Raw genomic sequence first — 45,204 nt, 5'->3', positions numbered from 1 at the left:
ACCTGGGGCTTCCGCGGCGCTTACACCCATAACTGGGATCCCTACTGGAACACCGCGCTGTACGGTGCCTACGCTCAGGCGCAGTTCGGCTCGCTCGCCAAGACCACGCTTTGCGGCGCTGGCGGTGCAGGCGGCGTGTTCGGTGGCCTGGTCGGTGTGACGGGTTGTAATCCTGACTTCGCCGTTGCGCAGGTCGGTGTCATCACCCGCTGGACCCCCGTCAAGAACCTCACGTTCTCGGCTGACCTGAACTGGACCCATCTCGACCAGAAGTACTCCGGTACGGTTGGTTACGCTGGTGCCGGCACGACGGCCAAGCCGGCTGCCGTGTACGAGCTCAAGGATCAGGACACCATCACCCTGCTCCTCCGCGCTCAGCGCAACTGGTAAGTTCGGTCTAACGACCTGACAGAGAGCCCCGGCGGGAAACCGCCGGGGCTTTTCTTTTGCCCCGGTGCTTGCCTTCTCGCTTGGCGCAATGGGTCAAGTTCGGCGCATTGCCAGAGCAGGGCAATCGCATACGCCAGCTGAGCGCGCGCCGTGTCCTTCAAAGCGCTTTGCGCGGACCCGGCGGCGGTCTCCTGGAGGCCAAGCGGCGTCGATGCCCGTCAAGTCTGCCGCCGCGCACCCGTCATCCTGAGAGCCGGCCAATGGCGGGCGTCTCGAAGGATGGCCACACAGAAGTCGCTCCCAATTGCGATTGCTCTGGTTGGGAGAGGGGAGCTCCGCGCTTCCCATCTCTGACAGCGGCGCGCTGGGGGAGGACTGTCGTTGGCCGGCGTGGGGCCGTGCAACGCCTCGCTGATCTGCCTTTGCAGCGGTGGCGATAGGCGCCTTCATCTGCACGCGAGGCAATTGCGGCGCTTGCCACCCATGCTCGCGGCTGAATCGAAAGAGCGGATCGCTATTCCACGCTGCCGGCGCCGCGGCGCAGATCGGCCTCGATCTGCAGGCGCGTGCCGCCGCCGAAGCGGGCGCGGTAGACCTGAAGGTTCTCCATGATCCGCTGCACGTAGTTGCGCGTCTCGGAGAACGGAATCAGCTCGACCCAGTCGACCGCATCGACCTTGGGATCGCGCGGATCGCCGTAGCGCTCGACCCACTTCTTCACGCTGCCGCGGCCGGCATTGTAGGCGGCGAAGGTCATGATGTAGGAGCCGCGATAATCCTCGAGCAGTCCGCCGAGCTCGGCCGAGCCGAGCGTGGCGTTGTAGACCGAATCGTTCTTCAGCCGTCCCAGATCGTAGGTCGCGCCGTGGCGCTTGCAGACATAGCGCGCGGCGTCGGGCGTCACCTGCATCAGGCCGTAGGCCTGGGCCGGCGAGACCACTGACGGATTGAATGCGCTCTCCTGCCGCGCGATCGCATAGACGATGCTGCGCTCGACTTCGGGACCGATCGGCGTGAACTGCGGAATGCCGTTAACGGGATAGGCATAGAAGTCGAACGGCAGGCCGCGATTGAGCGCGGCCTTGCCGAGCAGCAGCATGCCGCGCGCATCGTTGTAACGCTGGGTCAGCTCGCCGAGGCCGGCGAGCGCTTCGGGATCGCCGTTCTCGCCCATGTCGGCCAGCAGCGGTATCGCCATCTCGCGCTCGTCGAGCTCGTAGAGCAGGTGCGCGGCGCGCACGATCTCCAGCCGTTCGGCGCCGCGGCCGCGCGGCTGGCTGTTGAGCTCGATCTGCGGCAGGCCGAGCTTGGCCCGGGCGAGCTGGCCGTAATAGCTGGTCGACTGTTCGGCGGCGCGGGCATAGGCGTTGCGCGCCTCCTGCTGGCGCCCCGCCGCTTCCGCGGCGCGGCCCTGCCAATAGCCGGCACGCGCCAGCGCGGTCGGATTGACGCTGCCGACGCCGATGCGGGCGAAATGCTGGGTGGCGGCCGCGGGGTCGTTGAGGAAGCGCAGCGCGATCCACCCGGCCGTGAATTCCTGCTCGGTCTTGTAGATGTCGCGCGAGGGCAGTGCGGCGTCGCGCGCGATCAGATAGGCGCTGCGGAATTCCTCGGTGTCGATCATCTTGCGCGCCAAAAGACGCCGCTCGATCCACCATTCGTCGAGATTGTGGAGCCGGTTCGGATCCTTCGGCGCCGACAGCATGAGCTGGGCTGCTTCGGCGAATTTCTCCTCGCGGCGTAGCAGCTGGATCTTGCTGAAGGTGAAGCCGGGGTCGTTGTGCAGCTCGCGGGGCACGGCGTCGAGCAGCGCGCGCGCGTTCGGCGCCTTCTTGACGGCGGCGATGCGGGCCTTGGCAAGTGCGACATAGCCGGCGCCCAGGCGCTTTGCGGCGCGCAACGCCGCCTCGTTCTCGCTGCCGTAGAGCAGGGTGTCCATCCGCGCCTTCTGGTCGCCCGGCGTCAGCAGGGCACCAAACTGGTCGAGCGCGTTGTTTTCGGTATCCTCGGACATCGGATCGCTGCGCCAGGCCTCGCGCACCAGCCGCTCGGCATTGGCGCGGTCGCCGCGCGCCAGCATCGCCTTGGCGAGCGTGAAGCGGCCCTTGGCGGAGATCGGAGATTCGTTCTCGAACCACGACCACGCGACGGAATCGTCGCGCCTGTCGTCCCACATCGCGGCCTCGAGGCGTCGGCGCAGGAAGGTCTGCGACGGCCAGCTCGGATTGGCGGAGAGGAAGGCGCGGTAGCGCTCCACGGTCGCGCCATTGTCCTCGCTGCGCAGGATGATCCATTCCGCGAGTTTTCGCGCGACCGGATCCGAGATGCCCGCTGCGACGTTGCTGGCCTCACCCGCCTTGCGCTTGCGCACGAGCTCGATGACGCTCTCGAGGGCGTCCTTGTCGCCCTGGGGCGTCGACGACGTCGCTGCGACCGCGGCGGGTATGACCGGCTTGCGCGGCGCGGCATGCTGGCGCGTCGCCGGGGCCAGCACCGGCGCTGCGGCCGGTCTGGCGACGGGGGCGGAAGGCCTGACGGTAGCCGTCACGGCCGGCGCGGGGGCCGTTTTCGGCGGCGAACCGCTGGCGGCCGGATGCGATTTCGGCGCAGGGGCCGCTGCGGCGGGCTTGGGCTTGTCCTTCGCGGGCTCTTTTCCGGCGCTCTTGCCGGCGTCCTTGCCTGCCTCCTTGGCCGGTTTCTTCGCAGCGTCCTTGGCCGGGGCAGGAGCTGCACCCTTGCTTGCGCCTTTGTTTGCTCCCTGGCTTGCTCCTTTGGCCGCGTCCTTCGAAGTTTCCTTGCCGGTTCCCTTGGACGAGCCCTTCGCGCTGTCCTTGGCAGTGTCCTTGGCGGCTGGCTTCGCGGTGTCCTTGCCAGCTTCCGCCGTCGTCTCATTGGACTTGGCGAGGGCGGCGCAGCCGACCGATAGCCCTGCCATCAGGCACACGATGAGACCGGTGGATCGCCAGGCGGCACGAGGGAATGAGGTCACGGGTTTGGTCGCCCCGAATCAGTCAAGTGGCTCAAGATCTAGCTGTATTTGATTGAATATGCGGACAAAATACCAACAGCCGCTTACCGCGGGCCGATTTGCACCACTACCGCGGCAAAATCGCGGCCTAAACGGTGCGTCACACGGAAGCGGGCCTTTTACCGGCGGGGTAGACCCGATATGAAAGGGGCTTGCTCAAGAGATAGCCGCGTACGGAGGAAGTCCATGGCAGCCAAGACGAAATTCCGGGGGTCGTTCACCGCCTTGGTCACGCCGTTCAAGAACGGCTCGCTGGACGAGGCGGCATTCCGATCCCTGGTCAACTGGCAGATTTCGGAGGGCACCAACGGCCTGGTGCCGGTCGGCACCACCGGCGAGAGCCCGACGCTCAGCCATGACGAGCACAAGAAGGTGGTCGAATGGTGCATCGCTGAAGCCAAGGGCCGCGTGCCTGTGATCGCGGGTGCGGGCTCCAACTCGACCAAGGAGGCGATCGAGCTCGCTCAGCACGCCGAAAAGGCGGGCGCGGACGCCGTGCTGGTGGTGACGCCTTACTACAACAAGCCGACCCAGGAAGGCATGTACCAGCACTTCAAGGCGATCAACGACGCAATCGGCATTCCGATCATCATCTACAACATCCCGCCGCGCTCGGTGATCGACATGTCCGTCGACACCATGAAGCGGTTATGGGAGCTGAAGAACATCGCCGGCGTGAAGGACGCCACCGCCAGCATGGTGCGCGTGTCGCAGCAGCGTGCGGCGATGGGCGAGGATTTCAACCAGCTCTCGGGCGAGGACGCGACCATCATCGGCTACATGGCGCATGGCGGCCACGGCTGCATCTCGGTGACCTCGAACGTCGCGCCGCGCCTGTGCTCGGAGTTCCAGGCCGCCTGGGCCAAGGGCGACCATGCCACCGCGCTGAAGATCCACGACAAGCTGATGCCGCTGCACAACAACCTCTTCATCGAGAGCAACCCGGCGCCGATCAAGTACGCGATGTCGCTGCTCGGCAAGCTCGACGAGACGATGCGGCTGCCGATGGTGCCGGTCTCCGAGCCGACCCGCGTTGCCGTGCGCAGCGCCATGGTGCACGCTGGCCTGATCAACTGATGGGTTGACCTATCGGGGAGGCCGTTCATGAGCGTCGACGAAAAGGGCAGGCGGATGCTCACGGAGTTCCGTGAGTTCGCCATGAAGGGCAACGTCGTCGATCTCGCGGTCGGCGTCATCATCGGCGCGGCCTTCGGCGCCATCGTCACCTCGCTCGTCGGTGACATCATCATGCCGATCATCGGCGCTGCGACCGGCGGCCTCGACTTCTCGAACTACTTCGCCCCCTTGTCGAAGTCGGTGACCGCCACCAACTTAGCGGATGCGAAAAAGCAAGGCGCCGTACTTGCTTACGGTAGCTTCCTGACGCTGACGATCAACTTCATCATCGTCGCCTTCGTGCTGTTCCTGGTGATCCGCGCCATGAACACACTGAAGCGGAAGGAAGAGACCAAGCCCGCGGAGCCGTCGAAGCCGTCGGAGGAGGTCGTGCTGCTGACCGAGATCCGCGATCTCCTCAAGAAGTGACGCGCGCGCTTCATCCAAACTGTTAGCATCGCTGCGCATCGCGCTCAGGTTTCGTCGCCATGGCTGAAAAGAACGAACGTCCGATCAAGGTCATGGCGGAAAATCGCAAGGCCCGCTTCAACTATGCGATCGAGGATACGATCGAGGCGGGGATTGCGCTGACCGGCACCGAGGTCAAGTCGATCCGCAACGGCAAGAGCACGATCGCGGAGTCCTATGCCGATTCCAAGGACGGCGAGATCTGGCTGATCAACGCCACCATTCCCGAATATCTGCAAGGAAACCGCTTCAATCACGAGCCGAAGCGGCCGCGAAAGCTGCTGCTGCATCGCCGGCAGATCAACAAGCTGATGGGCGCCGTCGACCGCGAGGGCATGACGCTGATCCCGCTCAAGCTCTATTTCAATGAGCGTGGGCGCGCCAAGTTGCAGCTGGCGGTTGCAAAAGGCAAGAAGCTGCACGACAAGCGCGAGACCGAGAAGAAGCGCGACTGGAGCCGGGAGAAGGGCCGCCTGATGCGGGCGAGGGGATAGCGAGATGAATCAACGGAACCTGCTCGAGGTCGATTGGAGCCAGATTCCCGCACCTGAAGACGACGGCGGCGCCGCGCATCTGACCGGCGTGACGCTGCCGCCAATCGGCCTGCTCGCGACCAACGACACCTCGGTGACGCTGTCGGCGCTGCGCGGCCGGACCGTGGTGTTCGCTTATCCCCGCACCGGCGAACCCGGCAAGATTTCCTTGGTCGACGATTGGGACATGATCCCGGGTGCACGCGGGTGCACGCCGCAGACTTGCGCGTTTCGCGATCTGTTCGCCGAACTGAAGGGCGCCGGCGCCTCCCACGTGTTCGGCCTTTCGACCCAGAGCAACGAGTACCAGACTGAGATGGCGTCACGGCTGCATCTGCCGTTCCCCGTGCTGTCGGACGAGAAGCTGGCGCTGACGCGCGCGCTCAATCTGCCGACGATGGAGGTCGCGGGCCTGACGCTGATCAAGCGTCTTGCGCTGATCATCGACGACGCCAGGATCACGCATTTGTTCTACCCGGTGTTTCCGCCCGACCGGAACGCCGGCGACGTCCTGGACTGGCTGAAGGCCAATCCGGCCAAGGCCTGAACCAGGGCGCTAATCGAGATCCGCCTTCACCTTCGCGAACACCGACCGGAACATGTCCGGCGTCAGCACGCCGGTGTTCGTGTTGTAGCGCGAGCAATGATAGCTGTCGTAGAGCCTGAACGCGCCGGCCTGATGCACGGCGCCGTGGCCGAAGGGGGCCTGCGAGGCCTTCAGGTTCAGCGGCTTGAGCACGCTGTCGTGCGCAATCCGCCCGAGCGCGATGATCGCGCGCAGCTTCGGCATCGTCTCGAGATTCGCCACGAGGAACTGGCGGCAGGTGTTGATCTCGACGGGCAGCGGCTTGTTCTGTGGCGGAACGCAATGCACGGCATTGGCGATCCGGCAGTCGACCAGCTTCAGGCCGTCATCGGGACGCGCCTGATAGGTGCCCTTGGCAAATCCATATTCGAGCAGGGTGGCGTAGAGCAGGTCACCGGCGTAATCGCCGGTGAACGGCCGTCCCGTGCGGTTGGCGCCCTGCATCCCCGGCGCGAGGCCGACGATCAACAGGCGGGCCTTGATGTCGCCGAAGGGCGCAACCGGCGCATTGTGCCACAACGGCTCACGCGCCCGGTTCGCCTCACGAAAGGCGACCAAGCGCGGACAGAGCGGACAATTGCGGTCGGGAACGAGGGTGGGAGGCTGGCGGCTTGACCGGGCCGCCTCACTCCTCGAAGTCGTCATCGCCCCTCGGCGCCATCGTGGTTGCGCGCTGGAGGAATTGCGGGGCGTGGTGGCGGGCCTCGCGATCACCGCGGTCGCGCGGGGCGGGGCGTTCGGAGGGATCGCGGCCGAGCTTGGATTGCAGCTCGACGAGGTCGGTGAAGACGTCGGCCTGGCGGCGCAGCTCGTCGGCGATCATCGGCGGCTGGCTGGCGATGGTGGAGATCACCGTGACCCGAACGCCGCGGCGCTGCACGGCCTCGACTAGGGAGCGGAAGTCACCGTCACCGGAGAACAGCACCATCTGGTCGATGTGCTCGGCAAGCTCCATGGCGTCCACGGCGAGCTCGATGTCCATGTTGCCCTTGACCTTGCGGCGGCCGGAGGCGTCGATGAACTCCTTGGTCGCCTTGGTGACGACGGTGTAGCCGTTGTAATCCAGCCAGTCGATCAGCGGGCGGATCGAGGAGTATTCCTGATCCTCGATGATGGCGGTGTAGTAGAACGCCCGAAGCAACGTTCCGCGGCTCTGAAACTCCTTCAGCAGGCGCTTGTAGTCGATGTCGAAGCCCAGAGTTTTCGCCGTCGCGTAGAGATTGGCTCCGTCGATGAAGAGCGCGATCTTGTCGGTGGAGGAAGGTGACATTCAGTTTGCTCGCGTAGTGTTCGTGATTGATCGTTTATTGTTGGCGCGGCGGCAGCAGGCCGCGCAGTTCTAGGGTGCCGCCGAAATCCGTCGAAGCCGCAAATCCGGAGAAGTCGGGGCAAACAAGGTATAGTTATGGCGGACTTTCATAGACCCGGCGCCGCCCTCGATGGCAGCCCGGGTAACCGCCCATCCCAGCCCCAATGTGGGGGTAGCAGAGCCGTTTGGCGAGGCCAAATCACAAATTGGCCTTGCGAAACGGCCCCAGCCCCTATAACTAGCCCCAATCATCCACATATTTCGTCCCACCCACAACGGAGCGACAGTCCATGGCTCGCGTCACCGTAGAAGATTGTATCGACAAGGTCGACAACCGGTTTGACCTGGTCCTGCTGGCCGCCCACCGTGCCCGCATGATTTCGTCCGGCTCACAACTAACGGTTGACCGCGATAACGACAAGAACCCTGTTGTGTCTTTGCGCGAAATTGCTGACACGACCATTTCGCCCGAGGACCTGCGCGAGGAGCTGGTGCACTCGCTCCAGAAGTTCGTCGAGGTCGACGAGCCCGAGCCGGATACGGTGCCGCTGATCGGTTCCGCGGGCGCGAGCGTCGATGCGGACGATACCGAAGTCGCCGTCGAGCGCATGACCGAAGAGGAGCTCCTGAAGGGTCTCGAAGGCCTCGCGCCGCCCGAGGAGCAGCCCGAGGAAGACGAGTAAATCGTCCGTCGCGATCGTCGATTTCTTGTGATTTTATCAAAGGCCCGAACCGGTGTTCGGGCCTTTGCTTTTGTTGACGTTTTCGTGGTTACCATGCGTTGTAGCTGGCGATGCGTCCTGTTACTGAATTGATCGGACACAAGCGCGATCGGAGCTAAGATGTATACAGCGGGCCGGCTCGGGCTCGTTTGAAGGCAGGACGGGATGGTATATCGGCGCCGCAGATCCACGCAGATGCAGGCCGCAACCGAATCGGTTGCCGTGGCCCCGACTGCGCCGGTCGCGCGCCCGGCCAAGCCGCGCGCGCGCATGATGCGTCAATATGACCTCGTCGAGCGCGTCAGGTCCTACAATCCCAACACCAACGAAGACCTGCTGAACCGCGCCTATGTCTACGCCATGAAGGCGCACGGCTCGCAGACCCGCGCCTCGGGCGATCCGTATTTCTCGCACCCGCTCGAAGTGGCAGCGATTCTCACCGACCTCAAGCTCGACGACGCCACCATCGTGGCCGCGCTGCTCCACGACACCATCGAGGACACCGAAGCGACGCGGGCCGAGATCGACCAGATCTTCGGGCCGGAGATCGGCGCGCTGGTCGAGGGTCTGACCAAGCTGAAGCGGCTCGAGCTGGTGTCGCGGGAGGCCAAGCAGGCCGAGAACCTGCGCAAATTGTTGCTGGCCATTGCTGACGATGTCCGTGTGCTCCTGGTCAAGCTCGCCGATCGCCTGCACAACATGCGCACGCTGGATTTCGTGCCGACGGAATCGCGCAGGCGCATCGCCGAGGAGACGCTCGACATCTATGCGCCGCTGGCGGGCCGCATGGGCATGCAGGAAATGCGCGAGGAGCTGGAGGATCTGTCCTTCCGCACCCTCGATCCCGAAGCCTATTCGGTGGTGATGCAGCGGCTCGACGCGCTCGCCGAGCGCAACCGCAATCTGATCGGCGAGATCGAGGACCAGCTCTCGAACAATCTGCGCCACCGGGGCTTAGGGGCGCGGGTCTATGGCCGCCGCAAGAAGCCGTTCTCGATCTGGACCAAGATGGAGCGCAAGTCGGTCGGCTTCGAGCAATTGTCCGACATCTTCGGCTTCCGCCTCGTCGTCAACGACATCGAGGCCTGCTATCGCGCGCTCGGGATCGTCCACACCACCTGGCCGGTCGTGCCGGGACGCTTCAAGGACTACATCTCGACGCCGAAGCAGAACGACTATCGCTCGATCCACACCACGGTGATCGGCCCCGGCAACCAGCGCGTCGAGCTGCAGATCCGCACGGAGGCGATGGACCAGATCGCCGAGCGCGGCATCGCCGCGCATGTGTTCTACAAGGAGGGCGTCGGCTCGCCGACCGAATTCCTCAAGCGCGAATCCAATGCGTTCGCGTGGCTGCGCCACACCATCGGCATCCTCTCGGAAAGCGCCAATCCGGAGGAATTCCTCGAGCACACCAAGCTCGAGCTGTTTCACGACCAGGTGTTCTGCTTCACCCCGAAGGGCAAGCTGATCGCGCTGCCGCGCCACGCCAACGTGATCGACTTCGCCTATGCCGTGCACACCGACGTCGGCAACAGCGCGGTCGGCTGCAAGATCAACGGCCAGTTCGCGCCGCTGTCCTCGGAGCTTCAGAACGGCGACGAGGTCGAGGTGCTGACCTCGGAAGCGCAATCGGCGCCGCCCTCGGCCTGGGAGACGCTTGCGGTCACCGGCAAGGCGCGCGCCGCGATCCGCCGCGCCACCCGGACGGCGGTGCGCGATCAATACGCCGGTCTCGGCCGGCGCATCGTGGAGCGCCTGTTCGAGCGCGCCAAGATCGAATACGCCGACGACAAGCTCAAGGGCGCGCTGCCGCGGCTCGCGCGCACCTCGATCGAGGACGTCATGGCGGCGGTGGGGCGCGGCGAGATCAAGGCCTCCCACGTCGCGCGTGCGATGTACCCCGACTACAAGGAGGAGCGCATCGCGCGCTACGGCGTGAAGAAGGGGCTTGCCGCCAAGCTCAAGGAGAAGTCGTCGGAGCCGCCGCGCAGCCCGGTCGCGATCCCGATCCGCGGCATCAATTCCGACCTGCCGATCAAGTTCGCACCGAATGGCGGCGCTGTGCCGGGCGATCGCATCGTCGGCATCGTGACGCCGGGAGAGGGCATTACGATCTACCCGATCCAGGCGCCGGCGCTGAAGGATTTCGAGGAGGAGCCGGAGCGCTGGCTCGACGTCCGTTGGGACATCGAGGACTCCGCGCCGCAGCGCTTTCCGGCCCGCATCAAGGTCGAGAACGTCAACGAGCCCGGCGCGCTGGCGCAGATCGCGACCGTGATCGCCGAGCACGACGGCAATATCGACAACATCAGCATGCAGCGCCGCTCGCCTGATTTCACGGAGACGACGATCGATCTCGAAGTCTACGATCTCAAGCACCTCAGCGCGATCCTGGCCCAGCTGCGCGCGAAGGCGGTCGTCGCCAAAGTCGAACGTGTTAATGGATAGGCTTCCTCCGCAGCCGTCCGTCCCTCCGATTTCGTGAGTTCTGAAATGCCCGCTTCGAAGCTTCGCCTCGGCGTCAATATCGATCACGTCGCAACCGTGCGTAACGCGCGCGGCGGCCGCCATCCCGATCCGGTGCGCGCGGCGCTGCTGGCGATCGAAGCCGGCGCCGATGGCATCACCGCCCATTTGCGGGAGGATCGCCGCCACATCCGCGACGAGGACATGGCGCGGCTGAAGGCCGAGATCTCCAAGCCGCTCAATTTCGAGATGGCGGCGACCGACGACATGATGCGCATCTCGCTCGCCACCAAGCCGCACGCGGTGTGCCTGGTGCCGGAGCGCCGGCAGGAAGTGACCACTGAAGGTGGGCTGGATGTGGTCGGCCAGCACAACGCGCTCGCGCCCTATATCGCGCGACTGAACGATGCCGGCATTCGGGTCTCCCTGTTCATCGCCGCCGATCCCGCCCAGATCGAGATGGCGGCGCGGCTGCGCGCGCCTGTTATTGAGATCCATACCGGCGCCTGGTGCGATGCCGTCGTCGACGGCCACACCGCCAAGGCCGAGGCCGAATGGCAGCGGATCGTGGCGGGCGTGAAGCTGGCGAAGGCGGCCGGGCTCGAGGTTCATGCCGGGCACGGGCTCGACTATGCGACGGCGGAGACGATTGCCGCCCTTCCAGAGATCATGGAGCTCAACATCGGCTACTACATGATCGGCGAAGCACTGTTCGTCGGTCTTGCCGAGACGGTGCGCAGCATGCGCGCGGCGATGGACCGCGGCCGGAGCCGGGCATGATCATCGGCGTCGGCTCCGACCTGATCGACATCACCCGCGTCGCCAAGGTGATCGAGCGCCACGGCGAGCGTTTCCTCGACCGCATCTTCACCGCGGCCGAGCGGGCCAAGGCGGAGCGGCGGGCCAAGAACGAGAAGATGGTGGTGGCGACCTACGCCAAGCGCTTCGCCGCCAAGGAGGCCTGCTCCAAGGCGCTCGGCACCGGGATCCGGCGCGGCGTCTGGTGGCGCGACATGGGGGTGGTCAACCTGCCGGGCGGGCGGCCGACCATGCAGCTGACCGGCGGGGCGCTGGCCCGGCTCCAGACCCTGACCCCGGAGGGGTTCGAGGCGCGGATCGACCTGTCGATCACCGACGATTGGCCGTTGGCGCAGGCCTTCGTGATCATTTCGGCCGTCCCGCTGCCGAAACCCTGAGGGGGCCCCGGCGATTTTATGATTTGTGTTTTAAATCAATGCCTTATTCAGTTTTGATGCGATCCTTGATTGCGTGGCCTCCGACAACCGTCTAAAAGTCCGCGGACGCAAATCAGCTTGGGCGAATTCGGCTTTACGCCGGAATTGGCCCTCACTATCAGAATCAGGACAATCTCCTTGCGCCGCGAACCGGTGGGCCGTTCGCGGGAGGAGGGCGCTCTGTGATCGCCGGCCGGAATTGAGAGAGCAATGAGCGTGACTTCAGGAACGAAAACTGAGAGCGGCGTCGGTGAGACGATCCGGGTCGTGATCCACGCTCTCCTGATCGCGCTGGTGATCCGCACGTTCCTGTTCCAGCCCTTCAATATCCCGTCCGGCTCGATGAAGGCGACGCTGCTGGTCGGCGACTATCTGTTCGTCTCGAAATATTCCTACGGCTACAGCCACTATTCGATTCCGTTCTCGCCGCCGCTGTTCTCCGGGCGGATCTGGGGCTCCGATCCGAACCGCGGCGACATCGTCGTGTTTCGGCTGCCGAAGGACGATTCCACCGATTACATCAAGCGGGTGATCGGCCTTCCAGGCGACCGCATCCAGATGCGGGACGGGCTGCTCTACATCAACGACACGCCGGTCGAGCGGCAGCGCATGAGCGAATATGTCGGCGAGGAGCCCTGCGGCTCGGAAGGTGGCGGTATCTCCCGCGTGAAGCGCTGGAAGGAAACACTGCCGAACGGCGTGTCCTATGAGACGCTCGACTGCGCTGACAACGGCTACGTGGACAACACCAACGTCTACACTGTGCCGGCCGGCCATTTCTTCATGATGGGCGACAACCGCGACAATTCCACCGACAGCCGCTTCCTCGGCCAGGTCGGCTATGTGCCGCAGGAGAATCTGATCGGCCGCGCCCAGATGATCTTCTTCTCCATCGCCGAAGGCGAGCATGCCTGGATGTTCTGGCGCTGGCCGTGGGCGGTGCGCTGGAATCGGTTCTTCAAAATCGTCCGATGAAAGACGAAGCCAAGGACATCGCGATCCAACCGACCGAGGCGCAAGCCGCTCCTGAGAGCGAAGCTGCAGCGAAGACGCCTGCAAAGAAGAAGCGGACGAGGAGCAGCAAGGCCAAGGGCACCGATGCCAACGCGGCGCTCGAGGCGCGCATCGGCCACAGCTTCGTCGACCCGAATATGCTGATGCAGGCGATCACGCATGTCTCGGCGCTGAAGTCCGGGCGCAAGCGCGGCGACAGCTATCAGCGCCTGGAATTCCTCGGCGACCACGTCCTCGGGCTCGTCGTCTCCGACATGCTCTATCATGCCTTCCCGAACGCCGACGAAGGCGAGCTGTCCAAGCGTCTTGCCGAGCTCGTGCGCAAGGAAAGCTGCGCCGACGTCGCCAAGTCGCTTGGTCTGCTCGACGACATCAAGCTCGGCTCGGTCGGCTCCAGCGCCGACGCGCGCCTGCGCAAGTCCATCCTCGGCGACATCTGCGAGGCCGTGATCGGCGCCATCTTCCTTGACGGCGGCCATGCGGCGGCCGCCGAATTCGTCAAGCGCAACTGGACCGAGCGCATGCACAAGCCGCGCCGTCCCTTGCGCGATCCCAAGACCGTGCTGCAGGAATGGGCGCAGGGCAAAGGGCTGCCGACGCCGGTTTACCGCGAGGTCGAGCGCACCGGCCCGCACCACGATCCGCAATTCCGCGTCGCGGTGGACCTGCCGGGGCTCGCGCCGGCCGAGGGCATCGGCGGCAGCAAGCGCGCGGCAGAGAAAGTAGCAGCTTCAGTGATGATCGAACGTGAAGGCGTTGGCGGCGGCAATGACGGCTGAAACAAGCGGCGAGGCGCCCACTGCCACGCGCTGCGGCTTCGTTGCGCTGATCGGCGCGCCGAACGTCGGCAAGTCCACGCTGGTCAACGCGCTGGTTGGCGCCAAGGTCACGATCGTTTCGCGCAAGGTGCAGACCACGCGCGCGCTGATCCGCGGCATCGTGATCGAGAACAACGCGCAGATCATCCTGGTCGACACGCCCGGCATCTTCCTGCCCAAGCGCCGGCTCGACCGCGCCATGGTCTCGACCGCCTGGAGCGGGGCGCATGATGCCGATCTCGTCTGCGTGCTGCTCGACGCCAAGACCGGGATCGACGAGGAAGCCGAGGCGATCCTCACCAAGGCGGCCAGCGTCAATCACGAGAAGATCCTGGTGATCAATAAGGTCGATCTGGTCCAGCGCGAGAAACTGCTGGCGCTGGCGCAGGCCGCCAACGAGCGCATGAAGTTCGCGAGGACCTTCATGATCGCGGCGATCTCGGGCGACGGTGTCGACGATATCCGCAAGACGCTGTCCGAGATGGTGCCGCCGGGTCCGTTCCTCTATCCCGAGGACCAGATGTCGGACGCGCCGATGCGGCAGCTGGCGGCCGAGATTACGCGCGAAAAAATCTATCAGAAGCTGCACCAGGAATTGCCCTACCAGTCCACGGTCGAGACCGACAAGTGGGAGGAGCGCAAGGACAAGTCGGTGCGGATCGAGCAAACGATCTTCGTCGAGCGCGAGAGCCAGCGCAAGATCGTGCTCGGCAAGGGCGGCGCCACCATCAAGTCGATCGGCGCGGACTCGCGCAAGGAGCTGATGCAGATCCTGGACGTGCCGGTGCATCTGTTCCTGTTCGTCAAAGTGCGCGAGAATTGGGGCGACGATCCCGATCGCTACCGCGAGATGGGCCTGGACTTTCCGAGAGAATAACCAAGAACAGATCGGTATCCGATGAGCGTGCCCAGCAATGTCCGGCGCTTCGAAGCGCTGCTCTATGCATCGTTGATGCTGGATGCCTTGTCCGTTGCGGTGCAGGATCGCACGCCCAGTGCCGAGGTGACCGAGCAGATGATCATGACGGGGACCTTGCTCGCCGGCGGCATGATCCTGCTGCTGGTCTACTTCGTCAGGCTCGCCGCGCATGAGCGGAAGAACTGGCCGCGCTGGGTGCTGGCGGCGGCGCTCGTGCTGTCGGTGATCTCGCTTGGCCAGATCATCGGCCAGAAGGGCCTGGAGCTCGACAGCGCCATCGAGATCGTTTCCTGCGCGCTGACGACGGTAGGCCTGTATTTCTCCTTCAGCGGCGACGCGCAGGGCTGGTTCAACGCGTGAGGTTGCGCGGTGCCGTAGGGTGGGCAAAGGCGCGCCCTTGCGCGCCGTGCCCACCATCTCGCGCCGTCGATCAAATTGGTGGGCACGCTTCGCTTTGCCCACCCTACGGCAGCTTTAAATGCGCTAAACTTCCTTCATGGAATGGACCGACGAAGGCATCGTGCTGGGCGTGCGGCGGCATGGCGAAAGCAGCGCCATCGTCGAGCTGTTGACGCGCGCGCACGGCCGCCATCTCGGCCTCGTCCGCGGCGGCGCCGGCTCGCGGATGCGGCCCTTGCTGCAGCCGGGGAACAGCGTCAGCGCGGTATGGCGAGCGCGGCTCGACGAGCATCTCGGCACCTACGCCATCGAAGGGCTTAAGCTGCGCGCGGCGGCGCTGCTGGGTTCGTCCCATGGCGTCTACGGCGTCACCCATCTCGCCTCGATTGCGCGCCTCTTGCCGGAGCGCGATCCGCATGAGGAGATCTTCGCGCTGCTCGAGCATTCGCTCGACGATTTCGAGGATATCGGTGGTGCAGCCGTGCACCTCATCCATTTCGAGCTGGCGATGCTCGCCGAGCTCGGCTTTGGGCTGGCCCTCGAAAACTGTGCCGTGACCGGCGAGACCACCGACCTGATCTATGTCTCGCCGAAATCCGGCGGCGCGGTGTCGCGCGGCGCTGGCGAGCCGTGGCGTGACCGCCTGTTGCGCCTGCCGCCGTTTCTGCGCCAAGGCGAAACCGCAAGCGACCTCACCGAGCAGGATCTCCAGGACGGTTTTCGGCTCACCGGCCTGTTCCTGCTGCGCCATGTGCTGGAGCCGCGCGGGCAGGGCCATTCCGACGCGCGCGCGGGCTTCATCAACGCCTTGATCCGTCAGCAGGCGAAGGCGGCGATTCCCGCGCCATGAGCGGAGCGGGACTCTGCCTTGCCTCCGGATATGGGGTTCCGGCGGAACGAAGTAGGGCTGGTTGAGTTCGCTTCCTCAGGTTCCATAGCGGGGACAGCCTAAATGTTGATCAGAGGATTCGCCTTGTCCGCGGCGCTGCTCACGTTTGCGCCTGATGCAATGGCCGGCGAGCCGCAACCCGGCGTGTTTCGCCGGGCGTCCTGCACGGTCGTCCGGTATTATGTGGCGAAATATTCTGCTGCGGCCGCAGAGACATGGGCGAGGTCGAAGGGAGCGACGGAGGCCGAAATCGAGGCCGCCCGGCGGTGCCTGACCAATGCGCCGGCGCCTGCCCAAACGCCTGGTGGGACCCAGACCCAGACCGTGACAGCCGGCTGGGCGGGGCATTAGGCGCCCACAGGGAACCAATCCATCCTTGCCCGATTCGCTTCCACGGTTTAACCGGGCGGCATGGGAAAACGAATCGTTCCGCCGGAAGAACCGGCCGAAATTCACGAGGTGCCGCTGCGTGAAGCGCTCGAGGAGCGTTATCTCGCCTATGCGCTCTCCACCATCATGCACCGCGCGCTGCCCGACGCGCGCGACGGCCTGAAGCCGGTTCACCGGCGCATCCTCTACGGCATGCGCCTGCTCAGGCTCGACCCCGGCACGGCCTTCAAGAAATCAGCCAAAATCGTCGGCGACGTGATGGGCTCGTTCCATCCGCACGGCGACCAGGCGATCTACGACGCCATGGTGCGCCTCGCGCAGGACTTCTCCTCGCGCTACCCGCTGGTCGACGGCCAGGGCAATTTCGGCAATATCGACGGCGATAATCCCGCCGCCTACCGCTACACCGAAGCGCGCATGACCGACGTCGCGCGGCTTCTGCTCGACGGCATCGACGAGGACGGCGTCGAGTTCCGCGCCAATTACGACGGCCAGTCGAAGGAGCCGGTCGTGCTGCCCGGCGGCTTCCCGAACCTGCTCGCCAACGGTGCGCAGGGCATCGCGGTCGGCATGGCGACCTCGATCCCGCCGCACAACGCCGCCGAGCTTTGCGAAGCCGCGCTGCATCTGATCGAGAAGCCCGACGCCAAGTCCAAGGCGCTGATGCGGTGGGTCAAGGGCCCGGATTTCCCGACCGGCGGCATCTGCGTCGATTCCAAGCAGGCCATCGCCGAAGCCTACACCACCGGCCGCGGCTCGTTCCGCGTTCGCGCGCGGTGGGAGCAGGAGGAGGGCGCGCGAGGCGCCTGGGTCGTCGTCGTCACCGAGATTCCCTTCCTGGTGCAGAAGTCGCGGCTGATCGAGAAGGTCGCCGAGCTGCTCGACCAGAAAAAGCTGCCGCTGGTCGGCGACATCAGGGACGAGTCGGCCGAAGACGTCCGCATCGTCATCGAGCCGAAATCGAAGAACGTCGATCCCGCGCTGATGATGGAATCGCTGTTCCGTCTCACCGAGCTCGAAAACAAGATTCCGCTGAACCTCAACGTGCTGATCAAGGGCCGCGTGCCCAAGGTGGTGGGTCTTGCGGAGTGCCTGCGCGAATGGCTCGACCATCTGCGCGACGTCCTGATCCGCCGCAGCAACTACCGCAAGGCGCAGATCGAGCACCGGCTGGAAGTCCTCGGCGGCTTCCTGATCGCCTATCTGAACATCGACAAGGTCATCAAGATCATCCGCACGGAGGATGAGCCGAAGCCGGCGTTGATGAAGGAGTTCAAGCTCACCGAGGTGCAGGCCGAAGCCATCCTCAACATGCGGCTGCGCTCCTTGCGCAAGCTCGAGGAGATGGAGATCCGCACCGAGGACAAGAACCTCCGTGCCGAGCTCAAGGGCATCAACGCGGTGCTCGCTTCGGAAGCCGAGCAGTGGAAGAAGGTCGGCGAGCAGGTCGGCAAGGTCCGCGACATGTTCGGACCGAAGACGCCGCTCGGCAAGCGCCGCACCACCTTTGCCGATGCGCCCGAGCACGATCTCGCCGCGATCGAGGAGGCCTTCGTCGAACGCGAGCCGGTGACGGTCGTCGTCTCCGACAAGGGCTGGATCCGCACCATGAAGGGCCATGTCGAGGATCTCTCGGGCCTTGCCTTCAAGCAGGACGACAAGCTCGGCTTCGCCTTCTTCGCCGAGACGACCTCGAAGCTGCTGCTGTTCGCCACCAACGGCAAATTCTACTCGCTCGACGTCGCCAAGCTTCCGGGCGGCCGCGGCCACGGCGAGCCGATCCGCCTGTTCATCGACCTCGAGCAGGAGGCCGCGCCGGTCGCGCTGTTCGTCAACAAGGGTGGGCGCAAATTCCTGGTCGCGAGCCACGAGGGCCAGGGCTTTGTCGTCAACGAGGACGATTGCGTCGGCACCACCAAGAAGGGCAAGCAGGTCCTCAACGTCGACATGCCGAACGAGGCGCGCACGGTCACCGAGGTGATCGGCGACACCGTTGCGGTCATCGGCGAGAACCGCAAGATGCTGATCTTCCCGCTCGACCAGGTGCCGGAGATGGCGCGCGGCCGCGGCGTCCGCCTGCAGAAGTACAAGGACGGCGGTCTCTCCGACGTTGCCGTGTTCGAGGCCAAGGCGGGTCTGACCTGGAAGGACTCCGCGGGCCGCGAATTCTCGGCGACCATGAAGGAGCTCAGCGAGTGGCAAGGCACCCGCGCCGACGCCGGCCGCCTGCCGCCGAAGGGTTTCCCGAAGTCGAACAAGTTCGGCAAGGTGATCGGGTAGGGCTCGTGTCCCGGACGCGCTGCACACTCCGCGCGGTCTGATACCGTTCGCCAGGCCGGTGTTCTGGAATGTCGAGAAATAACGCGATGTACGATGTCATAGTTGTCGGCGGCGGCTCCGCTGGCGCGGCTGTTGCGGCGCGGCTGTCCGAGGATCCCGCCCGGCGCGTCTTGCTGCTGGAGGCGGGGCGCGACTGGCGCGCCGATGAGGCGCCTTGGGAGGTGCGGACGCCGAACCCGATCCCGATCATCCACAAGCGCGAGTACCAGGAGAAATGGCAGTGGCCAGATCTCTTGTCGCGTCGCGTCGCCGGGCAGGAGCCGCGCTTCTACTGGCGCGGCAAGGGGCTTGGCGGCTCCTCGATGATGAACGGCCAGATCGCGATCCGCGGCGTTGCCGATGCGTTCGACGAATGGGCCGCCCATGGCTGCACCGGCTGGTCGGCCAGCGAGGTGATGCCGCTCTTCTCGGTGATCGAGGACGATTTTGAATTCGGCGCCGCCGAAGGCCATGGCCGCGGCGGACCGCTGCCGGTCTATCGCGCGCCGCCCGAGACCTGGGGCGCGATCGATCGCGGCTTGCGCGATGCCGCGCTCGCCAGCGGTTATCCCTGGTGCGCCGACCTCAACGGCCCCGACGGCGAGGGTGTCGCCTGCTATCCCATCAACAGCCGCGATGGTTGCCGCATCAGCACCAATGAGGGTTATCTCGAGCCGGCGCGAGGCCGCGCCAATCTGGAAATCCGCGGTTATGCGCTGGTCGATCGCATCCTGATCAGCGATGGCCGCGCCACCGGCGTCCGTGTCCATATCGAAGGGCAGGGCACTCACGAGATCAGTGCGCGGCAGATCGTGCTGTGCGCCGGTGCGATCCACAGCCCGGCGATCCTGCTGCGCTCGGGCATTGGCCCTGCCGAGGAATTGAAGGCGATGGGAATTGGCGTCGCCCGCGACCTCCCGGTCGGCCGCCACTACTTCGATCACCCGCTGTTTCGCACGACGATTCAGCTTCGTGAGGAGCTGCGTCCCACCGACCCCGACACCCGTCACACCAATTGCTGCGTGACCTATTCCTCGGGCCTCGCCGAGGGCGGCAAGCGCGACATGATCCTGATCGCCTTCAATCATCGCGGCATCGGTAATCCCGGGGCGATCGGCGCGGGCCTGTTCAACGCCTATTCGCGCGGCACGCTGAAGCTGGCCTCGACCGATCCGGCGATCGATCCCGTCGTCGAGGAGAACATGCTCGCCGATCCCCGCGACATGCTGCGCATGATGGATGCGGTGAGGCGGCTCGCCGTGATCACGTCGCAGCCGGCGCTGGCGGGCATCGCGGACCGGATTCGGCTCGCCGACACCGATCTGACGCTGCCGCAGGCGGCAGCGCTGCCGGATCATGAACTCGATGCGGTGCTGCGCCGTGAGACCGGCGACATCCAGCACGCCGCCGGCAGTTGTCGCATGACCGGCGCCGGCGAGCCCGACGGCGTGGTCAATCCTGACGGCAGCGTGAAAGGCATTGCGGGCTTGCGCGTCGCCGACGCCTCGATCATGCCGTCCGACTGCCGCGCCAACACGCATTTCACCACGGTGGTGATCGGCGAAGCGATCGTGCGGATGATGATGCGGTAGTTTGGCCGCGCCATGAGGTGCGAGTGGCGCGATGCAAAAGCATCGCGCCGCGAGCCTCGAAGGATGAACGGCCGAGATGCTTCGATATCTTGGCAGCGCCAGCCGGGCCGTCGCCCTTCCAGGGCCGCTGAAGAAGCGGCCACCTCAGGGTGACGGTGATGGATGGGAACGCACCGCTTGCTTCGCTACGCTCGCAACGACCGAGCAAGTGGCGGGACCTTGCTCATCAGTTCACAGACCGACCGCACTTCCCTATCTCTCGAGGTCGCTAACACAATCCACGATCTTGAGATTATCGACGACACGATCTCTGGTTACGAGAGTCGAGTTTCGCGAGCGCCAGGGAGCCGCAGAACCTGTTGCGCGTTTCGCACCAGACTAGGTCTGGATCGCTGCTACACCATTGTTCATCACCGGCGTATAACCGCCTCAAGCACTTCACGTGCGGTGAGCACGCTTCGATACCCATTTGCCTACGATGCAAGATTCCAGTTGCGCAGTGCTTTATTTTGGTTGTGAGGGTCCCACTCATGACAAGGCACCTTTCGAAGCGCATTGTGACCGATGTGCTTGTCGTCGCCGTATCTGTGGTGACCATCACGATTGCAGCGACATCGTTGGGCAAGTCCGTTGTTGCTGGGATTGCCGCTTCTATTCCGGGTCCATTTCATCTTGCGACGGAAAGGATGCTTGCCGGTGCCGGGCCGAGCAAGCCGAAACTCGCTCGCGCGCAGACAGGTTGTCGGCTTCGATCTGCACCTTTGCAATGGAACGCGGACGAGATTTTCGCGCCGCCTGCCGCTCCTCCACGATGAATTGCCACCCCGATTGAGCGGGTGGCAAGAAGGAAGCGGCCCGTGTCGAACCCCTGGCAGCACGCAGGCATGCGGCGGGTGCCCTCGGCCATGTCGAAGATCTTGGCTGGCTGTGAGGTAGCTTACAGCCTTCGCTCTTGGTGCGGGATAGGTTTGAGAAGGCTCTAAAACTCTGACGGAGGCATCAAGCAGGCGCACCATCGCCTTCTCGCGGCGCGTCTCGCCCGAGTCTTGCTCCAGGTGCCGCCCTCGACAAAGACAAGGGCGCAGGGAAGGCCGGGCGCCGGCTGGCACCCGAGATCCGTGCGCGAGCGAAATGCACACGGGGGGACCACAGGTGTTGCCGGTCGCCCGGCCTTCCCTGCGCGAATGGTTTTAACGGTGTCCTTCGTGCTCTCCTCGGGGAGCGTTGCACTATTGCCCCCGTCGCCTTGCGGATAGTCGATGCGCGTGCCGGTCGGCCACACATCACCGCCAAGGCTTGACGCCAGAACCCCGGGCGCCGGGACCACACGACTTCTCCGTCCGCGCACGTCCTCGCTGGGACTTCGAAGGGTGGCGTGTGCTCGCCCCCGAAGCCATACGAAGACGCTGTCGGCGTCGTGTCGTTTGCGCGAAGCCATTGCTCACGGTGTCCCGCCCTGCAATGCCCGCTCGCGCCCGACGCCGTCGCGTCCATCGCTACCCAGCCCGCGGTTCGTGACGATCGCGATCCGCCCCTTGTCTCGGGCCGGGTGAGCAGTGTGTACGACAAATCCGAATTTCGGTAAAGTGGAATATTTTGCGAGGTAGGGCTTGACAGGCGGCTTGGTCAAACTGACCGGGCTGTTTTGCCCGACGGGCGCGCTGCGACGAGCTTTTCCTTGAGGACGGGTGCTCGTGAATGACAGCTTCCAAGAGCAAGACGGAAGTCGCCCAGCTTGGTCATCATCGACGGCTTATGACCCATTGCTGCCGTCAGCCATCTACTTGCGCGCAAGAAAAACGTTAGAGGGTTCGACCTCGATCAGGAAAGCGTCGTTGGCGAGGCTCGGCACCCCGATCCAGGTTGCGCAGGGCGGGTTCTCGCCGAACGCCGCCCTGAGAGCGGTGGTGATCGCTCCACTTTCATGCATGTGACTTAGCCTGATGTAGAGTCGGAGTGAGCCGACGTCATCGAGCGTCGCGCCAACCGATGCCAATGCGACAGCCAGGTTTTCTAGGCTCTTTTCAAGTTGACGCCCGATGTCACCGGCACCGACGATGTTTCGATCGGCATCCCAAGCGACCTGGCCGGACACATTTACCACGTCACCGAACGGCGTCCGAATGACTGTAACCTGAGCAAAACCATACGGCCGGCTATCAAAGAGCCCTGCAGCAACATGGACGGATCGGGTCATTGGGGCTCCTTGTTTTTTGCCGCGGTCAACGGCGCAACTGCGACGAATAGAACATACGAACGCGACAAGCGACACTTCGGCTCCTGGCTCGACTGAGAAATCCTCACGGCCGAATCGACGTCTGCCATCCGTGGTAGTTCAGACCAGATTTGCTCTCAGCGAGACTTTCGGCCTTTGACCCGTAGCCGTCTTGCACGATGCCCCGCAATTGCGACGCAGCAATTGCCGCCTCAGCAGGTGCGACGACCATCGATGCGTGATACGCTGCGTCACCTCGTCCTCAAGCTGCGATGAGGATCGAATGAAGCGGCGGGAGTTCATAGCGGGTACTGCGGCGCTGCTCGTTTCGCCGAGACGTTCGTGGGCGCAGGGTAGACACCATCGACTTGGCTTCCTTGCTATAGGTGATGGGAGCGGGCGGGCCCTCAATCAAGCCGAGCTTGCGTTATTTGATGGGCTGCAAAAGCACGGCTGGATCGATGGAAGAAACCTGATTGTCGAGTATCGTTTTTCCCAACCCCCAGACCGACTGCCAGCTTCAGTTGCCGACCTGATTGCTCTCAGTCCCGATGTGCTCGTCGCTGCGGCGCCGCGGGCAACCACAGCCCTGAAATCCGCAACTGCCACCATCCCAATCGTATTCGTGGCAGTGTTCGATCCCGTGGGGCTTGGCCTCGTGCAAAGCCTATCGCGTCCAGGCGGCAATATAACGGGTCTCGCGACCTCCGCAGGGGTAACAATCGGAAAGCAAATCGAAATCCTCCGCGAACTAGTGCCCGGCGCTTCGAAAATCGCGCTCTTAGTCAATCCGGGCAATCCAATGCACAGGCTGATATTAGTCGAGGAGGTTCCTCCCACAGCCCGGAACCTGGGCGTGGCTCTGCCGATAGTGGAGGCGACCTCGGCTGAGCAGCTCGATACCGCCTTTGCCTCAGCCGCCGCCCAGCGCCCCGATGCAATGATCGTTCTTGGCGACCCTCTGACTGTAGTCCAGGGCCCCCGAATTGTTGCGCTCGCGGCGAAACATCGTTTGCCCGCTATTCATCTCTCACGAGAATTCGCGAATGGCGGATTGGTCGTTTATGGCCCCGATATAGCCGATCTGTTCCGCCGTGCAGGCGGTTACGTCAATAAGATCCTCAAAGGCACGAAGCCTTCCGATCTGCCGGTCGAGCAGCCGACCAAATTCCAGCTAGTGATCAACATGAAGACTGCCAAAGCGCTCGGCGTCACCGTGCCGACCTCGTTGCTCCTTCGCGCGGATGAAGTGATTGAATAGAATTTGCTGCGCTGCATGAGTCCGGATATGACCCTTAGCAGCTGATGGCTCGAACCCGTGTCAGTTCGGCTTTCAGAGGCAATCCCGACGGCAATCCAGGATGGCGTTTATTGCTGCTTTTGGCTCGTTGCGGCCCACCGGCATCTAGCCTGGGGGCGGGTGCAGTTATGCCATTTTTCACGCGCGGTTTCCGCTGATCCGCCGCGCCGTACTTCATCTTCTCTAAAATCTTTCCAATACCGATAGGTGCAAAACAGCCCGTACAGCCAAAGAAAGACGAGCACCAGAACAAGCGGACCAATCAAGCCTTTCGCGAACTCGGTTGGATCGAGAATCTTCAGCAAGAAAATCAAGGCGAGACATAGGGCTCCAGCAACCGCAAAGACTCGCGCTCGTAACCGCCAAACTCGGACTTCCTCTGAAACAGTCATCCCTCTTCCTTAGGCGTACGTACGCTCTCGCGCCGAGCCGGTAGGGCGAAAGCTAGGAGGCTCATTGGGGAGACCGAAAGCAACCAGCCTACCATTCCAAATGGCACTCGTGACCCGAACGGGACATCGGGGGGCCCACAGTGCGGCTGGCAAGGCTGCGCCAATGGATCAGGAACAGGCCAGAGTTTCGCTCGACAATGCGGCAGCGAACGTCATCCAAGCTTGAGACCTCGCCGCCATTGGCGACCGGATTGGGGTTCCTAACCTTGGGACGAAATCAAAACCTGCCAGATCTGATCCGACCGCGTGGGGGCCGGCCGATCAGTTCAGACGGCACTCACGATCGGAAATCGCTGATCTAGTCGGCGTTATAGGCCACCTCGCCCTTCCCAGTAGGTGGGCGTCCCGTAATACCGGTGGGTTCGGGTCTCCCAATTTCGATCTTCCCAGGAGTCATCGCTAAACTCAGGCGCGTCCCTCAGCTGTTGCTCCGTGATATTGGTTCGGAAGCCTTCAAGTGACGTGTCATACGTCAGAGCGCCCCAGGGAATGGGGTAATGGCTGTGACCCAAGCCGACAAATCCGCCGAAGCTCATAACGGCATAAGCCACGCGACCTGACACCTTGTCGATGATTAGGTGATCAATCTCACCGATATTCTTTCCATCTGCTCCATACACCTCGGTTCCTTGAATGTCTTCGCTTGAGATGCAGTGATGATCCGGATGGGCTGTTGCGCGGGCCATGACTTTTTCTCCTTCATGGGGGTAGGTGGTTTGTCGGCTTAACTCTGCCGCTCCGAGGGTGTTCCTGCGTTAGGCGTAACGGTCGCAGCGCCGATCACCAGCCTAGCGCCGCTGACATGGACTTTAAGAGCTCAAACAGAGGGACGACGATGAGGCGCAGATCTGGCGACGACCGGCCGGGTCGCTTCGCGCCGCTTTGCGGCGCAATATTTCGTAGCAAAGCGAATAGAAATCCTCCGGGAATTGGTGCCCGGGGCCTCGCAAATCGCGATCCTGGTCAATCCCGACAACCCGATGCATAAGCTGTTGGTAGCCGATGAGGCGCCCAGTACGGCGCGCAACCTCGGCGTGGCTCTACCGATAGTTCAGGCGACCACGGCCGAGTGCGATGCACGAGTCTCTTGTTGGCCCAAAGCCGCCATGCAGCCGCGTCGGCTTCGATGTCGCCTTCCAACAGCAAACCGGACCAACGAACCGACGAGTACGTGCCTCAAATCACCCCCGCCAGCCTTAGCGCCACGCCCGCCGCGCAGCTGCCCGCCAGCACCGTCAGCATGCCCAGCTTGAGCCGGAAGATCGCCGTTGCTGCTGCGATCGCCAGCAGCAACGCCGGCACATCGACGCTTCTCAGCACCGGCATATCGAAGTTCAGCGGAAACGCATGCACCGGCACGGTCTCGCGGAACAGCGTGTGGAGCGCGAACCAAATCGAGAGGTTGAGGATCACGCCGACGACAGCGGCGGTGATCGCACTGAGCGCGCCGGCGAGGCCGGTGTTGCCGCGCAGGCGCTCGATATAGGGGGCGCCGACGAAGATCCAGAGGAAGCACGGCGTGAAGGTGACCCAGGTCGCGAGCAGTCCGCCGAGCGTCGCCGCCAGCATCGGCGACAGCCCGCTCGGGTCGCGATAGGCCGCCATGAAGCCGACGAACTGCAGCACCATGATCAGCGGGCCCGGCGTGGTCTCGGCCATGCCGAGGCCGTCGAGCATCTCGTGCGGCTTCAGCCAGTGATAATGCTCGACCGCCTGCTGGGCGACATAGGCCAGCACGGCGTAGGCGCCGCCGAAAGTGACCAGCGACATCTTCGAGAAGAACAGCGCGATCTGGCTGAAGACGTTGCCTTGCCCGAGCACCAGGAGCAGTGCGATGACAGGCACCAGCCAGAGCGCCAGCCACAGTGCGCCGACGCGGATCGCGCGCGCGATGTTGGGTTTGACGTGGTCGGGCACGGCTTCGCCGAGCATGCTGTCGATCGCGGCGCCGCTAGCGCCATGGCCGTGACCGGCCGGCGCGAATTCGGCGCGGCCGCTTCGCGCGCCGGCATAACCGATAAGGCCGGCGGCGATGATGATGATCGGGAAGGGCACTGCGAAGAAGAAGATCGCGACGAAGGCGACTGCCGCGAGCGCGATCATGATGCGGTTCTTCAGCGCGCGCTTGCCGACGCGTACCACGGCCTCGATGACGATGGCGAGCACGGCGGCCTTGAGCCCGAAGAACAGCGCCTCGACGAAGCTGACGTTGCCGAAAGCCGCGTAGATGTAGCTGAGGCCCATGATGGCGATGATGCCGGGCAGGATGAACAGCCCCCCCGCCATCAGCCCGCCGGCAGTGCGATGCATCAGCCAGCCGACATAGGTGGCGAGCTGCTGCGCCTCAGGTCCCGGCAACAGCATGCAGTAATTCAGCGCATGCAGGAAACGGCCTTCGGAGATCCATTTCTTCTCCTCGACCAGGATGCGGTGCATCACCGCGATCTGGCCCGCGGGCCCGCCGAAGCTCAGGCAGGCGACGCGAAGCCAGACGCGGAACGCTTCGTTGAAGCTGATGCCGTGACCGGCATCAGCTCCTGCTTGAACATTCCGCGTGTCCATTACGCCTTCACCTTGTTGGTCGGCCAGTTGTGGGTCTCGGTGGTGGCGTCGCGGCACCAGCGGTAGAAGGCATCGTAGAGCGTCATGCCGGCCTCGAGCTGCGCGAGGTCGTCGTCATACATCCGCGATAGCCCGAGCGAGGCCGCGAGCAGGCCGGGCGCCTCCGGGGCGAGGTCGGGCCGCGCGGTGTCGGCGCCGCGCACCAGCGTGGCCAGCCGAAGCAAAGGCGGCGTCGCAATGCCGAACTCCTCGACCATCACGTCGAAGGTGCAGAGCTCGCCGCGGTGGCTCCAGAACACGTTCTCGATGTCGAATGGTGCGGCGTTGAACCGCTCGCCGACCCCGACCACCTCGGACGGGGCCACATACAGGAACACCGCATTGGGATCGACGAAGCGGCGGATCAGCCAGGGGCAGGCGATGCGGTCGACCTTCGGCCGCGCCCGCGTGACCCAGACGGTGCGGCCCTTGGCATCGCGCGGCGGCAGCTTGCGGGCGTCGACCAGCGGCAGCTTGGCCGCCTTCCAGCCCTCGAAGCCGCCCTCGAGAGTCTCGGCCTCCACGCCGAGCTGGCGGAGCCAGGCCGCCGTGCCCTGCGCGAGCTTCTCGCCGCGGAAGCACGAGACGACAGCCCGGCGGCCGGCGAAGTCGCCGCCCCAGTCGGTCACATTCTCGTGGCTGAGCTTGATAGAGCCGGGGATCAGCCGCCGGTCGGCGGCAAAATCCTCTTCAGTCCGCACGTCGATCAGGACAGGCGTGTTCGCCGTGCCGATCAACCGTGCCAATTTGTCAGACGATATGGTCGTGAATGTAGACATGATGCGTCCTCGCAAGAACCGAACGGGACGCGATGCTTGGGCGTGTCGCCTCGTGGGGAGATCGCTCAAATCCCCATGGCGCAGATTACATCGAAACTAAGAAGCACTGTCAATCCGCAGGACGATTGGACCTTCGAAAAGTGCTGCCCGCCGGTCTATACTGAACCCAGAAGACCTGAATCCCCTGGAGAATTCGATGCATTCCCATTCCATCGAACAATGGACCCATGACCACGCCTTTCTCGGCCAGAAGCACGACGAGAACGAGCGGCGCACCTGGTTCGTGGTCGTCCTGACGCTGGTCATGATGGTCGGTGAGATTGTCGCCGGCTCGCTGTTCGGTTCGATGGCGCTGCTCGCTGACGGCTGGCACATGGGCACGCATGCGGCCGCGCTCGGCATCGCCGCCTTCGCCTATCGTTTCGCGCGGCGGCATCTGGGCAATGCGCATTTCACCTTCGGCACCGGCAAGTTCGGCGATCTCGCCGCCTTCGCCAGCGCGATCATTTTGGGATTGATCGCGGTCGAGATCGCCTATGAGAGCGTGCTGCGGCTGATCAATCCGGTGCCGATCGTGTATGGCGAGGCGATCGCGGTGGCCGTCCTCGGACTTTGCGTCAACCTCGCCAGCGCGTGGCTGCTGCAGGGCAGCCACGATCATCACCATCACGGCCATGATCACGGCCACAGCCATGCGCATGATGCCCACGGGGATCACGACCATGATCATCACGGCCATCACCACCATCACGACAACAACCTTCGCGCGGCCTATGTCCATGTCATGGCCGATGCCGCGACCTCGGTGCTGGCGATCGCAGCTCTTGCCGTCGCCATGTATTCGGGCTGGGTCTGGGCCGATCCGGCGGTCGGCCTGATCGGCAGCGTGGTGATCGCGAGCTGGGCGTTCGGCTTGATCAAGACGTCGGGCGCGGTGCTGCTCGACGTCCGCGCCGATGAGAAGCTGGAGCGGGTGATCCGGGCGCGCATGGAGGTCGGCGACGACCGCGTCACTGATCTGCATCTGTGGCAGGTCGGTCCCGGCCATTGCGCCGTGCTGCTCTCGGTGGTGTCCGACAAACCGAAGCAGCCGGCCGTCTACAAGCGGCGGCTCGCCGGGCTGAAGGGCCTTAGCCATGTCACGGTGGAGGTCGAGACCTGCCTGCATTGACGTGAACCGCGCGAGCGGAATTCTGCGATGCGGCCGGGGTTGATCCTCGGTCGCAGCCCGCATGGCTGTACCGGAGGAACAATGATGCCCAGGATCACGTTCGCTGTCGCCCTCGCTGCGCTCGCTTTGTCCGGCCCCGCGGCGCTGGCGCAATCGGAAAAGGCCGGCGTCGAGAAGCTCTATGTGCTCAACTGCGGCGAGGGCACCGCAGGTGATATCTCGCGCTGGACGCCCGGCCTGAACGAAGGCAAGACGATGGACTTCGTCGACACCTGCTACCTCGTCAAGCACAGCAAGGGCTGGTTCCTGTGGGACACCGGCATCGCCGATTCCGTCGCGAGCATGCCGAATGGTCTCGTGCCCGCCGATCCCAAGGCTGTCACCTGGCGCCGGCCGAAGACGCTTGCCGCCCAGCTCGAACAGCTTGGGCTGAAGCCCGATGACGTCAAGGCGATGGCCGTCTCGCACACGCACCCCGACCACACCGGCAATGTCGAGCTGTTCCCGCAGGCCACGCTCTACGTGCAGAAGGCCGAATATGACTGGCCCGGCGCCAACAACCAGCCGCGCTTCAAGCCATCGCACCCGGTCGAGCTGCTCAACGGCGACAAGGACGTGTTCGGCGATGGCAGCGTGACCATCCTGTCGACGCCCGGCCACACGCCCGGGCATCAGTCGCTGCTGGTGAAACTGCCGAAGACCGGCGCGGTGGTGCTGTCGGGCGACGCCGTCCATTTTAGGGATAATTGGGACAACCGCCGCGTGCCCAGCATGAACGTCGACAAGGACCAGACCGCGGCCTCGATGCAGAAGATCGCTGACACCCTGGCCAAGGAGAAGGCGCAGCTCTGGATCAACCACGACAAGGCCCAGCGCGACAGCCAGAAGCTGGCGCCGGAGTTTTACGACTAAGGCGGATCAGCCTTTTGGTGCCGTCACTGTGGGCGGGCTCGCGTCCGGCGTCTTCTTCGGCTTGAGGGTGCCGGCGTAGAATGAGACCAGCCAGATCAAGAGAACGGCGAGGAGGTAGACGCCCCAGGCCTGCGGCGGGGTGGTGGCCCAGCGCAGGAGGCTTTTGAATGTGCGGGGCGGGCCAGCGTCCTCGGTCATGGCCTGCTTGTGCGCGAAACCTCGGGCATGGTCAATCCGGCCGCGGCTTGGTGCGGATCAGGAACAACGCCGCCAGCGCCGAGAGGCTGAGCGCGGACGAGACGATCAGCACCTTGGCGCCCATGAGGTCGATCAGCAGGCCGAAGGTCAGCGGCGCCACCGCCTGCGCCATCCGTGCCGGCGCGCCGATGATGCCGAGACGGTAGCCGAAATCCTTCGGGCCGAAGATCGACAGCGGCAGCGTGCCGCGCGCGATCGTCAGAATGCCGTTGCCCGAGCCGTGGAACAGCGCGAACGCGCTCGCCGCGGCGCCGCCGAAGATCGCCACGATCACTGCGCCGATCGGGTGGGTGAGGCAGGCAAGCCGGGTCGACCACAGCGGATGGAAGCGGCTGAGGAAGCTGGCTTCCAGGATGCGCGCGCCGACCTGCGCCGGGCCGATCAGCGCGCCGGCCGCGATCGCCTCGACCGGCGTTGCGCCTGTCGTCTCGAGGATGCGCGGGAAATGCGCGGCCATGGCGCCGGTGACGGTCCAGACCGCCGCGAAGATGAAGGCGAGCAGGACCATGGTGCGGTCGAGCGGCAGATGCGGCTTCTCGGCCGCCGCCGCCTGCCTGGCGCCCTTGATCGTCGGCAGCATGAAGAAGTTGAGCGGCAGGCCGATCAGGATGTTGGCAGCGGCCCAGGCAAAGCAGGTCTCGCGCCAGCCGAGATGGGACAGGCCCCAGGCCGTGAGCGGCCAGCCGACGGTGGAGGCGAAGCCCGCCATCAGCGTGATGCCAGTGATGGGCCTGCGCGCCTCGGTGCCGTAGATGCGCCCCAGCGCGGCGAAGGCGGCGTCGTAGAGCCCCATCGCCATGCCGATGCCGAGCACGAGCCAGGCGAACACCATCACCGGGACGGAATGTGCGAAGCCAAGCAGCGCGAGGCCGGCGGCAATGGTCAGGTTCGAAGCCGACAGCACCTGCCGGCCGCCGACGAGATCGATCTGCCGGCCGATGCGCGGGCCGAGCATCGCCGAGATCACCAGCGAGGCCGAGAACGCGCCAAAGATCCAGTTGGAAGAGACGCCGAGGTCACGCGCCATGGGATCGGCGATCAGCGCCGGCAGATAATAGCTGGACGCCCAAGCCAGGGTCTGCGTGGTGCCGAGCGCCAGGATGATCGGAAGCTGGCGCTGGCTCATATTCTTGTATTTCTGGTCGGCAGTGACATCGGTTCCATTTGCAGCCGGGACGACAGCGCGTCAACCGCGCCTGCGGCATATTCGACCTGCTGCAGGCGGGCGCCTTGGTTGCATGACGTTCGCGCGCGGCCTTTCGCCCGTCACGAATGCACGCCATAATGGCGCATGCAATTGACCTCGCGCCTTGCGCTGATGAACTGGCTGACTGGCCAGGGGCTCACGGGCCTTCCCGAAAACGAACTGCTCCGCGGCTTCTGCGAGCGCTGCCGCGCCGAGGGGCTGGAGCTGTCGCGTGCGCTGGTCGTGATCGACACGCTGCATCCGATCTATGAGGGCCGCGGCTTCCGCTGGAGCGACCGTCCCAGCAACGAGAGCGACGCGTTCGAATACCGCTCGACCGCCGAGGGCGACGCCGCCGCAAGCTGGCGCCGCTCGGTGTTCTTCCACATGCTGGAGCATGGCCACGACGAGATGGTGATCGATCTGGCCGACGCGCCGTCGATGGATTTCTCCCAGATCGGCGAGCTCGCCGAAAAAGGCCACAAGCACTATCTCGCCTTCGTGCATCGCTTCGGCGAGAACGGCGCGCTCGGCCTGATGGACTGCCTCTACTCCTGCTGGACCACGCGCCGCGACAGCGGCTTCTCCGGCGGCGAGCTCGAAGCGCTACGCGATCTCGTGCCGGTGCTGGGGCTCGCGATCAAATCGGCCCAGCAGGTCGACATCGCGCGCACGCTCGGGCGCGTCTATCTCGGCCGCGACGCCTCCGAGCAGGTGCTGCGCGGCCGCATCTCGCGCGGCGTCACCGAGCGCATCAACGCCGTGCTCTGGTACTCGGATCTGCGCGGCTCGACCGGAATCAGCGAGAGCATCGGCCCCGACGAGATCATCCCGTTCCTCAACGACTACGCGCAGGCTGTGATCGACGCGATCCACGAGGCCGGCGGCGACGTGCTCAAGCTGATCGGGGACGGCGTGCTCGCGATGTTCTGGGGTGAGGACATGGCGGATGCGCGGCGCGCTGCGCTCCGCGCCGAGCATCTGTTCCGCAAGAACGTCGCGGCGCTGAACAAGCGGCGCGAGGCCGACGGCCGTCCCACCACCTCGGCCTATATCGGCCTGCATGTCGGCGAGGTCTTCTATGGCAATATCGGCAGCGAGGACCGGCTCGACTTCACGGTGGTCGGGCCGACCGTCAACGAGGTCAGCCGCATCGCCTCGATGAGCCGGTCGGTCGACCGCGAGCTGTTGGCATCGGCGGAATTCTACAAGGGCCTGGATGCCGCCGGCCGGCGCTATCTCGTCTCCACCGGCCGCTACGCGCTGCGCGGCATCGGCCGCGCGCAGGATCTCTACACGCTCGATCCCGAGGTCGACGCCAGCGAGCCGGTGACGGGGAGCTACGAGCGGTACCTGGCGAATTAGCACCGCGCCGCGACTTCATCCCCCACCATGTCCGGTTGCCGATCCAGCGCCACGGCCGGCGACAGCCAGATCACCAGCGCCTGCGCGCCGAACACGGCGGCCGCGAGATAAAGGCAGGCTTCGGCGCTCCAGAGGCCGCCGACGACCGCGCCCAGCGCCGAGCCGAGCGGGCGCGCGCCGTAGCTCATGATGTTGATGGCGGAGACGCGGCCCAAGAGGCGCGGCGGCGTCACGGACTGGCGCAGCGTCGTGGTCGAGATCACCCAGAGGATCGGCCCGACGCCGAGCAGGAAGAAGCTCAACGCCGCGAGCCAGGGCGAGGGGACCAGCACCGTCAGCGCCATCACCACAGCTGCAACGAAGCCCGTCACCGGGCCGAGGCCAACGACGGTGCCGAACGCGAGCCGCTGCATCACGCGCGTTGCGAACAGCGCGCCGATCACCATGCCGACGCCGTACATGGTCAGCACCGTGCCGACACCGGCCGCGGTGAGGCCGAGATGGCGCACGGCATAGGGCACGAACACCGCGATCTGCAGGAACCAGCCGGTGTTGAAGATGAACTGGGTGATGAACACCGGCCGCAGCAGCGGATGATGGAATACGAAGGCCGCGCCTTCGCGGATATCCTGGAACGGATGTCGCCGCGGGGCGGGCGCGCGCGCCGGTTCGAAGATGCCCGAGAGCAGCACCACCGCAATCGCCGAGAGCGCCGCGGCGAAGCCGAACGCCGGGCTCGCGCCCCACCATCCCACCAGCGCGCCGCCGAGGGCGGGTCCGCTGGCGAAGGCGACGGTGCGCGCCAGCTCGATCCGGGCATTCGCCGCCGGCAGGAGGTCGGAGCTCACCAACGACGGCACCAGCGCCGGCGCGGCCACGCTGTAGACGACGGTGCCGCACACGGCTGCGAAGCCGAGCAGCGCCAGCAGCGGAAGATTGAGGGCGCCGAGCGCGAGCAGCAGCACGATTGTCCCGAGGGCCACCGCCCGCAGCGCCTCCGCCCCGGCCATCAGCGAGCGGCGCGAGATGCGGTCGGCGAGCAGACCGGCCGGAATCGCGAACAGCACGAAGGGCAGGGTCAGTGCGGTCTGCAGCAGGCCGGTCTGGCCTTCCGCGACCCCGAGCGTGAGCACGGCGACGATGGGAGCTGCGGCCAGCGCGATCTGCTCGGCCGACTGCGCCGCGAGGTTGGACCAGGCGAGGCGGCCAAAGGTGTCGGGGAGGCGAGGCGGGTTTGACATGGCTCATTTCCTGCAAAGTCGGGTTGGCGCCAGTATCCGGCGCCAACGGCCGCCAAACCCACCCGCTTCCCGACACGGCGGCGAATAACGGCAGGAACGGGAACCCATGCCGCTAGATGCAGTTGCAAATGAGTTGCAATAAGACTCGATTTCGGTATTCTCGCCCCATGGATGCCCGATCGCCTGATTTGAGTCCCGACGTCGCCGGCTGGCGCGCTGATGCGCCCGTCACCAAAAGTCTCGCCGAGGTCAACGCCACGGTCGCCATTCCGGCCGCGGGCCGCTGGTGGCGCCGGCTGCTCGCCTTTGTCGGCCCGGGCTATCTGGTCTCGGTCGGCTACATGGACCCCGGCAATTGGGCGACCGACCTCGCCGGTGGCTCCAAGTTCGGCTACACGCTGCTGTCGGTCATCCTGCTTTCGAATTTGATGGCGATCCTGCTGCAGTCGCTGGCGGCACGGCTCGGCATCGTCACCGACCGTGACCTCGCGCAGGCCTGCCGCGCCACCTATTCGCCGGCGGTGAATTTCCTGCTCTGGCTCGCCTGCGAGGCGGCGATCATTGCCTGCGATCTCGCCGAAGTCATCGGCACCGCGATCGCGCTGAAGCTGCTGTTCGGCATTCCCCTGATCGGCGGCGCGCTGCTCGCGGCCCTCGATGCGTTCCTGCTGCTGCTGCTGATGAATCGCGGCTTCCGCTTCCTCGAAGCCTTCGTCATCGCACTCCTGGCGGTGATCGCGGTCTGCTTCGCGGTCCAGATCGTGGCTGCGGCGCCGCCGGTTGCGGAGGTCCTGCACGGCTTCATGCCGAAGAGCGAGATCTTCACCAACCCCGAGATGCTCTACATCGCGATCGGGATCATCGGCGCGACAGTGATGCCGCATAATCTCTATCTGCATTCCTCGATCGTGCAGACGCGCGCCTATGAGCGCAACGACACCGGCCGGCGCGAGGCGATCAAATGGGCGACGACGGACTCGACCATCGCCCTGATGCTGGCGCTGTTCATCAATGCCGCGATCCTGGTGGTCGCAGCCGCAACCTTCCACAAGAGCGGCCATTCCGACGTTGCCGAGATCGGCCAGGCCTTCGAGCTGCTGTCGCCGTTGCTCGGCCTCGGCATCGCTTCGACGCTGTTCGCGGTGGCGCTGCTCGCCTCCGGCCTGAACTCGACGGTGACGGCGACTCTCGCCGGCCAGATCGTGATGGAAGGCTTTCTCGACCTGCGCCTGCCGAGCTGGGCGCGCCGCCTGCTCACCCGCGGCATCGCCATCGTTCCGGTGATCGTGGTGACGGCGATCTATGGCGAGCGCGGCACCGCTGATCTGCTGGTGTTCAGCCAGGTCGTGCTGTCGATGCAGCTGCCGTTTGCGGTGATCCCGCTCGTCCGCTTCGTCTCCGACCGTCGCAAGATGGGGCAGTTCGCGATTCCGGGATATGTCGCGGCGATCGCGTGGATCGTCGCGGGCGTCATCGTGATTTTGAACGTGAAGCTGCTGGTAGATACGCTGTTCGGGTGAGGGCGGCGGCTATCTATCCGGCCCGTTCAAGTGGGCCTTGCTCGAACGGCCCCAGATCAGGCAGCGAGCGTGACCTTTGCGAAAGTGAGCATCTGCCCCGTTAGATGTCTTAGCTGGCGACTTTGCTTTCGATTTCGCGCGCAGGGGTTGCAAAACCTGGAGTCGGAACTCGATTTGGCAAACTGTCACTTTTCAATTTGTGCGGCGCGCGTATACTAGTTGCAATTGCTGACCGGGCGTACAATAATAACCCCTGTTTCAGCATTGATTTTGCTTCCGGCGGGATGATCGGCGGATCCTGCGCCGGACCAAGAGCGGCCACTGCAATTCTCCGGACTCATCTATCGGTTGTGCGCGAATAGAGTTGGCGCACGAAATTTTTGATTTGATCGTTTGGATTGTTCGACAGCTTGTTTTTCTGCTGAGCGGGTTCACGCCTCGAAGGGGCGATGTTCAAGCCAGAACGCGTTGGTAATTTCGTTCAAGTCATTGATGAGTGTGTGCTGCCGTGACCAGGTGTCCCGCTTGTTCAGCCCGTATTTCCCGCGAGCATCGCTTCTGCTCTCAATGTGGCGCGAGTCTCAATCGTAACGCGGAGGAGCCGGGCGCCCCCGAGCGCGATGCGCACGTCGTCCAGCTGCACCATCATCTTCCCGTTCGCTCGCAGATGCTGACTGAAAACAAGCAGGTCAGCGTGCTGTTCGTCGACGTCTGCAATTCGACCTCCCTTTTGCAGCATGTCGACCCCGAGGAAGCCCGCGCCTATCTCGGCAGGGCATTGGACCGGTTGGCTGACGCGGTCGAGACCTATGGCGGCACGGTGAGCCAGTTGCTCGGCGATGGCCTCGTCGCCTTGTTCGGCGCGCCCGTGGCGCAGGAGGACCACGCCCTGCGGGCGTGCCTTGCCGCTCTCAAGATGCAGAGAGCATCCATTCCAGCCCAAGATATCGGAGGCGTCGTCAGCCCGACGCTGCGCATCGGTATCAATTCGGGCGAGGTGCTGGTCGGTATCGTCGGACAGTACCGGTGGTCGCACTACGGCGCGGACGGAAAGACAATCCATCTCGCTTCGCGACTTGAGAAGATGGCGCCGCCCGGCGGCATCCTGATCAGCGCCGCGACGCAGCGGCTGGTCGCGCAGCAGATCGACACGCGTACGGCGGGCGTGCGGATCGTGCGCGGACTGGATGTTCCGATCGAAGTGCATGAAGTCGTGGTGGAGACCGAAAGTTCGGCGGCCGCGCCATTGACGCGGAAGCCGCGCTGGGCGCCTCTGATCGGACGCGAAGACACCTTGAGGGTCCTGGAAGGGACCCTGGAGACCGTTCAAAAGTCCGGAATGCGAACCATCGGGTTGTGTGGCGATGCCGGGATCGGCAAGTCGCGCCTGATCGTCGACTGGATGGACAGCCTCGCGCAAGAGGGCGTGGACGTCTGCTTTTCGCAGGCGAGAGGGTATGCGAGCACGCGGGCCTACAGCACCGCCACCGATCTGACCGCAAGTTTGGTCGGGCTTGCGCAAACCAGCGCGGCAGACATTCGGCATTCCGCCAAGCAGGCGTTGATTGCGAAATGGCCCGATGACGGCGCCGAGCATCTGGCGGCGGTCAATGATCTCTTGGGACTTGCGGCGCCGGATGAGGCCTGGCTGGCGCTGAACCCGGCGCAACGACGGCGCCGGATCGGCGAGGCGTTGCTCTGGCTCGTGCGCAGACGCGTGCGGTCCGGCGCTTTCCTGCTCGTGCTCGAGGACGTCTTCCTGGCCGACCGCGAGAGCCGGCGGCTGTTCGAGGGCCTGCTTCCAAAACTTCAGGCGATGCCGGTCCTGATTTGCGTCACTTATCGCCCGGATTTCGACCATCAGTGGCGTCGGGCGTCCTGGTTTTCCGAGCGCGTGATCGAGCCGCTGGGCGACGGAGAAATGCTCCAGCTCGCGCGCGCCTGTCTCGGCGATGATCCGTCCGTGCTTGGCGTCATGACCGAACTGGTCGCGCGCGCCGACGGCAATCCCTTCTTCCTGGAGCAACTGGTTTTCACGCTGATCGATGACGGGTCGCTGGAAGGGACCCCCGGCGCCTACCGTTTGCAGAGGCCTCTCGGAGAGCTGCGGGTGCCGGGCTCCATCGCGGCGGTGATCGGGGCGCGGGTCGACAGGCTGCCCGAAGCCGCAAAGTCGGCGCTCGAGGCTGCGGCCATCCTTGGTGATCCCATCACGCGCGATCTGGTTGCCGCGATGCAGGCCGTGGACCTCGATCGCGCCGAAGAATTGCTAGGCCTTTGTGTCGCATCCGGATTGCTGACGAGTCCGGATCAGGCGAGGGGCTCGCACGGATCGCACGCCTTCGCGTTCCGCCATGCCTTGGTCCGTGACGTCGTGCTTGGGGTGCTCACGCGCGCCAGGCTCAAGGCGCTGCATCGCCAGGCCTTCCTGGCGCTGCACGCCCAGCCCGGGGCCGCCGATGTCGATGCCGCGCCGGCACTGGCGCATCATGCCTTCGGGGGCGAGGAATGGGAGCAGGCGGCAAGATTCGCCGTCAAGTCGATGGCGCGTGCCATCTCGCGCTCGGCCAATCGGGAGGCCGTCCAATTGCTGGAGAAGGGCATCCAGGCGGCACGGCGCGTCGAGGGCGCGACGACCGCCCAGACCCTGGAGCTCGCGCTCCGGCTGGAGGCCATTGGCGCAATGCTGGCTCTCGGGCAGATCGACGAGATCTTCGACAACATGGAGCGGGCTGAAGCCATCGCCGTGCAACTGAACGATCAGCGTGCACGAGCGGCGGTTTCGACCGAGACGGCAGTGTTTCTGTGGATGCGCGGACGTTTCGAGCAAGGTCTGGGCTACGCTTCGCAGGGACTGGAAGCGGCTCGCCTCGCACAGCGTCGTCACATGATGATGGCGGCGCATCAGACCCGCCTCATGCATCTGCATGCGCTCGGGCGGTACGCGGACGCGGCGGCCGAAGGCCGCATCCTGCTGTCGGACTACGAACCGGAATTGTCGGCGCATTATGTCCAGCCGGGCTGGGCGGCGATTCCGATCATCAACCTGTACGCATTTCATGCCAGCACGCTGTGGCGCCTCGGGGATGGCGGTGCGGCGGACGATTTCTTCGCCAAGAGCTATGAGATTCTGTCGAACATCGATCACCCATATTCCCGTCTGTTGATCGACACGGTCCAATCGCAGATCTGGGTCGAACGCGAGGAGCTCGACCGTGCCGAGTCCCTGATGCGCACGGGTGTGCAGCAATGCATGACGCACAACGTGCCGACCATGCTGTCCGTCTGCACCGGCGTTCTTGGCAGCGCGCTGGCGCGCAATGGCAAGGCTGCCGAAGCGGTGCCCATGCTGGAGAAGGGATTCGCCGATCGCATCTACGAGGCGGCCGGCCCCTATGGCAGGACGTTCATGCGCGTCAGCCTGGGTGTCGCCTATCGCAAGCTCGGACGACTGGACGATGCGATCGCCGTCGGACGCAAGGCGGTCGAGCAGGCCGCCGAGGAATACGGACACCAGACCGAAGCCCTGTACGAGCTCGCCGAAACGCTGCGGCAAGCCGGCGATCAGGCCGGGGCCGAAGCGCATTTCAAGCGAACCGCCGAGGCGGCGGAGCGTCTGGGCATGCCTCACTACCGGATGCGGGCCGCCGCGGCGCTCGCAGATTGGCGGAAGGACGGGTACGCAGCATGAAAATCTCAGCTGGCACTCCTGATGCAATGCCGCCGGGGCTCCGCAGCCTCTCCTATGGGATCTTCTGTTGGGCCAATCGCCGTCCGAGGGCGTTGCGAGCCGTCGGTGCCCTGTTTCGGCTTTGGCCGTTTGCGGGGGGCTGGTTCGGCATGGCGGCGCGCGCCAGTGCGGTCAAGAGTGTCCTGACCAGGCCGCAGAGTTTCTCGAACTCTGCCCATGCGGCCAATCTGGCCGCCGGCGATTACCTGATTGGCATGGATCCGGGCCCTACCTACCACGACGACCGGCGTCTGCTCGATGCCCGGTTGGCTTTGCTGGCTGCGAGCTTGCCGGCCGCGGCCGATCAGGAGGTTCAGCGACGCGTCGAGCAGCTTGGGCAACTCGGCACGAACAAGTCGTTCGACCTCATTGACGACTACCTGATGTGGATCGTGTTTCGAGCGATGGATCCGCTGTTCGGGGCGGCAACGGGCAAGGTGGTCGCGGGCGCGCATGGCAATTTCAACGACCCCGGGCTGCAACGGCAATATCTCCTGGAAATCAGATATGTCGCAGGCCAGCTCCTTGCCGGAAGCACTGCGACGCTGAGGGTCCAGCGACGGGCAGAACTTTGCTCGGATGCGTTGCGGGCACGTATCGCCGCCGTGAGCCGCGACATCGAACAGGCTTGGGGTGTCCACAGCACCGCCAGCGCCATCACGCGGAATGCCGCCGGTCTTGCCTGGATTTCGCATCCGGTCACGGTGCAGTCGGGGGCGCTGGCCGTGCAGGAGTTGCTCGGGCGCTCCGGGGTTCACCGGGCCTTGCGGGCGGAAGCCGAGCGGCTCGGGCCGGCCCGCGTTTGGCAAGACGCCAAGTTCCGCGATCTGGTGCGCGAGCACGTGCTCGAGCTGATGCGCTTTCGGCCCATCTTTCCGCTGCTCGCGCGCGACGTGCCGCGCGATACGGAATTCGAGACCGGGGCGCGGCACAACGCGCCGTGCTCCGCTGGCGGCAAGATGGCAATCTGGTCGATCGCCGCCCTGTTCGATTCCAGGGTGGTCAAGAAGAGCCGTCAGTTTTGTCCCGCCCGCAATTGGGGGCCGCATCAGGATTTGCGCTGGCTGATGTTCGGGTACGGCACCCGCCAATGTCCCGCCAAGGATTACGCGGTCGAGATCCTGACAAGTGCGCTCATTGGTCTGCTGATCCTGCCCGAGCTGCGGCTCACGCGGGGCGAGGGCAAGGCCATCGCCTATGACGGCCCATTGATGTCCCGCATGCGCGTGAACTTCGTCTGACGGATTGGGAAGGACAGTCCATGCTCAAAATGGTCCGTCAGCAGATGATCTGCATCATTGCGCCAGGCTGGCGCGGCGCGGTGGATTTTTCCGACTCGGGAGACATGCAGTCCGCGCTGAATGCACTGTTTGAGGATGTTGCGGTCATTCAATTCGCGTCCATCGCACTGTTGCCGGCGCGCACGGATGCACAGGAGCAGGCGCCGTCGCTGATGCTCGAGCTTGCCGTCGAGGAAGGCATCGATCCCAAGGACATGCTGTACAGGCTGGTCCATCATCCCAGCGGCGCGATGTGGTCGCTCTTCAGCTCTTACTGGCCCGGCGGCGGGCCTCCGCTGGTGAGCGCGCGCAACGGACAATTGTTCGACAAGCTGATCGGGTGGCTCAGTCTCGCCGATGGCGGTTTCGTCGGTCCTCGCGACCGAACGGCCCGCCAGATCAGGAAGGAGCATGACCTCCTGATATGGACCCGGGACGAGGGACGCAAGTTGAGAGCCATGTACGGCGATGACCGTGCATCGTTCGCGCTTGCGCTGGCGCAGCGGGCATTCCAGGACCCGCGCTTCGACTGGGCGATGCAGCCTGCACCGCGGTCCTATTGGCGCGGGAAGGGTGCGAGCATCTCGGCAAAGGTCGGCTATGGGCTCACGATTTTCGGCTTGTGGCTGGCCCTGGTCTGGCTCGTGGGCGCGCTGCCGAAAGGATTGTTCGGCGCGATCACCTGGTTCGTCGGCGCATCCAATCCCCCGATGCAGTCCGTGGTGGACGTCATAAGCACTGTGAGCATGGAGATCGTGTGGGCGAGCGTCAGGGCGCTTCTCGCTTTTGTCGCGCTGCTGTTCCTGGGGTGGCTGCTCCTGGTCGCGCTGCCGGCCCTGTTCGCGCCCTGGCGGCGATGGGTGGACAGCGTCCGCCGCGAACTCGAACGGCCGACCGAGACGTGGTCGTCATTCTCCACCCGTGTGGTCGGCTGGATCGTGGTCGTGCCGTTGCTCGTTGCCATTTTGGTGTGCGCGGTAGTCTTCGTCTTCTATCCCAAGCCGATCATGGAAGGGATCACGGCTTTGACTGCGCGGGTTCCGGGATGGGAGCTCGCCCTCTTCGGCGTGCTTGCGATCGTCGCGCTGCTCTGCATCGGGACCTTCTTCTCCTGGATCAATCGCCGGTTTGAGGCCTTGAGCAAGTGGTTCTTCCATCCCTACGAAGACGATGTTGCCCGGGCCCAGCAGGTTCATCCGTCAATCGACCAGTGCGAAGCGCTGTTGGCCAGTGGGACCGCGCACATGGTCAGCCTGACTGATATCCGCAGCCCGAACGGATGGAGTGCCTGGTGGATCCGTGTGTCCCTGCGTGTCGTGACCTTCTTTGGGCGGGTGTTCTTCACCGAGGGGCGGCTCGGTGATGCACCGGGTATCCATTTCGGCCATTGGCACATTATCGAGGACGGCCGGCGCTTTCTATTCTGCTCGAACTATGACGGCAATTTCGGCGGTTACCTCGACGATTTCATCAACGGCGCGACGATCGGGACTACGTTGGCCTGGCGATGGACGACGCTGAGGCCGCGGGGATCGGCGGCGGTCGGGCAGCCGGACATCAAGGTGCCGCGCGATTTTCCGCCGACGCGTTTCGTGCTTTTTCGCGGGGTGAAGTGCGAGTTGAAATTCAAGTCCTACGCCCGCGACAGCATGCTTCCGCACATGTATCGCTTCGACGCGTGCAAAGCGACGATCGAGGAGATCGACCTCGCGACCGGGCTGCGCGATGCCCTGTTCGGCGAGCGCAACGACAGGAACGACGACTTCATCATGAGGGCGATCGAAACATGAAGGCTTCGCATCTCTCCGAACAGCTCGAGGACATTCAGGGAATGCTCGGAAGCGGCTTTGGCTGGTTGAAGACCAGCCGCTTCTGGCTGCTGACGATCAAGGCGGGCCGCGAGGACGATGCCCGGGCGTGGCTCGCAGGGCTCGTCGACAAGAAGCTGGTCGTCAGTGCCGCCGACGTCAGGAAATCGAGGACCCACCCCGTCGACGATGCCGTCGCGATCGCTTTCAGCTATTTGGGGCTGGCAAAGCTCGGATGCGACGAGACTGCTGCGCATCCGTTCCCGTCCCCGTTCAGCAGCGGCATGGGCTGCGACCTGCGCGCGTTGCTGTTGAGGGACAGCCCGCGAGAATGGCGCTGGTCCGATGTTGAAGGCGGTGCCGGCGACCCCGTGCATGTCCTGGTTGGCGAATGGAGAATGCGACGGAGCGCTGCCGAGATGGCGAGCGCGCCGGAGAAGTCAGCAGAACTGGATCCTGATCCCAGCGTGTTCGATGTCATCAAGATCGACAACGATCCCTGCGCCTTCCAGCAGAAGGCGGGCGACGAAGAAGAGAGATTGTACGAGTCCTTCGGGTTTCGCGATGGCCTCGCGCAGCCTGTGATCAGCGAGCTTAGGGAAGAGCGCGGCGCCGAGCGCAGGAAGATCAGGCGGGATGCCGGCATCCTGTACGAGGATCGCGTCGTCGCCCCGGGGGAATTCATTCTGGGCTATCGCAACGAATATGACGAGCTGACCTATTGCCCCAACGTCAAGCGATGGCCGGGCGATGCCACGTATACGAGCGGCCGCTTCGCGCTGAACGGAACCTATCTCGCGGTTCGCCAGATCGAGCAGGATGTCGACGCGTTCGCGAAATTTGAAGCGGTCTACGGCCAGGCCGTCTGCGAGAAGGTGATGGGCCGTCGAAAGAATGGAAAGCCATTGTCGTGGCAGGGCGATCCCGACGTTTCGATTTCGGATTCGAAAGCCGATGCATTTCGCTTTCGTGTCGACGACGCGAACGGCTTTGGCTGTCCGAAGGGAGCCCATATCCGCCGGGTCAATCCGAGGGATACGCTCGGCATCGACGTGCAATCGAGCATCAAGTCGGTCAAGCTGCACCGGCTGCTGCGCCGAGGTCGGCCCTATCGCGAGGAGGTTGCGAACGATAAGCCGCGCAAGGGCATCTTCTTCATCGCGTGCAACGCCGATCTCGAGCGGCAGTTCGAGTTCATCTACCAGCGCTGGTTGCGAAATCCCCGGTTCGTCTGCCTCAACGACCAGGACGACCCTCTCGTCGGCAAGCCCGCTGCCACCAGGAGCTTCTCCATGCCGGGATTGGCAAGCGGCGAGGAAGTGTCGCTGGCTGCTTTTACGCGGACGCTGGGGGGAGGCTATTTCTTCCTTCCCGGAATCTCTGCGCTCAAATTCATCCTCGGCCGCGAGGGCACCTCCAAAGCGGTCGGCTCAGAGGCCGTCGCAGCCTTGGCGCCCTGAAAGCCGGCGCGAGGCCGAAGGGTCAATCTTGAGGGTTAATCCTGCGGCTCGGACGCCGCGTCGCCCTGCGCGTCGATGCGCAGCCAGCCCGAAGGCGCGAGGCGCTGCTGCGGCAGGAAGCGGGCCTTGTAGTCCATCTTCTTCGAGCCCTCGATCCAGTAGCCGAGATAGACGTAAGGCAACCCTTGCCGACGGGCGCGGGCGATGTGGTCGAGGATCATGAAGGTGCCCATCGAGCGGCTGACCTGGCCCGGCTCGAAGAATGAATAGACCATCGACAGGCCGTCGCTGAGCACATCGGTGAGTGCGACCGCGATCAGCTCCTCGCCGCGGCCGGTGATGCCGCTGTCGGGGCCGCGCTTGCGATATTCGATAATGCGGGTCTCGACATGGCTGTCCTCGACCATCATGGCGTAGTCGAGCACGGTCATGTCGGCCATGCCGCCATGGCGGTGGCGGGCGTCGAGATAGGCACGGAACACCGAATATTGCTCGGAGGTCGGCACCGCGCTGCGCTGCTCGCCGATGATGTCGGCGTTGCGCGCCATCACCTTGCGGAAGTTGCGGGAGGGGCGGAACTCGTTGGCGATGACCCGGACCGAGACGCAGGCGCGGCACTGGTCGCAGGCCGGCCGGTAGGCGATCGACTGGCTGCGGCGGAAGCCGCCATGGGTCAGGAGGTCGTTGAGGTCACCGGCGCGCTCTCCCACGAGGTGCGTGAAGACCTTGCGCTCATGCCGACCCGGCAGATACGGGCAGGGGGACGGCGCCGTAAGGTAAAATTGGGGGGTATCGCGCGAGTGCTGGGTCAAGGGACGTCGTGGGCCTCCAAAGTGAGTATCAGCATCGCGCTACGGAAGCCCCCGGTCAATTGGTCAGCTCGGCAGGTCAGGTCAGCTGTCACCTTAGTGGATCCCGGTTAGTAGGCGGTTGATCACCAGGTCCTTGCCGCCTGCGGCACCGGCGCGCGGACGGAATTGTTGATCACGACCGTTCCCAGCACGAAATCGTGCAGTAAGCGCCGGCGGCCGTTGAACAGGCCGAGCAGCACGACGAAAGGCGTCAGGAAGCAGACCGTCACATAGAACAGCACGGCATGGGTGGCGCCGAGCACGAAGTAACCGGGTGCGCCGTACCAGGTGCGTAGCTCCAGATCCATCAGCCGCATGCCGATCGTTCCGGACGAGGGACCGCCAATGCAGGCGCCGTAATAGACGATCGCCCAGACCACGGAGGCCGGCCAGGCGATCCCGAACAGGAGAAAGCCAAAGCCGAGGGTGACCACGCCGAATACGAAGATGAAGACATAGCCGAGGATCACCGGCACTGAGACGATGACCATGTCGATCAGGAAGGCGAACGCTCGCCGCGTCGCGACACCGCGAAACAATTCCGGATGCAGGTCAGGGTCGTAGGCGTGCGGCTGCGCGCCGCCGTCATTGCGCCAGGCGCCCGAATTGCCCGAGTCATACGACATGATCCGTCCTCCCAGAGGGAAACAGAAGGAAAACCCTCAAGGCAGGACATGGGAACAGGCTCTTCTCCTGCCAAGGGCGCAGGGACGTTAACAAGCCGAAATATTCCGGCGATTCGGGGGCGGATGGGGCGCGGCGCTGACGCGCAGGAAACCGGTGACGTAGCAACCATTAAGAGCTAGGCTTCTTTTTCGATCCATGGCGTGCCGCGCTGTACGACAGTATTGGCGTAAATGAGGAGCTTCCTGGCGCAGG

39 protein-coding genes are annotated in these 45,204 nt (G+C 64.5%); 26 read left to right on the top strand and 13 right to left on the bottom strand.

The window, feature by feature from the left end:
- Nucleotides 1-390: porin (locus GGD61_RS37405; RefSeq protein ID WP_183232233.1), on the top strand; the 390-nt coding region annotated here is incomplete at its 5' end.
- Nucleotides 391-904: 514 nt separating this feature from the next.
- Here the strand turns inward: GGD61_RS37405 and GGD61_RS37400 are convergent.
- On the bottom strand, nucleotides 905-3,325 hold the full coding sequence (locus GGD61_RS37400) for a lytic transglycosylase domain-containing protein (RefSeq protein WP_183232234.1): 2,421 nt from the start codon (nucleotides 3,323-3,325) through the stop codon (nucleotides 905-907).
- A 279-nt stretch (nucleotides 3,326-3,604) separates the two neighbouring features.
- On the opposite strand from GGD61_RS37400, the gene dapA reads away from it, so the two are divergent.
- The 4 genes from dapA to GGD61_RS37380 are packed head-to-tail and all read left to right on the top strand — an operon-like array spanning nucleotide 3,605 to nucleotide 6,082.
- Complete coding sequence (dapA, locus tag GGD61_RS37395) at nucleotides 3,605-4,495, top strand: 4-hydroxy-tetrahydrodipicolinate synthase (RefSeq protein WP_092257565.1); 891 nt, start codon at nucleotides 3,605-3,607, stop codon at nucleotides 4,493-4,495.
- Nucleotides 4,496-4,549: 54 nt separating this feature from the next.
- Nucleotides 4,550-4,963 (top strand): large conductance mechanosensitive channel protein MscL, encoded by a 414-nt coding sequence (gene mscL, locus GGD61_RS37390; protein ID WP_026202292.1) that lies wholly within the window; start codon nucleotides 4,550-4,552, stop codon nucleotides 4,961-4,963.
- Between the two features lie 59 nt (nucleotides 4,964-5,022).
- Nucleotides 5,023-5,496: an SsrA-binding protein SmpB gene (gene smpB / locus GGD61_RS37385; protein WP_018320004.1), complete on the top strand. Its 474-nt coding sequence runs from the start codon at nucleotides 5,023-5,025 to the stop codon at nucleotides 5,494-5,496.
- 4 nt (nucleotides 5,497-5,500) lie between these two features.
- On the top strand, nucleotides 5,501-6,082 hold the full coding sequence (locus GGD61_RS37380; protein WP_092257562.1) for a peroxiredoxin: 582 nt from the start codon (nucleotides 5,501-5,503) through the stop codon (nucleotides 6,080-6,082).
- 9 nt (nucleotides 6,083-6,091) lie between these two features.
- Here the strand turns inward: GGD61_RS37380 and GGD61_RS37375 are convergent, their stop codons facing one another.
- The gene (locus GGD61_RS37375) at nucleotides 6,092-6,766 is read right to left on the bottom strand and encodes a uracil-DNA glycosylase (RefSeq protein WP_018320006.1); all 675 of its coding nucleotides are present in this window, start codon (nucleotides 6,764-6,766) and stop codon (nucleotides 6,092-6,094) included.
- Nucleotides 6,747-7,391 carry an NYN domain-containing protein gene (locus GGD61_RS37370; RefSeq protein ID WP_018320007.1) on the bottom strand — a complete coding sequence of 215 codons (645 nt, stop codon included), beginning with the start codon at nucleotides 7,389-7,391 and terminating at the stop codon, nucleotides 6,747-6,749. Before GGD61_RS37370 ends, GGD61_RS37375 begins: the two co-directional genes overlap by 20 nt.
- Nucleotides 7,392-7,720: 329 nt before the next feature.
- Between GGD61_RS37370 and rpoZ the strand changes: the two genes are divergently transcribed.
- The 12 genes from rpoZ to GGD61_RS37310 all read left to right on the top strand — a co-directional run bounded on the left by rpoZ (nucleotide 7,721) and on the right by GGD61_RS37310 (nucleotide 20,196).
- A complete protein-coding gene (rpoZ, locus tag GGD61_RS37365) occupies nucleotides 7,721-8,113 on the top strand; it encodes a DNA-directed RNA polymerase subunit omega (protein WP_008133017.1) in 393 nt (130 codons plus the stop codon).
- 204 nt (nucleotides 8,114-8,317) lie between these two features.
- Nucleotides 8,318-10,603, top strand: a complete 2,286-nt coding sequence (locus tag GGD61_RS37360; RefSeq protein WP_018320008.1) for a bifunctional (p)ppGpp synthetase/guanosine-3',5'-bis(diphosphate) 3'-pyrophosphohydrolase — start codon at nucleotides 8,318-8,320, stop codon at nucleotides 10,601-10,603.
- A 45-nt stretch (nucleotides 10,604-10,648) separates the two neighbouring features.
- On the top strand, nucleotides 10,649-11,401 hold the full coding sequence (locus GGD61_RS37355; RefSeq protein ID WP_018320009.1) for a pyridoxine 5'-phosphate synthase: 753 nt from the start codon (nucleotides 10,649-10,651) through the stop codon (nucleotides 11,399-11,401).
- On the top strand, nucleotides 11,398-11,817 hold the full coding sequence (acpS, locus tag GGD61_RS37350) for a holo-ACP synthase (RefSeq protein ID WP_018320010.1): 420 nt from the start codon (nucleotides 11,398-11,400) through the stop codon (nucleotides 11,815-11,817). The genes GGD61_RS37355 and acpS overlap by 4 nt, the downstream gene beginning before the upstream one ends.
- A 249-nt stretch (nucleotides 11,818-12,066) precedes the next feature.
- A complete protein-coding gene (gene lepB / locus GGD61_RS37345; protein WP_018320011.1) occupies nucleotides 12,067-12,831 on the top strand; it encodes a signal peptidase I in 765 nt (254 codons plus the stop codon).
- Nucleotides 12,828-13,649, top strand: a complete 822-nt coding sequence (rnc, locus tag GGD61_RS37340; protein WP_092257559.1) for a ribonuclease III — start codon at nucleotides 12,828-12,830, stop codon at nucleotides 13,647-13,649. The genes lepB and rnc overlap by 4 nt, the downstream gene beginning before the upstream one ends.
- Nucleotides 13,639-14,565: a GTPase Era gene (gene era, locus GGD61_RS37335; protein WP_092257556.1), complete on the top strand. Its 927-nt coding sequence runs from the start codon at nucleotides 13,639-13,641 to the stop codon at nucleotides 14,563-14,565. The genes rnc and era overlap by 11 nt, the downstream gene beginning before the upstream one ends.
- Before the next feature lie 21 nt (nucleotides 14,566-14,586).
- Nucleotides 14,587-14,967, top strand: coding sequence for a hypothetical protein (locus GGD61_RS37330; RefSeq protein ID WP_092257553.1), 381 nt, complete (start codon nucleotides 14,587-14,589; stop codon nucleotides 14,965-14,967).
- 136 nt (nucleotides 14,968-15,103) lie between these two features.
- A complete protein-coding gene (recO, locus tag GGD61_RS37325; protein WP_092257550.1) occupies nucleotides 15,104-15,856 on the top strand; it encodes a DNA repair protein RecO in 753 nt (250 codons plus the stop codon).
- 102 nt (nucleotides 15,857-15,958) lie between these two features.
- Nucleotides 15,959-16,246: a hypothetical protein gene (locus GGD61_RS37320; protein ID WP_092257547.1), complete on the top strand. Its 288-nt coding sequence runs from the start codon at nucleotides 15,959-15,961 to the stop codon at nucleotides 16,244-16,246.
- A gap of 60 nt (nucleotides 16,247-16,306) precedes the next feature.
- Nucleotides 16,307-18,565, top strand: coding sequence for a DNA topoisomerase IV subunit A (gene parC / locus GGD61_RS37315; protein WP_018320017.1), 2,259 nt, complete (start codon nucleotides 16,307-16,309; stop codon nucleotides 18,563-18,565).
- Between the two features lie 86 nt (nucleotides 18,566-18,651).
- A complete protein-coding gene (locus tag GGD61_RS37310; RefSeq protein ID WP_210311330.1) occupies nucleotides 18,652-20,196 on the top strand; it encodes a GMC family oxidoreductase in 1,545 nt (514 codons plus the stop codon).
- A 1,780-nt stretch (nucleotides 20,197-21,976) separates the two neighbouring features.
- On the opposite strand, the gene GGD61_RS37305 is transcribed toward GGD61_RS37310, so the two are convergent.
- Nucleotides 21,977-22,393: a RidA family protein gene (locus tag GGD61_RS37305; protein ID WP_092257540.1), complete on the bottom strand. Its 417-nt coding sequence runs from the start codon at nucleotides 22,391-22,393 to the stop codon at nucleotides 21,977-21,979.
- Nucleotides 22,394-22,694: 301 nt separating this feature from the next.
- Between GGD61_RS37305 and GGD61_RS37300 the strand changes: the two genes are divergently transcribed.
- Nucleotides 22,695-23,672, top strand: a complete 978-nt coding sequence (locus tag GGD61_RS37300) for an ABC transporter substrate-binding protein (RefSeq protein WP_092257537.1) — start codon at nucleotides 22,695-22,697, stop codon at nucleotides 23,670-23,672.
- A gap of 107 nt (nucleotides 23,673-23,779) precedes the next feature.
- Here the strand turns inward: GGD61_RS37300 and GGD61_RS37295 are convergent, their stop codons facing one another.
- The 4 genes from GGD61_RS37295 to GGD61_RS37280 all read right to left on the bottom strand — a co-directional run bounded on the left by GGD61_RS37295 (nucleotide 23,780) and on the right by GGD61_RS37280 (nucleotide 27,543).
- A complete protein-coding gene (locus GGD61_RS37295; RefSeq protein ID WP_143109059.1) occupies nucleotides 23,780-24,103 on the bottom strand; it encodes a hypothetical protein in 324 nt (107 codons plus the stop codon).
- 368 nt (nucleotides 24,104-24,471) lie between these two features.
- Entirely contained in the window at nucleotides 24,472-24,849 is a 378-nt protein-coding gene (locus tag GGD61_RS37290; RefSeq protein WP_018320022.1) for a PRC-barrel domain-containing protein, read from the bottom strand.
- 490 nt (nucleotides 24,850-25,339) lie between these two features.
- Nucleotides 25,340-26,725, bottom strand: coding sequence for a chromate efflux transporter (gene chrA, locus GGD61_RS37285; protein ID WP_183232231.1), 1,386 nt, complete (start codon nucleotides 26,723-26,725; stop codon nucleotides 25,340-25,342).
- Complete coding sequence (locus tag GGD61_RS37280) at nucleotides 26,725-27,543, bottom strand: chromate resistance protein ChrB domain-containing protein (protein ID WP_183232230.1); 819 nt, start codon at nucleotides 27,541-27,543, stop codon at nucleotides 26,725-26,727. The genes chrA and GGD61_RS37280 overlap by 1 nt, the downstream gene beginning before the upstream one ends.
- A 196-nt stretch (nucleotides 27,544-27,739) precedes the next feature.
- On the opposite strand from GGD61_RS37280, the gene dmeF reads away from it, so the two are divergent.
- Nucleotides 27,740-28,714 (top strand): CDF family Co(II)/Ni(II) efflux transporter DmeF, encoded by a 975-nt coding sequence (dmeF, locus tag GGD61_RS37275; protein ID WP_183232229.1) that lies wholly within the window; start codon nucleotides 27,740-27,742, stop codon nucleotides 28,712-28,714.
- An 81-nt stretch (nucleotides 28,715-28,795) separates the two neighbouring features.
- Complete coding sequence (locus GGD61_RS37270) at nucleotides 28,796-29,626, top strand: N-acyl homoserine lactonase family protein (protein WP_183232228.1); 831 nt, start codon at nucleotides 28,796-28,798, stop codon at nucleotides 29,624-29,626.
- Nucleotides 29,627-29,632: 6 nt separating this feature from the next.
- On the opposite strand, the gene GGD61_RS37265 is transcribed toward GGD61_RS37270, so the two are convergent.
- Together GGD61_RS37265 and GGD61_RS37260 are read right to left on the bottom strand one after the other, a co-directional pair.
- A complete protein-coding gene (locus GGD61_RS37265; protein WP_092257523.1) occupies nucleotides 29,633-29,824 on the bottom strand; it encodes a hypothetical protein in 192 nt (63 codons plus the stop codon).
- Nucleotides 29,825-29,855: 31 nt separating this feature from the next.
- Nucleotides 29,856-31,010, bottom strand: a complete 1,155-nt coding sequence (locus tag GGD61_RS37260; protein ID WP_183232227.1) for an MFS transporter — start codon at nucleotides 31,008-31,010, stop codon at nucleotides 29,856-29,858.
- 165 nt (nucleotides 31,011-31,175) lie between these two features.
- Here GGD61_RS37260 and GGD61_RS37255 point away from each other — a divergent pair, with 165 nt between their 5' ends.
- On the top strand, nucleotides 31,176-32,435 hold the full coding sequence (locus tag GGD61_RS37255; RefSeq protein WP_179740201.1) for an adenylate/guanylate cyclase domain-containing protein: 1,260 nt from the start codon (nucleotides 31,176-31,178) through the stop codon (nucleotides 32,433-32,435).
- Here the strand turns inward: GGD61_RS37255 and GGD61_RS37250 are convergent.
- Nucleotides 32,432-33,676 (bottom strand): MFS transporter, encoded by a 1,245-nt coding sequence (locus GGD61_RS37250; protein ID WP_183232226.1) that lies wholly within the window; start codon nucleotides 33,674-33,676, stop codon nucleotides 32,432-32,434. The genes GGD61_RS37255 and GGD61_RS37250 overlap by 4 nt on opposite strands.
- Nucleotides 33,677-33,843: 167 nt before the next feature.
- On the opposite strand from GGD61_RS37250, the gene GGD61_RS37245 reads away from it, so the two are divergent.
- From GGD61_RS37245 to GGD61_RS37225, 5 genes are all read left to right on the top strand, one after another.
- On the top strand, nucleotides 33,844-35,196 hold the full coding sequence (locus GGD61_RS37245; RefSeq protein WP_092257513.1) for an Nramp family divalent metal transporter: 1,353 nt from the start codon (nucleotides 33,844-33,846) through the stop codon (nucleotides 35,194-35,196).
- A 667-nt stretch (nucleotides 35,197-35,863) separates the two neighbouring features.
- Nucleotides 35,864-38,887, top strand: coding sequence for an adenylate/guanylate cyclase domain-containing protein (locus GGD61_RS37240; RefSeq protein WP_210311329.1), 3,024 nt, complete (start codon nucleotides 35,864-35,866; stop codon nucleotides 38,885-38,887).
- Nucleotides 38,888-39,036: 149 nt separating this feature from the next.
- Nucleotides 39,037-40,167, top strand: a complete 1,131-nt coding sequence (locus GGD61_RS37235; RefSeq protein ID WP_244550674.1) for a cytochrome P450 — start codon at nucleotides 39,037-39,039, stop codon at nucleotides 40,165-40,167.
- A 20-nt stretch (nucleotides 40,168-40,187) separates the two neighbouring features.
- Nucleotides 40,188-41,996, top strand: coding sequence for a hypothetical protein (locus GGD61_RS37230; RefSeq protein WP_092257505.1), 1,809 nt, complete (start codon nucleotides 40,188-40,190; stop codon nucleotides 41,994-41,996).
- Nucleotides 41,993-43,474: a Dyp-type peroxidase domain-containing protein gene (locus GGD61_RS37225; RefSeq protein WP_092257503.1), complete on the top strand. Its 1,482-nt coding sequence runs from the start codon at nucleotides 41,993-41,995 to the stop codon at nucleotides 43,472-43,474. Before GGD61_RS37230 ends, GGD61_RS37225 begins: the two co-directional genes overlap by 4 nt.
- Nucleotides 43,475-43,509: 35 nt before the next feature.
- On the opposite strand, the gene GGD61_RS37220 is transcribed toward GGD61_RS37225, so the two are convergent.
- A complete protein-coding gene (locus GGD61_RS37220; RefSeq protein ID WP_018320036.1) occupies nucleotides 43,510-44,286 on the bottom strand; it encodes an arginyltransferase in 777 nt (258 codons plus the stop codon).
- Between the two features lie 122 nt (nucleotides 44,287-44,408).
- Nucleotides 44,409-44,951, bottom strand: coding sequence for an RDD family protein (locus tag GGD61_RS37215; protein WP_092257499.1), 543 nt, complete (start codon nucleotides 44,949-44,951; stop codon nucleotides 44,409-44,411).
- Nucleotides 44,952-45,204 lie beyond the last annotated feature (253 nt).

The organism is Bradyrhizobium sp. SBR1B (assembly GCF_014198205.1).
Taxonomy (GTDB): domain Bacteria; phylum Pseudomonadota; class Alphaproteobacteria; order Rhizobiales; family Xanthobacteraceae; genus Bradyrhizobium.
Note: the sequence above shows the minus strand (reverse complement) of the source record. Positions and strands in the feature narration are given on the sequence as shown.

Excerpts from the sequence above, each read along its gene's own strand:
- GGD61_RS37255 (WP_179740201.1), top strand. The coding sequence starts at position 31,176 with ATGCAATTGACCTCGCGCCTTGCGCTGATGAACTGGCTGACTGGCCAG.
- GGD61_RS37240 (WP_210311329.1), top strand. The coding sequence starts at position 35,864 with ATGCTGACTGAAAACAAGCAGGTCAGCGTGCTGTTCGTCGACGTCTGC.
- GGD61_RS37215 (WP_092257499.1), bottom strand. The coding sequence starts at position 44,951 with ATGTCGTATGACTCGGGCAATTCGGGCGCCTGGCGCAATGACGGCGGC.
- rpoZ (WP_008133017.1), top strand. The coding sequence starts at position 7,721 with ATGGCTCGCGTCACCGTAGAAGATTGTATCGACAAGGTCGACAACCGG.
- GGD61_RS37320 (WP_092257547.1), top strand. The coding sequence starts at position 15,959 with ATGTTGATCAGAGGATTCGCCTTGTCCGCGGCGCTGCTCACGTTTGCG.
- GGD61_RS37295 (WP_143109059.1), bottom strand. The coding sequence starts at position 24,103 with ATGACTGTTTCAGAGGAAGTCCGAGTTTGGCGGTTACGAGCGCGAGTC.
- lepB (WP_018320011.1), top strand. The coding sequence starts at position 12,067 with ATGAGCGTGACTTCAGGAACGAAAACTGAGAGCGGCGTCGGTGAGACG.
- acpS (WP_018320010.1), top strand. The coding sequence starts at position 11,398 with ATGATCATCGGCGTCGGCTCCGACCTGATCGACATCACCCGCGTCGCC.
- era (WP_092257556.1), top strand. The coding sequence starts at position 13,639 with ATGACGGCTGAAACAAGCGGCGAGGCGCCCACTGCCACGCGCTGCGGC.
- GGD61_RS37300 (WP_092257537.1), top strand. The coding sequence starts at position 22,695 with ATGAAGCGGCGGGAGTTCATAGCGGGTACTGCGGCGCTGCTCGTTTCG.
- rnc (WP_092257559.1), top strand. The coding sequence starts at position 12,828 with ATGAAAGACGAAGCCAAGGACATCGCGATCCAACCGACCGAGGCGCAA.
- GGD61_RS37265 (WP_092257523.1), bottom strand. The coding sequence starts at position 29,824 with ATGACCGAGGACGCTGGCCCGCCCCGCACATTCAAAAGCCTCCTGCGC.
- GGD61_RS37360 (WP_018320008.1), top strand. The coding sequence starts at position 8,318 with ATGGTATATCGGCGCCGCAGATCCACGCAGATGCAGGCCGCAACCGAA.
- GGD61_RS37250 (WP_183232226.1), bottom strand. The coding sequence starts at position 33,676 with ATGTCAAACCCGCCTCGCCTCCCCGACACCTTTGGCCGCCTCGCCTGG.
- GGD61_RS37235 (WP_244550674.1), top strand. The coding sequence starts at position 39,037 with ATGGCGGCGCGCGCCAGTGCGGTCAAGAGTGTCCTGACCAGGCCGCAG.
- dapA (WP_092257565.1), top strand. The coding sequence starts at position 3,605 with ATGGCAGCCAAGACGAAATTCCGGGGGTCGTTCACCGCCTTGGTCACG.
- GGD61_RS37260 (WP_183232227.1), bottom strand. The coding sequence starts at position 31,010 with ATGAGCCAGCGCCAGCTTCCGATCATCCTGGCGCTCGGCACCACGCAG.
- parC (WP_018320017.1), top strand. The coding sequence starts at position 16,307 with ATGGGAAAACGAATCGTTCCGCCGGAAGAACCGGCCGAAATTCACGAG.
- dmeF (WP_183232229.1), top strand. The coding sequence starts at position 27,740 with ATGCATTCCCATTCCATCGAACAATGGACCCATGACCACGCCTTTCTC.
- GGD61_RS37270 (WP_183232228.1), top strand. The coding sequence starts at position 28,796 with ATGATGCCCAGGATCACGTTCGCTGTCGCCCTCGCTGCGCTCGCTTTG.
- GGD61_RS37290 (WP_018320022.1), bottom strand. The coding sequence starts at position 24,849 with ATGGCCCGCGCAACAGCCCATCCGGATCATCACTGCATCTCAAGCGAA.
- GGD61_RS37370 (WP_018320007.1), bottom strand. The coding sequence starts at position 7,391 with ATGTCACCTTCCTCCACCGACAAGATCGCGCTCTTCATCGACGGAGCC.
- GGD61_RS37230 (WP_092257505.1), top strand. The coding sequence starts at position 40,188 with ATGCTCAAAATGGTCCGTCAGCAGATGATCTGCATCATTGCGCCAGGC.
- GGD61_RS37330 (WP_092257553.1), top strand. The coding sequence starts at position 14,587 with ATGAGCGTGCCCAGCAATGTCCGGCGCTTCGAAGCGCTGCTCTATGCA.
- GGD61_RS37225 (WP_092257503.1), top strand. The coding sequence starts at position 41,993 with ATGAAGGCTTCGCATCTCTCCGAACAGCTCGAGGACATTCAGGGAATG.
- GGD61_RS37400 (WP_183232234.1), bottom strand. The coding sequence starts at position 3,325 with ATGGCAGGGCTATCGGTCGGCTGCGCCGCCCTCGCCAAGTCCAATGAG.
- GGD61_RS37380 (WP_092257562.1), top strand. The coding sequence starts at position 5,501 with ATGAATCAACGGAACCTGCTCGAGGTCGATTGGAGCCAGATTCCCGCA.
- smpB (WP_018320004.1), top strand. The coding sequence starts at position 5,023 with ATGGCTGAAAAGAACGAACGTCCGATCAAGGTCATGGCGGAAAATCGC.
- mscL (WP_026202292.1), top strand. The coding sequence starts at position 4,550 with ATGCTCACGGAGTTCCGTGAGTTCGCCATGAAGGGCAACGTCGTCGAT.
- GGD61_RS37305 (WP_092257540.1), bottom strand. The coding sequence starts at position 22,393 with ATGACCCGATCCGTCCATGTTGCTGCAGGGCTCTTTGATAGCCGGCCG.
- recO (WP_092257550.1), top strand. The coding sequence starts at position 15,104 with ATGGAATGGACCGACGAAGGCATCGTGCTGGGCGTGCGGCGGCATGGC.
- GGD61_RS37245 (WP_092257513.1), top strand. The coding sequence starts at position 33,844 with ATGGATGCCCGATCGCCTGATTTGAGTCCCGACGTCGCCGGCTGGCGC.
- GGD61_RS37375 (WP_018320006.1), bottom strand. The coding sequence starts at position 6,766 with ATGACGACTTCGAGGAGTGAGGCGGCCCGGTCAAGCCGCCAGCCTCCC.
- GGD61_RS37310 (WP_210311330.1), top strand. The coding sequence starts at position 18,652 with ATGTACGATGTCATAGTTGTCGGCGGCGGCTCCGCTGGCGCGGCTGTT.
- chrA (WP_183232231.1), bottom strand. The coding sequence starts at position 26,725 with ATGGACACGCGGAATGTTCAAGCAGGAGCTGATGCCGGTCACGGCATC.
- GGD61_RS37280 (WP_183232230.1), bottom strand. The coding sequence starts at position 27,543 with ATGTCTACATTCACGACCATATCGTCTGACAAATTGGCACGGTTGATC.
- GGD61_RS37355 (WP_018320009.1), top strand. The coding sequence starts at position 10,649 with ATGCCCGCTTCGAAGCTTCGCCTCGGCGTCAATATCGATCACGTCGCA.